The 57,671-nt window shown below is 35.9% G+C and carries 60 protein-coding genes, 8 pseudogenes and 1 other annotated feature (1 of these 69 cut by a window edge); of the genes and pseudogenes, 7 read left to right on the plus strand and 61 right to left on the minus strand.

What is annotated here, in order from left to right:
- On the plus strand, positions 1–219 hold the 3' portion of the coding sequence (locus tag ACEWFJ_RS19880; RefSeq protein ID WP_473689659.1) for a TM2 domain-containing protein. The gene continues 159 nt to the left of window position 1, outside the view; only the last 219 of its 378 coding nucleotides appear in the window; its start codon lies beyond the left edge, outside the window; the stop codon is at positions 217–219.
- Between the two features lie 562 nt (positions 220–781).
- Here ACEWFJ_RS19880 and ACEWFJ_RS19885 read toward each other — a convergent pair.
- The 4 genes and pseudogenes from ACEWFJ_RS19885 to ACEWFJ_RS19900 all read right to left on the minus strand — a co-directional run.
- Positions 782–972: pseudogene (locus ACEWFJ_RS19885) on the minus strand (helix-turn-helix transcriptional regulator); the annotation flags it as partial.
- Between the two features lie 33 nt (positions 973–1,005).
- Positions 1,006–1,482, minus strand: a complete 477-nt coding sequence (locus ACEWFJ_RS19890) for a small multi-drug export protein (protein WP_473689660.1) — start codon at positions 1,480–1,482, stop codon at positions 1,006–1,008.
- Positions 1,483–1,509: 27 nt separating this feature from the next.
- Complete coding sequence (locus ACEWFJ_RS19895) at positions 1,510–1,944, minus strand: hypothetical protein (protein ID WP_473692608.1); 435 nt, start codon at positions 1,942–1,944, stop codon at positions 1,510–1,512.
- 6 nt (positions 1,945–1,950) lie between these two features.
- Positions 1,951–2,157, minus strand: a complete 207-nt coding sequence (locus tag ACEWFJ_RS19900; protein ID WP_473692610.1) for a helix-turn-helix transcriptional regulator — start codon at positions 2,155–2,157, stop codon at positions 1,951–1,953.
- Positions 2,158–2,884: 727 nt separating this feature from the next.
- Here ACEWFJ_RS19900 and ACEWFJ_RS19905 point away from each other — a divergent pair.
- Complete coding sequence (locus ACEWFJ_RS19905) at positions 2,885–3,472, plus strand: GNAT family N-acetyltransferase (RefSeq protein ID WP_473689661.1); 588 nt, start codon at positions 2,885–2,887, stop codon at positions 3,470–3,472.
- Here the strand turns inward: ACEWFJ_RS19905 and ACEWFJ_RS19910 are convergent.
- The 6 genes and pseudogenes from ACEWFJ_RS19910 to ACEWFJ_RS19935 all read right to left on the minus strand — a co-directional run bounded on the left by ACEWFJ_RS19910 (position 3,458) and on the right by ACEWFJ_RS19935 (position 9,986).
- Complete coding sequence (locus ACEWFJ_RS19910) at positions 3,458–4,909, minus strand: RNA-guided endonuclease InsQ/TnpB family protein (RefSeq protein WP_473692612.1); 1,452 nt, start codon at positions 4,907–4,909, stop codon at positions 3,458–3,460. The two genes, ACEWFJ_RS19905 and ACEWFJ_RS19910, sit on opposite strands and share 15 nt — an antisense overlap.
- Before the next feature lie 392 nt (positions 4,910–5,301).
- Entirely contained in the window at positions 5,302–5,772 is a 471-nt protein-coding gene (locus ACEWFJ_RS19915; RefSeq protein ID WP_473689662.1) for a DinB family protein, read from the minus strand.
- Positions 5,773–6,209: 437 nt separating this feature from the next.
- The gene (locus ACEWFJ_RS19920; protein ID WP_473689663.1) at positions 6,210–7,178 is read right to left on the minus strand and encodes a sugar phosphate isomerase/epimerase family protein; all 969 of its coding nucleotides are present in this window, start codon (positions 7,176–7,178) and stop codon (positions 6,210–6,212) included.
- 1 nt (position 7,179) lies between these two features.
- Positions 7,180–8,192, minus strand: a pseudogene (locus ACEWFJ_RS19925) (Gfo/Idh/MocA family protein).
- Positions 8,193–8,204: 12 nt separating this feature from the next.
- Positions 8,205–9,230, minus strand: coding sequence for a Gfo/Idh/MocA family protein (locus ACEWFJ_RS19930; protein ID WP_473689664.1), 1,026 nt, complete (start codon positions 9,228–9,230; stop codon positions 8,205–8,207).
- Positions 9,231–9,254: 24 nt separating this feature from the next.
- Positions 9,255–9,986, minus strand: a complete 732-nt coding sequence (locus tag ACEWFJ_RS19935; protein ID WP_473689665.1) for a ThuA domain-containing protein — start codon at positions 9,984–9,986, stop codon at positions 9,255–9,257.
- 246 nt (positions 9,987–10,232) lie between these two features.
- On the opposite strand from ACEWFJ_RS19935, the gene ACEWFJ_RS19940 reads away from it, so the two are divergent.
- Complete coding sequence (locus ACEWFJ_RS19940; RefSeq protein ID WP_473689666.1) at positions 10,233–11,150, plus strand: AraC family transcriptional regulator; 918 nt, start codon at positions 10,233–10,235, stop codon at positions 11,148–11,150.
- Between the two features lie 301 nt (positions 11,151–11,451).
- Here ACEWFJ_RS19940 and ACEWFJ_RS19945 read toward each other — a convergent pair whose 3' ends face one another.
- The 35 genes and pseudogenes from ACEWFJ_RS19945 to ACEWFJ_RS20115 all read right to left on the minus strand — a co-directional run bounded on the left by ACEWFJ_RS19945 (position 11,452) and on the right by ACEWFJ_RS20115 (position 37,514).
- Complete coding sequence (locus ACEWFJ_RS19945; protein ID WP_473689667.1) at positions 11,452–12,438, minus strand: NAD(P)-dependent alcohol dehydrogenase; 987 nt, start codon at positions 12,436–12,438, stop codon at positions 11,452–11,454.
- Positions 12,439–12,901: 463 nt separating this feature from the next.
- Positions 12,902–13,312 carry a methylmalonyl-CoA epimerase gene (gene mce, locus ACEWFJ_RS19950; RefSeq protein ID WP_429716774.1) on the minus strand — a complete coding sequence of 137 codons (411 nt, stop codon included), beginning with the start codon at positions 13,310–13,312 and terminating at the stop codon, positions 12,902–12,904.
- A gap of 198 nt (positions 13,313–13,510) precedes the next feature.
- The gene (locus tag ACEWFJ_RS19955) at positions 13,511–13,642 is read right to left on the minus strand and encodes a hypothetical protein (protein ID WP_473689668.1); all 132 of its coding nucleotides are present in this window, start codon (positions 13,640–13,642) and stop codon (positions 13,511–13,513) included.
- Between the two features lie 360 nt (positions 13,643–14,002).
- Positions 14,003–14,521: an Imm6 family immunity protein gene (locus tag ACEWFJ_RS19960; RefSeq protein WP_473689669.1), complete on the minus strand. Its 519-nt coding sequence runs from the start codon at positions 14,519–14,521 to the stop codon at positions 14,003–14,005.
- Between the two features lie 10 nt (positions 14,522–14,531).
- A complete protein-coding gene (locus ACEWFJ_RS19965; protein ID WP_473689670.1) occupies positions 14,532–15,278 on the minus strand; it encodes a hypothetical protein in 747 nt (248 codons plus the stop codon).
- A gap of 260 nt (positions 15,279–15,538) precedes the next feature.
- Positions 15,539–15,970 carry an SMI1/KNR4 family protein gene (locus ACEWFJ_RS19970; protein ID WP_253628729.1) on the minus strand — a complete coding sequence of 144 codons (432 nt, stop codon included), beginning with the start codon at positions 15,968–15,970 and terminating at the stop codon, positions 15,539–15,541.
- A complete protein-coding gene (locus ACEWFJ_RS19975; RefSeq protein WP_473689671.1) occupies positions 15,967–16,386 on the minus strand; it encodes a hypothetical protein in 420 nt (139 codons plus the stop codon). Before ACEWFJ_RS19975 ends, ACEWFJ_RS19970 begins: the two co-directional genes overlap by 4 nt.
- Positions 16,387–16,425: 39 nt before the next feature.
- Positions 16,426–16,899, minus strand: coding sequence for an SMI1/KNR4 family protein (locus ACEWFJ_RS19980; RefSeq protein WP_473689672.1), 474 nt, complete (start codon positions 16,897–16,899; stop codon positions 16,426–16,428).
- A 23-nt stretch (positions 16,900–16,922) separates the two neighbouring features.
- The gene (locus tag ACEWFJ_RS19985) at positions 16,923–17,654 is read right to left on the minus strand and encodes an HNH endonuclease (RefSeq protein WP_473689673.1); all 732 of its coding nucleotides are present in this window, start codon (positions 17,652–17,654) and stop codon (positions 16,923–16,925) included.
- Between the two features lie 178 nt (positions 17,655–17,832).
- A complete protein-coding gene (locus tag ACEWFJ_RS19990) occupies positions 17,833–18,312 on the minus strand; it encodes an immunity protein YezG family protein (RefSeq protein ID WP_473689674.1) in 480 nt (159 codons plus the stop codon).
- Positions 18,313–18,315: 3 nt separating this feature from the next.
- Positions 18,316–18,564 (minus strand): DNA/RNA non-specific endonuclease, encoded by a 249-nt coding sequence (locus ACEWFJ_RS19995; RefSeq protein WP_473692614.1) that lies wholly within the window; start codon positions 18,562–18,564, stop codon positions 18,316–18,318.
- Between the two features lie 712 nt (positions 18,565–19,276).
- On the minus strand, positions 19,277–19,828 hold the full coding sequence (locus tag ACEWFJ_RS20000) for an SUKH-4 family immunity protein (RefSeq protein ID WP_473689675.1): 552 nt from the start codon (positions 19,826–19,828) through the stop codon (positions 19,277–19,279).
- 150 nt (positions 19,829–19,978) lie between these two features.
- On the minus strand, positions 19,979–20,134 hold the full coding sequence (locus ACEWFJ_RS20005) for a hypothetical protein (RefSeq protein WP_473689676.1): 156 nt from the start codon (positions 20,132–20,134) through the stop codon (positions 19,979–19,981).
- Between the two features lie 33 nt (positions 20,135–20,167).
- Complete coding sequence (locus ACEWFJ_RS20010; protein ID WP_473689677.1) at positions 20,168–20,635, minus strand: DUF6985 domain-containing protein; 468 nt, start codon at positions 20,633–20,635, stop codon at positions 20,168–20,170.
- Between the two features lie 304 nt (positions 20,636–20,939).
- The gene (locus tag ACEWFJ_RS20015; protein ID WP_473689678.1) at positions 20,940–21,449 is read right to left on the minus strand and encodes an ankyrin repeat domain-containing protein; all 510 of its coding nucleotides are present in this window, start codon (positions 21,447–21,449) and stop codon (positions 20,940–20,942) included.
- 20 nt (positions 21,450–21,469) lie between these two features.
- Positions 21,470–21,760 carry a hypothetical protein gene (locus ACEWFJ_RS20020; RefSeq protein WP_473689679.1) on the minus strand — a complete coding sequence of 97 codons (291 nt, stop codon included), beginning with the start codon at positions 21,758–21,760 and terminating at the stop codon, positions 21,470–21,472.
- A 464-nt stretch (positions 21,761–22,224) separates the two neighbouring features.
- A complete protein-coding gene (locus ACEWFJ_RS20025; RefSeq protein WP_473689680.1) occupies positions 22,225–22,665 on the minus strand; it encodes an SMI1/KNR4 family protein in 441 nt (146 codons plus the stop codon).
- A gap of 15 nt (positions 22,666–22,680) precedes the next feature.
- A pseudogene (locus ACEWFJ_RS20030) lies at positions 22,681–22,779 on the minus strand (HNH endonuclease); the annotation flags it as partial.
- A gap of 16 nt (positions 22,780–22,795) precedes the next feature.
- Positions 22,796–22,945: pseudogene (locus ACEWFJ_RS20035) on the minus strand (HNH endonuclease); the annotation flags it as partial.
- A gap of 163 nt (positions 22,946–23,108) precedes the next feature.
- The gene (locus ACEWFJ_RS20040; protein ID WP_473689681.1) at positions 23,109–23,339 is read right to left on the minus strand and encodes a hypothetical protein; all 231 of its coding nucleotides are present in this window, start codon (positions 23,337–23,339) and stop codon (positions 23,109–23,111) included.
- Positions 23,336–24,406, minus strand: coding sequence for an imm11 family protein (locus ACEWFJ_RS20045; protein WP_473689682.1), 1,071 nt, complete (start codon positions 24,404–24,406; stop codon positions 23,336–23,338). Before ACEWFJ_RS20045 ends, ACEWFJ_RS20040 begins: the two co-directional genes overlap by 4 nt.
- A 376-nt stretch (positions 24,407–24,782) precedes the next feature.
- On the minus strand, positions 24,783–25,517 hold the full coding sequence (locus ACEWFJ_RS20050; protein WP_473689683.1) for a DUF4261 domain-containing protein: 735 nt from the start codon (positions 25,515–25,517) through the stop codon (positions 24,783–24,785).
- A gap of 21 nt (positions 25,518–25,538) precedes the next feature.
- Positions 25,539–26,009, minus strand: a complete 471-nt coding sequence (locus ACEWFJ_RS20055) for an Imm30 family immunity protein (protein ID WP_429721003.1) — start codon at positions 26,007–26,009, stop codon at positions 25,539–25,541.
- A gap of 111 nt (positions 26,010–26,120) precedes the next feature.
- Complete coding sequence (locus ACEWFJ_RS20060; RefSeq protein WP_473689684.1) at positions 26,121–27,803, minus strand: hypothetical protein; 1,683 nt, start codon at positions 27,801–27,803, stop codon at positions 26,121–26,123.
- 31 nt (positions 27,804–27,834) lie between these two features.
- On the minus strand, positions 27,835–28,167 hold the full coding sequence (locus ACEWFJ_RS20065; RefSeq protein WP_429721011.1) for a hypothetical protein: 333 nt from the start codon (positions 28,165–28,167) through the stop codon (positions 27,835–27,837).
- Entirely contained in the window at positions 28,167–28,898 is a 732-nt protein-coding gene (locus ACEWFJ_RS20070) for a DUF5081 family protein (protein ID WP_473689685.1), read from the minus strand. The genes ACEWFJ_RS20065 and ACEWFJ_RS20070 overlap by 1 nt, the downstream gene beginning before the upstream one ends.
- Positions 28,899–28,918: 20 nt before the next feature.
- A complete protein-coding gene (locus tag ACEWFJ_RS20075; RefSeq protein WP_473689686.1) occupies positions 28,919–29,224 on the minus strand; it encodes a WXG100 family type VII secretion target in 306 nt (101 codons plus the stop codon).
- 50 nt (positions 29,225–29,274) lie between these two features.
- A complete protein-coding gene (locus tag ACEWFJ_RS20080; protein ID WP_473689687.1) occupies positions 29,275–29,658 on the minus strand; it encodes a hypothetical protein in 384 nt (127 codons plus the stop codon).
- Positions 29,659–29,905: 247 nt separating this feature from the next.
- Positions 29,906–31,138: an L-2-hydroxyglutarate oxidase gene (gene lhgO, locus ACEWFJ_RS20085; RefSeq protein ID WP_473689688.1), complete on the minus strand. Its 1,233-nt coding sequence runs from the start codon at positions 31,136–31,138 to the stop codon at positions 29,906–29,908.
- 85 nt (positions 31,139–31,223) lie between these two features.
- Positions 31,224–32,162: a glutarate dioxygenase GlaH gene (gene glaH, locus ACEWFJ_RS20090; protein WP_473689689.1), complete on the minus strand. Its 939-nt coding sequence runs from the start codon at positions 32,160–32,162 to the stop codon at positions 31,224–31,226.
- A gap of 259 nt (positions 32,163–32,421) precedes the next feature.
- The gene (locus tag ACEWFJ_RS20095; protein ID WP_473689690.1) at positions 32,422–32,574 is read right to left on the minus strand and encodes a hypothetical protein; all 153 of its coding nucleotides are present in this window, start codon (positions 32,572–32,574) and stop codon (positions 32,422–32,424) included.
- A gap of 204 nt (positions 32,575–32,778) precedes the next feature.
- A complete protein-coding gene (locus ACEWFJ_RS20100) occupies positions 32,779–33,138 on the minus strand; it encodes a DUF3870 domain-containing protein (protein WP_429708011.1) in 360 nt (119 codons plus the stop codon).
- A gap of 164 nt (positions 33,139–33,302) precedes the next feature.
- Positions 33,303–34,745 (minus strand): aldehyde dehydrogenase family protein, encoded by a 1,443-nt coding sequence (locus ACEWFJ_RS20105; protein ID WP_473689691.1) that lies wholly within the window; start codon positions 34,743–34,745, stop codon positions 33,303–33,305.
- Positions 34,746–34,781: 36 nt separating this feature from the next.
- The gene (gene gabT / locus ACEWFJ_RS20110) at positions 34,782–36,104 is read right to left on the minus strand and encodes a 4-aminobutyrate--2-oxoglutarate transaminase (RefSeq protein WP_473689692.1); all 1,323 of its coding nucleotides are present in this window, start codon (positions 36,102–36,104) and stop codon (positions 34,782–34,784) included.
- 45 nt (positions 36,105–36,149) lie between these two features.
- Positions 36,150–37,514 (minus strand): amino acid permease, encoded by a 1,365-nt coding sequence (locus ACEWFJ_RS20115; RefSeq protein ID WP_473689693.1) that lies wholly within the window; start codon positions 37,512–37,514, stop codon positions 36,150–36,152.
- Between the two features lie 503 nt (positions 37,515–38,017).
- Here ACEWFJ_RS20115 and ACEWFJ_RS20120 point away from each other — a divergent pair.
- Together ACEWFJ_RS20120 and ACEWFJ_RS20125 are read left to right on the plus strand one after the other, a co-directional pair.
- Positions 38,018–38,170 carry a hypothetical protein gene (locus ACEWFJ_RS20120; RefSeq protein ID WP_429717059.1) on the plus strand — a complete coding sequence of 51 codons (153 nt, stop codon included), beginning with the start codon at positions 38,018–38,020 and terminating at the stop codon, positions 38,168–38,170.
- Positions 38,171–38,331: 161 nt separating this feature from the next.
- On the plus strand, positions 38,332–38,616 hold the full coding sequence (locus ACEWFJ_RS20125) for a hypothetical protein (protein WP_440604447.1): 285 nt from the start codon (positions 38,332–38,334) through the stop codon (positions 38,614–38,616).
- 145 nt (positions 38,617–38,761) lie between these two features.
- On the opposite strand, the gene ACEWFJ_RS20130 is transcribed toward ACEWFJ_RS20125, so the two are convergent.
- The 8 genes and pseudogenes from ACEWFJ_RS20130 to tyrS all read right to left on the minus strand — a co-directional run bounded on the left by ACEWFJ_RS20130 (position 38,762) and on the right by tyrS (position 48,287).
- On the minus strand, positions 38,762–39,055 hold the full coding sequence (locus ACEWFJ_RS20130; protein WP_253628715.1) for a YerC/YecD family TrpR-related protein: 294 nt from the start codon (positions 39,053–39,055) through the stop codon (positions 38,762–38,764).
- Positions 39,056–39,525: 470 nt separating this feature from the next.
- A pseudogene (gene nhaC, locus ACEWFJ_RS20135) lies at positions 39,526–40,910 on the minus strand (Na+/H+ antiporter NhaC).
- 285 nt (positions 40,911–41,195) lie between these two features.
- Entirely contained in the window at positions 41,196–42,011 is an 816-nt protein-coding gene (gene pdxK / locus ACEWFJ_RS20140; RefSeq protein WP_473689695.1) for a pyridoxine/pyridoxal/pyridoxamine kinase, read from the minus strand.
- 118 nt (positions 42,012–42,129) lie between these two features.
- On the minus strand, positions 42,130–43,992 hold the full coding sequence (gene tdc, locus ACEWFJ_RS20145; protein WP_473689696.1) for a tyrosine decarboxylase: 1,863 nt from the start codon (positions 43,990–43,992) through the stop codon (positions 42,130–42,132).
- 54 nt (positions 43,993–44,046) lie between these two features.
- Positions 44,047–45,485 (minus strand): annotated as a pseudogene (gene tyrP, locus ACEWFJ_RS20150) (tyrosine-tyramine antiporter).
- A gap of 603 nt (positions 45,486–46,088) precedes the next feature.
- Positions 46,089–46,517 (minus strand): protein rep, encoded by a 429-nt coding sequence (locus tag ACEWFJ_RS20155; RefSeq protein WP_473689697.1) that lies wholly within the window; start codon positions 46,515–46,517, stop codon positions 46,089–46,091.
- Positions 46,481–46,765, minus strand: a complete 285-nt coding sequence (locus tag ACEWFJ_RS20160) for a protein rep (protein ID WP_473689698.1) — start codon at positions 46,763–46,765, stop codon at positions 46,481–46,483. Before ACEWFJ_RS20160 ends, ACEWFJ_RS20155 begins: the two co-directional genes overlap by 37 nt.
- A gap of 259 nt (positions 46,766–47,024) precedes the next feature.
- Positions 47,025–48,287 (minus strand): tyrosine--tRNA ligase, encoded by a 1,263-nt coding sequence (tyrS, locus tag ACEWFJ_RS20165; RefSeq protein WP_473689699.1) that lies wholly within the window; start codon positions 48,285–48,287, stop codon positions 47,025–47,027.
- Positions 48,288–48,369: 82 nt separating this feature from the next.
- Positions 48,370–48,586 (minus strand) — a binding site (T-box leader).
- 707 nt (positions 48,587–49,293) lie between these two features.
- Between tyrS and ACEWFJ_RS20170 the strand changes: the two genes are divergently transcribed.
- Complete coding sequence (locus ACEWFJ_RS20170; protein ID WP_473689700.1) at positions 49,294–49,548, plus strand: DUF4183 domain-containing protein; 255 nt, start codon at positions 49,294–49,296, stop codon at positions 49,546–49,548.
- A 63-nt stretch (positions 49,549–49,611) separates the two neighbouring features.
- On the opposite strand, the gene ACEWFJ_RS20175 is transcribed toward ACEWFJ_RS20170, so the two are convergent.
- From ACEWFJ_RS20175 to ACEWFJ_RS20205, 7 genes and pseudogenes are all read right to left on the minus strand, one after another.
- On the minus strand, positions 49,612–49,896 hold the full coding sequence (locus ACEWFJ_RS20175; protein ID WP_473689701.1) for a DUF4183 domain-containing protein: 285 nt from the start codon (positions 49,894–49,896) through the stop codon (positions 49,612–49,614).
- A 436-nt stretch (positions 49,897–50,332) separates the two neighbouring features.
- Positions 50,333–51,783, minus strand: a pseudogene (locus tag ACEWFJ_RS20180) (RNA-guided endonuclease InsQ/TnpB family protein).
- A 115-nt stretch (positions 51,784–51,898) separates the two neighbouring features.
- Positions 51,899–52,066: pseudogene (locus ACEWFJ_RS20185) on the minus strand (hypothetical protein); the annotation flags it as partial.
- A gap of 59 nt (positions 52,067–52,125) precedes the next feature.
- A complete protein-coding gene (locus ACEWFJ_RS20190) occupies positions 52,126–53,229 on the minus strand; it encodes a lactonase family protein (RefSeq protein ID WP_473689702.1) in 1,104 nt (367 codons plus the stop codon).
- A gap of 253 nt (positions 53,230–53,482) precedes the next feature.
- Positions 53,483–54,532 carry a M42 family metallopeptidase gene (locus tag ACEWFJ_RS20195; RefSeq protein WP_473689703.1) on the minus strand — a complete coding sequence of 350 codons (1,050 nt, stop codon included), beginning with the start codon at positions 54,530–54,532 and terminating at the stop codon, positions 53,483–53,485.
- A 144-nt stretch (positions 54,533–54,676) separates the two neighbouring features.
- Positions 54,677–55,003, minus strand: a complete 327-nt coding sequence (locus ACEWFJ_RS20200) for a nucleoside triphosphate pyrophosphohydrolase (protein ID WP_429717046.1) — start codon at positions 55,001–55,003, stop codon at positions 54,677–54,679.
- A gap of 107 nt (positions 55,004–55,110) precedes the next feature.
- Entirely contained in the window at positions 55,111–55,899 is a 789-nt protein-coding gene (locus ACEWFJ_RS20205; protein WP_473689704.1) for an enoyl-CoA hydratase, read from the minus strand.
- Positions 55,900–56,241: 342 nt separating this feature from the next.
- Here ACEWFJ_RS20205 and ACEWFJ_RS20210 point away from each other — a divergent pair, with 342 nt between their 5' ends.
- Positions 56,242–56,715 (plus strand): hypothetical protein, encoded by a 474-nt coding sequence (locus ACEWFJ_RS20210; protein ID WP_473689705.1) that lies wholly within the window; start codon positions 56,242–56,244, stop codon positions 56,713–56,715.
- Positions 56,716–56,852: 137 nt separating this feature from the next.
- Here the strand turns inward: ACEWFJ_RS20210 and ACEWFJ_RS20215 are convergent, their stop codons facing one another.
- Positions 56,853–57,542 (minus strand): pseudouridine synthase, encoded by a 690-nt coding sequence (locus ACEWFJ_RS20215; RefSeq protein WP_473689706.1) that lies wholly within the window; start codon positions 57,540–57,542, stop codon positions 56,853–56,855.
- Positions 57,543–57,671 lie beyond the last annotated feature (129 nt).

Here is a 57,671-nt window from a genome sequence, read left to right on the forward strand (position 1 = left end):
CGGGTAGACTATAAGAATGCTATGTTCATGGCACGTCAAGCAAGTGCGCAAGCGAGCAGTACTAACGTAAATAATAACAATATTAATGTGACAATCGATGCTACCGCTCTACAAAACTTACAAGCGGCAGCTGCTGCAAATCCAACTGTTGCACAACCACAAGCTGTGCCAGCAGAACAACCAAAAGAAGAAGTTAACTTAACTAAACCTAGATTCTAAGGCGCTCATTCGAGTGCTTTTGCTTATAGGGGTACTGACGCATGCCCCTCAAATTAAAGACTTGAAATTACCCTAAAACAAAGATTTTGTGCATTTAAGACAACCATATTGAATAAACCATGCCCCCAACAAAAAACACTAAACCTAAAGCTAAAACAACAAAAGCGAGTATTGCATTTTTATTATTTTCCATAAAATTGTCTCCTTGTAATTTTTTATTTTTTATACTAAAAAAACCTTTAGTTGTAATTATGGCTAAAGGTTGCGATCATCATACTTCTGAGTTTATAAAAATTTCATATTTATAACTCTTTCATGTGAAAAAAGGGATTTACGAAGCTCTCCTCTAATGGAATCTAATTCTCCAAAATGTTGTATCTTCATTTGTTTTGCCTGTTCTATAGACATCCCTTGTTTGACATACTCTTCTTTTAAACTAATGAGATGATCAAGTCATTCTAAAGCTAGTTCTTCACGGGCTGACCTATCTAGATTAGTCTTTTTACAATACATTCTATGTAATTCTCAAACTCTTTCATGCGAAGTCTCCTTTCCTGCAAGCTTAAATAAGTGCAGTGATTTGTTCCCAATAATCCAGTTTCTTCTCTAGTTCCTGCTTTCCAGCCACAGTAATACAGTAAAATTTCCTCTTCAGTCCTGTTTCTGATTCTCCCAGTAAGATTCAATCAAATTCTTTTGTTCCATTCGTTTAGGTGCTGGATATAGTGTACCTTGACTAATATGGTAAGCGTCATATTTTAGATTACATAAAGTCTTCATGTTATCCTAAATGATATTTAAAAAGCTAAATCCATACATCGAAGCAACCATAAAAATGAATGTCCATACTGCTAGACTGACCGTCATCCAACTTATGACGTGTGTCCGGGAAGACCCAAATGTTAAAGCTAATACGGCTGCAATATCAGTTCCTACGAGAATGGGAGCTAGCAGAGCCAAACCTGGAATACCATACCGTTCCCATATTCGTCTTGATCTGGTTTCTTTTTTAGAAGGCGTTGTTATACCTTTTTTTAATTTTCTTGCTGTTTGCCATTTTGCATACTGCTTAAAGAAGAAGCCCAATAATAGAATCAAGATAAGATTCCCTGTAAATGCCATCATTCCTACTGCAAATGGCTGTAATCCCCATGCGATACCGAGTGGTACAACGATTGATACATCCATCCATGGAGCAAAAGCCAATAAAAACAAAACTAAATATTTCCATAACGCACCTGTATCTTGAGCCCACTCCAACATACTATTTCCCTCCTTTTTTTGTTCAAATTAAATACGATTTAAAACACGAACAGTAGTTAACCAATAGACAATGTATTGACCTACACCTAAAACACCAATGCACATTAATGGAACAAGAATATTATGAGAAAAGAGGAAGCAAATTGCCGCTGTTAATGGAAGTGCAAAGCTATAGTAAATATACACATTCCTGCAAGCCTTATAGGTTACCCACTGTTGCCCTTCATCTATTTCACAAAATTCGGATGGTATAAATCCAAATAACCTAATCTTATCATTCGGATTCTTTCGGTTATAAAGCTTTGTGAGAATGAACCATAAAAAAGTAAACATTACCAAAATCCCAAAACACAATCTAGCTAGCACGACCTCTGTGTTCATAAGAGAAAACAGTAAAAATGCAATGGTCAATACAAATAAGCTTGCCCCTATAAGCGGTGACCTCAAAATATGTTTCATCATAATCATTCATTCCTCTCCTTTTAAGTAAAAAACATCTTCTACGGTAACATTGAACGCAGCAGCTATTTTTAACGCCATGGTGACAGATGGAGAATAATCACCTTTTTCAATTAATCCGATTGTCTGCCTTGTCACTCCAATTGCATCGGCCAAGTCTTGCTGAGTCCACCTAAATCGTGCCCGTAATTCTCTAACTCTGTTTTCAAGCATCATAATTTCCCTTCCCTCATTTTCAATCACCATCATTGTAAATGATTACCAACAAAATGTAAATAATCATTTGCATTTTGTAATAAATAATTGCCGAAAACGTAAATAATACATCTCTAAAATAGCTTTGTTTGCATGTCTAAAAAATCTGAGTATGAACAAAAGGTATGAACCATTTTTGATTATCAACGTTTCATTACTGTTGGTTCGTTCCCAGTATTGAAGTTTCTAAAGGTCTTTTTTATATACTTAACTCGAAGCTTAACCGTTTTTAAAAATGAGTATTATAAATATTCATTTTTTATACCCTTAAATTTTTATATTATGTAATAAGGTTTATAATTTTGCGAGGTGGTAAATTTGTTATTCCTTACAGGATTTTTACTAATAATTGTTGCTGGATATCCAATATGGGACTATTTTTATATAAAAAAGATAAAAAATAATCTTGTAAACAAGTACAAAATTTACAAAGAAATCATGATAACTCAATGGGTAATGGTCATTGTTATATTCGTATTTCGGTTAATGACCAACCGCTCTGTTCATTCCTTATTTTTTCTTGAAGAACACTTGTTGTCTTTTCAATTCGAATCTTTGTTAGGAATTGGATTAGGAGTAAGTATTAGTATCGTGATGTTCGGTCTAGCTATTACATTTTCAAAAACAAATAGTAATAATTGTATTCATTTACATTCAGTTTTCAGGATATGAAAGGTGGAGATGTAATTTGGCTCAAGAATACAAGCTAATGGAAATACAGGCAGCTGTATTATTTAAATATGATAGTTCAGGCAAAATGACAGAAATAAATGAGCCTGGCGGTCTTGTTGCCCCTTTATTTTTCCTTGGTCGTACCAGAGAAGGGAATGTCATTCGTTTCAATAAAATTTTCCCAAATCCAAAGATGGGTAAAGTGTTGCAAGTTATTAACAACAATGAGCATATCGTTGACCTTAGAAACTTAATTGTTATTTTTAATGAGATGAGACCGATAAATAGCATATGGATGGGCCCAGCTTACGTTTTTCCCAAAAATTTTAATATGACCTCAGACGCAGTTAGAGTAACAAATGAAAATAAGGAATTACTAAAAGTGGATTTCCCAAATCTCTTTGAGGAGTTTGAATGGAGACAGCCTTGTTTCGCTGTTATTCAAGATGGTATTGCAGTTTCTATATGTTGTAGTGCGAGAAAGAGTGCAAAAGCAGCAGAAGCCAGTGTGGAAACTTTGGAAGCCTATGAAAACTCCCGCCACTTATCTCCTTCGGAGCCTGAAGTGGGGGTTTCTCGTGTATCACCTTCAAGAGATGCTTAACACGAGTGGAGTTGACACAGCTGCCTGATGGCACAACCCCTCTATTCCATCGGCAAACGCCTTTGGAACTGCTTTTTTTAAGATGTTATAGGAACCATTCACATCTGCGTTCAGTAGTTTATTCTCTTTCGTGCGATACAAGCCACGTTTGATTCGTTTCCCTCTGAATACAGGAATGTCTTCCTCACCGTAAGTGGGGATCGCATCATTGTCTAGAAAGGATGCTTTACTTGTATACGATTCTTCCACGACTTGTACAATAATACCTTTTCGTTTTGCCTTATAGGTGATCATTTCAATGAGTAGATTATGTGGGATATGGCAGAACGATTGATTTTGTTTTTTTCCCATCTCACTGTTTTGTTTCCATGATGTATTTTTCCCAATCACAATCATAGAGATCTCCTGCTGAATCGCCAGCTGAACAATGTGGTAACTCATTTTATGGAAGAGGTCTTTTATCTTGAGAAACCGTTTCTCATGGAGCCTCTCTAAACGCTTTGATGTGTGTGGTCCTTCTTTTGGTTCTTTTCCATGACGAAGAATCCCCAGTAAATAAGCCTTTTGCTTGTTATAGTATTGGTTAATGCTTTTGATGACATTGCCCTTTACTAACACAGGAGTAGCCCCTGTATTCATTATGATAGTTGCAATGTTATTGATCCCTAAATCAATACTCATATAGCGATTATTGTCGACATACTCAGGTACTGGCTCAGATTGTTCTGTCACAATTTCCACTTTAAACTTCCCGTAAGCAGGAGAGACACGTACCTCTTTCAGATTTTCGATATGCCCAAACAATTTACCAATATTTAATTTTATGCTTGTTTTTGGAAAACGAATGTACTTATCTTGAAGTTTACATACTTGATTCGTGAATACAATTTCTTTCATAGATGATTTGATATATTTTGGAATGCGAGGTCTGCCCGTAAAAGTGGAAGGATGTTTCTGATATGCTTTCATGGAGGCGAAGAATGATTTCCAGTTTTGATATAGCTTCTTCATAACCGCTTGATTCGTTTGTGCTGGCAAGTTCATATAATCTTGTTGCTTCATTGTTTTAAACAAACAATCTAGGAAGTTATAGGATAGGAACGATTTCTCTTTTGTCGGGAATGTAAACAAGTTACATTTGATTTCTTTCCGTTCTACTTCCGGCTTTTCTTTCTGCTTTTGCACACGTTTTTGATACGCACGAAGTTGATTTTCATTCATGATTTCAATATATGCTTGTAATGTGTGGAGAACTTCTTGTTGAAGTGGCTGTAATGAGTTCTCAGTACGTAAGGCCGTATATACTTGGCGAATATAGAAGTTTGTTGTATTGTAGAGATTTTTTGCATTTTGACACATTTCCATAAAGTAGACATGCAATTTATGACCTTTCTTGATCCAAATTTGATAGGTTGCATATTCTTTTTCTTTTGTCATCATGTTCACCTCCTTCTTTCCTTCATGATACTACAAAACAGTCGAAAAGAACATACATTCGCCATACTACGAAAATATTTTTACAAATGCGACGGTAATTCCTCCCCACCTTAAACTAGACTATGCCCTACACGTTTTGAAGGTGGGGTTTTCTTGCCAATTTTTCGATAAAAAAAGAGGGATAACGACGTATAAGTGTCACTATTGTAGCTTTAAAATAAAATTTGATTAAAAATATCGTGTTAACCCGTATTCTACGGTAAATAAAAAGAATCCATTTTGAAAAAAGATTGATCAAAATGGATTCTTATCCAGCAGATTTATGTTTCGGTTTTATAAAAAAGTTTAATCATTTTCTACCTGTATTGCTCCACAATCGCGCCCTTTATCAGTCAACGATTTGATGGCCATGACCCCTGCATTTTCCTTAATTGAATAATTTGGCCTGTATGATAAGCATCATGAAGCATGATGTCCAGTAATTTCCCCTCAAGTGAATTTTGCTCAAGCTCTTTTTCGGAAATTGCACTCAATACCTGTCTTAAATTACGTTGAGCGTTTTCAGAACGTTCAACGACTTTCTTCCATTCCTTATCATCATTAGATTGATTGGTAAGATAAAAGGTTTCATTACCGTCGAGATTATGTGTCCATTCACGGCCTTCCAAGTTTGCAGCAAGTCTCTCTTTGTAATAAATGAGATGATTAACGTTCTCCCAAATGGTTTTAGTTGCCTCTCCAGATGGTTTCCAGATAGCCTGTTCGGCTGTAAGTCCTTCTATAGCATGTTTAAACGGTGCATACCAACTCTCTTTATCGAATGTTGAATCTAGCACGTTTAAAAGCAAGTCAATTCGTTTCAAAGTAATCTCCTCCCTAAATAGTTAGAGTTTCAAAAAATCCTTATAACTCTGTTGAGATTCTACATTTTTAAATAAACTTCCTGCTTTTTAACTACCTTGCTAATCTTATTCCACAATCTGGCCCTTTAACGAAACAACTTTATGTCACTCAATAGTTCCTTAATCCACCTTTTATTCAGATGTTCTTTTTCTTTTAGTCATAAAAACACCCCTTCAGACAAAAATATCCAAAGGAGTAAAACATCGTAACTTTTTTATAAACATCTCGTCTTTATTCAAAACATCGCACCTTTTTTATAAACTCCGTGACTTTATTTCAAATCCACAACTATCCCTTTCATTTTTATATAATTCTCATAGGGTGAAGTAAAAATTTCGTCTTGGGGTACTTCAAAATCTTACCTTGATGGAAATACGCACATTCCTCGATTCCCCGCTTACACCCACCACATTTGCGAAGGTGTTTCCTCTATTAATACGCTTTTCAAATTCGTAACCGCACGTTTAAATCCTTCTTCAATCGACATGATTGGATCTTCATGTTCGATGCTTATTACGTAGTCATATCCGTACGTACGAAGTGCACTCATCATATTTGACCACTCTTTCATATCATGGCCGCATCCAACTGATCGAAATGTCCAAGCACGCGTTTGTACTTCTCCGTACGGCTGCATATCTGTTAGGCCATACATATTAATATTGTCTTGATCTAAGTACGTGTCCTTTGCATGAAAATGATGAATCGCATTTTCTTTTGCTAAAATTTTAATGGCTCCGACAGGATCAATACCTTGCCACCATAAGTGACTTGGATCCAAGTTGGCGCCGATTGCTTTGCTTGTTTTTTCACGAAGTTTTAATAGCGTATACGGAGTATGCACTAAAAATCCGCCGTGCAATTCTAAACCAATTTTCACGTTATGTGTTTCTGCGTATTCCCCGAGCTCTTTCCAATAAGGAATCAGCTTATGTTCCCACTGCCAAGTTAATACATCAGCATATTCATTTGGCCATGGGGTAACAGGCCAGTTTGGATATTTAGCTCCTTCGTGATCCCCTGCTGTTCCGGAAAAACAGTTTACGACCGGCACATTTAGCAGCGATGCTAATTGAATCGTTTTGCGAAGTGTATCATCAGACTCTTTCGCGAAGCCTTCTTCCGGTGAGATTGGATTGCCGTGACAGCTAAATGCACTAATGATCAGCCCTCGGTCCGTTACTTTTTTTACATAAGCTTCTCTTTTGTCCTTATCTTCAAGCAGTTCATCTAATGGACAGTGATGATTTCCAGGATAGCAGCCTGTTCCAATTTCAACGGCGTGAAGACCTGCTGCCTTTACTTTATCTAACATCTCTTCAAATGAATGATCTGCAAATAACACAGTAAATACGCCTAGTTTCATTTTATTTTCCCCCTGTTTTACTAGTGTCATATATTTCATCGATAATAGCTGATACTTGAAGTGCTTCTTCCGGTTTTACCACTAACTCAGCCTTTCCTTTGCAGGCATCAATGAAGTTTTTAGCCTGCATCAAACTATAATCCTCTTCTCCCTCTATCCAAGCTGCCGTACTGTTCATCAGCATGCCGTTTTTCGTTGTGTAAAGTTCAAGTGGAAAAACGTTAATACCTCCGTCTACCCCGGAAATGCTAACATGTTCTTCGTCATCTTCAATATTGGCAGACCAAGACGTTTCCAGCAGCAATGAAGCACCGTTTTCGAATTTAATATAAGCGGTTACATGATCATCCACATGAAATGTCTCATGATCAAATGTTCCCCATTGATTTAACTGACCAGGTGTTTTACTTAATTCGTTGTACGCACTTCCTAGAACCGCTGTATGTTTTGGGTTTCCCATTAGCCAAAGAGATAAATCAAGTAAATGACAGCCATAATCTATTAAACTTCCTCCGCCTTGAAGTTCTTTATTCGTAAATACTCCCCACCCAGGAACTTTGCGGCGTCGCATCGCTTTTACGCGTGCTACGAGAGGACGGCCTACTTCTGTCATCATTCTTTTTGCTGCTTGTGCTTCTTTCATAAAACGATAATGATAGGCAATTGCTAGTTTTCTATCAGCTTTTTTGAGGCTTCCAGCATATCTTCGCACTGCTGCTTACATAGCGCCATTGGTTTCTCACATAATACATGCACACCTGCTTTCAAAGCCTCAATCGCAAATTCAGCATGAAATTTATTCGGCGTACAAATACATACAGCATCTACTTCTGTAAGCATATCTTTATAATCAGCAAATACTTGCGGGATATCAAACTCATTCGCTACCTCTGTAGCTCTTTCCTGATTCATATCACTCACGCCCGAAATGACACATTCATTACCTAACTGTTTAAACGCTGGAATATGCCGCCCGGTGGCAATTCCTCCTGCTCCAATTATGCCAATTCTCACGGTATTCACCTCTTATATGCGCGTAATCTGTTTTGTTTGGCTTGATTGTAAGGCTGCTAAAATAACAGAAAGAGATTTTAACCCTTCTTCACCTGAAACAGCTGGTTCTTCATCATGCAAAATTGCTTGTACAAATTGTTCAATTACGTGAGAATTATTTTGTCCACCTTCATCATTCGACTGAATTTTCCCTAGTTCATAATTAACAACTTCTCCTGTCGCATATTGAGCGATTAATGAATAGACTGGATGGTCTTCTAGACGAAGAATTGCTTTCTCACCATAAATAATCGTTGAGTTATCTTCTTTACTCGTATAAGCCCAGCTTGCTGCAAGCGTTCCGATAATACCGCTTTCTGTTTTTAATACACATACTGCGTTATCATCAACATTAGCGAAATCTTTTGCATTGCTTTCAACAAATGCGCCAACTTCTACAAATTCTTCTCCAAATAAGTAACGAAGTAAATCTGTTTTGTGAACGCCTAAGTCTCCCATCGCCCCAATAAACGCTTCTTCTTTTTTAAAGAACCAGCTTTCTTTGCCGTCCGCGCTCCATCCTTCTGGTCCACTATGGCCAAAAGCTGTGCGGAAGCTATAGACTTTGCCTATCTCACCTTTTTTAATTAGCTCGCGCGCTTTTTGATGAGATGCGACAAAGCGCTGATTGTGTCCGATCATAAGTTTTTTACCGTTTGTTTTTGCTGCTTCAATCATTGCTTTTGCTTCTTCTTCCGATGTAGCCATCGGTTTTTCACATAATACATGAACACCGCTGTTTAAAGCTGCAATCGAAATAGGCGCATGCAGAGAGTTTGGTGTACATACACTAACCGCATCCACAGTGCCGCTAGCTAACAGCTCTTCGTATTTTGTATACGCTTTTACACCATATTGCTTTGCCACGCTATTTGCACGTTCTTCATTTACATCACAAACTGCGACTAGTTCTACATTTTTATTGAATGTATACTCTGGTAAATGACGATACTTTGCGATGCTTCCACAACCAATAACCGCTACTTTTATTTTTTCCATGACCTTTATCCCCTTTGTTTCAGTTTACTTATTCGTTTTTACAGCAATTTGTTCAAGCGGCTTGGCATTACCGTAGATAGGACGTTTTCGTTCTACTGGATTTGCCCATTGAATTGCATTTATGATCACGCGTTGAATCTCTTTGTTATGGTATGTTGGGTATGTTTCATGCCCTGGTCTAAAATAGAACACTTTTCCATTTCCTCTTTTATATGTGCAGCCGCTTCTAAAAACTTCTCCGCCTTCAAACCAGCTTGTAAATATCAATTCATCCGGCGCCGGAATATCAAAGTGTTCACCGTACATTTCTTCACGTTCAAGTTCAATGAATTCTGAAATTCCTTCTGCAATTGGATGGCTTGGCTCTACAACCCATAAACGTTCTTTTTCATCCGCTTCACGCCATTTTAGATCGCAGCTTGTACCCATCAATATTTTGAAAATCTTCGAGAAATGACCTGAATGCAAAACAATTAATCCCATTCCACCTAATACACGTTGTTTTACCTTTTCAACGATTTCATCTGCTACTTCTTCATGTGCCATATGTCCCCACCATACTAATACATCCGTTTGATGTAATACTTCATCTGTTAATCCATGTTCTGGTTCATCTAAAGTAGCCGTTTTTACTTCGAATCCTGCTTTCGTTAAAAATTCTGCAATTGTACCATGAATCCCATTCGGATATATTTCACTTACAACAGGATTGATTTGTTCATGTCGATTTTCATTCCATACAGTTACTTTTAACATTGTGACAACACCCCTTTTTCATTTATCCCGCATTAACAGGCAGTAAGCCTCCCACTGATGGAAGTTTCACTTTATTTGTGATTAGTATAGAAAAGATACGGAATGAAGGATATGCTTAATTTAGCTGTCTTTTTATTCAAAAGTGTCATCATTTTTTTGGTTATTAAAAATCGAAAGAGAAAATAAGAAGAATTATGATATGTTTTATTTACAAAAGTGGCATGTTCTAAAGGGGAGAAATTGCGTATGACTTTAATAAAAAACGATTTAGAAGTTATTAATGAAAAAGTCATTTATCAAAATCCGTTGCTGTTTCTAAAAATATGGGAAATTAATATGAAAAAACATCATTTCAGTACGATAGAGAAACACCCTTGGCATTATCATAAAGAAGTAGAATTTATTGCCGTCGTTGAAGGAAATTTGGGGATACAAAGTAAAAACGAGTATGTTCTAATGGGCCCAGGCGATGTCATCGTTTTAGGAGCATCCCAACCGCATCGTTCTCATAAACCGCTGATGGACGATTTACGATATGTAGTATTTCAAATCGATTTAGGGAAACACTTCGATGAAAGTATCATGCCATACATATACTGTTTCTCTGAACAAACAAAACCTTTGAATGAAATAAACTATATTTTTGAAGAAAAACAAACTGTAAGAGATGAAATATATGCTTTAATTATGGAAATCTTTCAGGAGTCACAAATACAAATGAGGGGATATGAAATTGCCATTAGTTCTGCTATTAAGCGAATGATGCTATTACTCTTAAGAAATGATACACGCAACACATTAAACTATACAGAGGGAATTGGTCTGAACCGATTGCGGCCAGTTCTTGAATACGTAGACAAACATTTGGAAGATAAGATTACTGTAGAAGAAGCTTGCTCATTACTAGGACTTAGCTACCATTATTTTATAAAGTACTTCAAAAAAGTTATCGGTACTTCATTTATTGATTACGTTAATTATAAGCGAATAAAAAAAGCTGAATGTTTATTAATGACAAGTGATCTTAGTATTACGAATGTTGGTTATGAGGTTGGTATCTCTAACATGGCTCAGTTCTATAAGCTTTTTAAAAGGTATAATCAATGCTCTCCAAAGGAGTTTAAGCAACGCATGCAAAATGAATTGGAAGCTAAAAAAGAATAAACAGAGTACGCTAGATTCGTTAGACCTACAATTTCAATTTGACAAGTCAATCCTCTTTGAGAATTTATCGTTATAACAAAGAAAACTCACCTGAAATATTGGCGAGTTTTCTCTATTATTTTCTAAATCCTTCTTAAACGAAAGCACCGTCACTTTAAGTACATTTCTTCAAAAACGTATTATTAAGTGATTTACACTACTAAGCTCAAAATATTTTATTCACCTAGTGGGCGTGCATTTAGTGCTTCATTTATCTCGCATTAACGGGCAGTAAGCCCCCACTGATGGAAGTTTCACTTTATTAGAATTTATTGTTATGCTCCACATTTATGACGACATTTCCCTTCTTGTGTCCTTTCTCTACATATCTATGAGCTTCAACTATCTCTTCAAACTCATAGTATCTATCAATGACTACTTTTAACTTCCCCATCTCTACAAGTTCTTTGAGGAAATGTAGTTCTTCTGAAGTTTCAGGTGGATTTCGACTCAATAATAATTTCCTTCGGCTTGTCAATTTAGTCCATAGCATTCGAACACTTGGCAGCGGTTCAGTGACATTTATATAGGTACCGTCCTTCTTTAACAATTTCATACAAGCTGAAAAGGAACTCTTGTTTACCGCTTCAAAGATAACATCATATTTCTCATCTATCCTAGAAAAATCTTCTGTTGTATAATCAATTACCTGGTCAGCTCCCAGAGATTTTACCCATTCCAAATTCGTGGTACTGCATACCCCTGTAACGTTTGCTCCGAAATACTTGGCAATCTGAACTGCATAACTTCCTACACTTCCTGAAGCACCATAAACTAGAACCCTATGGCAGCTCTGAATATTAGCTTTTCTAAGAAAATACAAAGCTGTGCGTGCTCCAATTGGAATGGCAGCGGCTTCTGCATAAGTTATATTGGAAGGTTTAGTAGATACAGCACCATCTTCCGGCAAACACTTATACTCGGCATAAGCACCAAACCCCGCCAAAGTTGCTGCAAAAACCTGGTCACCTTCCTTAAACCTTTTGACATCTTTCCCAACTGATTCAACTTCTCCTGCTAACTCCATCCCTAATATCTCTTTTTTGGGTTTTCTGAAACCAAGTGCTATTCGGGCAGGCAGCCAAAAAGCGGGAGGAACTGTGAAACTTCGTGATCGAATATCTGCTACTGTTACGGTTGTCGCTTTTACTTTTACCAAAATTTCATTTTCTTTCGGAATAGGTTTTTCTATCTCTTTCAGTTGAAGAACATCAGGGGGACCGTACTTTGTGTACACAATTGCTTTCATTTATCCACCTCTAATTCGTCATATTCATTAATATGATACGCATATTACAAATAAATAGACCAATGGCTCACTCTCCAATAACTGTTCTTAAACTATCCTACTCTATCAGTTAAATAGACATTATTCTTTTCTATTAGTTTTAACATAAATTTACCAATTCCCATTAGGAATACCCCTTTTTTACGGATAACTTGTGTGTAACATGCATTCGTTACAACACACTGTGCGATGACTTCCAAAATAACACAACCTTTACAATCTATAAAAATTTAACACTTCGTGCACTTATAAAATTATAGTTCTCATTTTAAATTTTCACTTTAAAACACAAAAAAAGCACTTGTTGCCTATAGGAGACAATCAAGTGCTTTAAGTTCATGTATTTTTAAATGGCTTCATCAAGTTTATAAATTTTATCGCGTTAGAGTGACCGTATGACATCTTTTTTTCTCGTAAATATCAATCATATTTTATCCCCTTTATCACATAATTCGTACAATGTACCATATGTTGATTTTGGATGAATAAAAGCAATTTGCGCGCCTTGTGCACCAGTTCGAGGTAATTCATCAATCATCTGTATTCCATTTTGCTTTATATACTGAATTCTTTGTTTAATCGATTGGACTCCAAATGCTATATGATGAATACCCTCACCACGTTTTTGAATAAATTGTGCAATTGCACTTTTGTTACTTAGTGGCTCTAACAATTCTAGTTTACTTTCTCCTACTACTAAAAAAGCTACTTTTACTTGTTGTGATTGTACTTCTTCTATTCCTAAAAGTTTCAATTTTAATATCTCTGTATAAAATGGCAAAACTGATTCTATAGATTGTACCGCAATTCCGATATGGTCAATTTTCTCAATCACTTACTACCCTCCTTTTAAAATAGCCCATCCGTTTTGTTTTTATTATTATATTTCTCATTAATTTTTTATTCGTCATACAGACTCTTCCTTCTTGGAATCTATGACTTAACTTAGTGATCCCTCCATATGACCATACTAACTTCGGACAAAATTTAAAAATAATAATTATGAAAATTCAACTTAAAATTTTGTACTATTTTATATTTCTATAGTCAATCCCATCCAACTAATTCCTCCACCAGCTGAAAGGAACAGAATCTTATCTCTCTTTCTTATTGGCATATTCTTAAACATATTATATAAATCAATTAAAATTCCTGGCGCACCCAAATCTGAACTGCCCCCCAATTGTTAGACACGATTAACAATTGGGGGCAGTTCATGCCCGTAAGAGACAATCAAGTGCTTTAAGTTCATCTGTTTTTAAGTAGCTTCAAGTTTGTAAGTTTTATGGTAACAGTATGACACCTTTTACATGCTGTGACAAAGTAATACGTTAAAATCTACGAGCTTGTACGAATTCTTTAGTTTAATGTCCAAACCATGTCATTATAGTTGTCGCCTAGTAATTAACTTTAGTATCACTAGTTTTGTTGTTCTCATTTGTAAATATAACTCTAGTAGTAAGTCAAAACGATTAATTACGGAAATCAAAATCAAACTTCTCTTAAAAACGTAAGCCTCTATTTTTTAATCACTTGAAATTTCCGTCATAAAATCATGTCTCGTGATTGTCTTATTATTATTCACTCGAAATTTATATAACAAACGTTGTTTCATTAGTTGAATTTTTTCTTTAGTAATAAAAGTTGTCTCGATAGCACTTTCTATTAATATTGCTATGCTCTCTTCTTTTATTCCTTCTAATGCCTGTGGTAAATATCTGGTTTCCTCTCTTTTATAAGCTTTCCACGCCGTATAAGAAACTATATCAACTAATAGAGACCATAACCTTGCAATTTCCAAGTCTTCTTCATCTTCAGCAAACTCAGATATCCCTGTACAATCTGCATTATCTATTAATTCATACAAGTCATCACCAGACACACTTTTATTCTCAACCCAAGCCCAACATTTATCTAGTGCATCTCTTCCATCTAAATACCTCTCATCATCATTTTTAATAATACTAAAAACTTTCTCACCAATAGTTAAAACAAATCCAATTTTTACGTCATCTTCCAAGATATATATTTCATTATTTTCCATAAGACACCTCTTATTCTAATATTTTTCTATCCTTTAATATGAAGGACAACAATCCTTTAACCTTGACAGTTTCATCTAATTCTGATGTTACTACAATTTTAAGATTAGGAAATTTTTTACTAGATTGATAAAAAATATTACATTTATCTTCTGGAAATGGTTTTATTAAACCTTTAGTACATTTATTGCAAACCCCTCTAGGATTTGATTGATGGATATACAGAGTGCCTTTTACATCATTAGGCTCAATACCTGCCTTTTTAACAGCATCATTAAATTCATTGAGCACCCCTTCTTCAGCGTGTCTAGTGAATTGGGCCAATCTAGGGTTCTTAATATGATTATAAGGTGCTTTGAATTCTCTATTCGGATTCACATCATCTAATGAAGGTAACTTGGCCTGGTTTCTTACTTCTGGAGAAGCTCCTTTAAAAACCACATTTTCTAAACCACTAACATCTGCTTTTCCAACTGAAACAGTATTAGTTTCAGGTACATTGAGTTCATTCCTATATGCATCTAAATCTGTTTTTCCAAGTTTAAATGTATTTTCACCCGTACCCTTACTAACAGTACTCTCTTCCAACTTAGAAATCTTATTATGAATAATCCCTTTTGATTCGTCATGACTCGCCTTCACCGCAGCTTCCCAATTCGTGCCACGACGAAGTCCCATGACTCCATCAACGGGTACTGGAGATTTACCTAAAACGAAATCTTTCACGATATTGAATCCACCTGTTGTACCGTCTACCACCTTAGCAACTCCGCTTTTTATCGCGTGATCCCAGTCATTCATTTTGTCTGCTGTTTTCCAGCCTTTTCTTCTTATGTTCGTACTGATATAAAAAATTTACACTTAGTACATTAATAAAATCATAATGTGCCTTTTAATTTCTATGCTAAAACACAAAAAAGCACTCGTTGCCTTTAATAGACAATCAAGTGCTTTAAGTTTGTACGTACAATCATTTGATACTGACAGTATGGCACCCTATATATCTTGACAAATATATTCTAACATTTTTTAATTACATCTATACCAGTATCATTTATCAATAAATCACTTATTGAATCAGATACATATTTCAATTCATCAACATCTAAATCATTAAAAGCTATTACATATAATCCAAAGCCTTTTTCTCCAGTAGCATATATTAATGCATTACCACCTTCATCATCAGCTATCGCTAGTGAATTGGGGATACTTTCCTGTATCGCATATGATTCATTCATCTCTATACAACCCTCTGCTCCCCATATTCTAATATATTTTTCTTCATCAACATTAATCTCTATTTCTGTTAGTTCTCCTATTATCTCTAGAAAATCTTCTGGAATCTCTATCTTTGAGAATTCAATTAAATTTTTTATATCTTCCTCATTTGAAGCTGACTTACTAGCATCTATTCTATATTTACTACTTAAATTATTTAATATACTCATTTGATCACAACCCTTTCATATGGTACTTTCAACTTATCTAACATTTTATATTGTTGCTCTAGAACACTATTTATTGTATCGTTAGAAAATCCTGCATTTTTTAAATCATCTACTATATACTGTAATTCATCTTGTAAGCTCGAACTCCACTTTCCATTACCTTCCGCAACTCTAGCATTTCTTCTCGCATTTTGTGCTGTACTTATACTCGTATGTGGCATCCCCTTACCAGTTTCTATTGTAATAGTTGGTGCTAAATTTGGGTCATACTCATATTTAGAAAGATTGTCTATCGCCCATTGTTTCTGCAACCCATGATGAGATTGTAATCTTAAAATAAAAAGCACTTGTTGCCCGTAAAAGACAATCAAGTGCTTTAAAAGACTAATTAATTTTTTCTTTATATTGTAGTTCAAGTTTACTCCTGGGAAATTTCACATTTTTTACAGAAGATGTTATTCCTCTAACATGCCTAGAAAATCATTTACATTATCTGCAATTTTTTCTGTAACCGGCTCAAATTCACCTGAATCTTCATTATACCAAATGCAAATTGTTGGATTTGTTTTACTTTCGCTATAATCTAAACATACGAAGTTCCCAGCAAACAGAGCTGCAAAGGGTACTAATTCAGCTCCTGTGGAATCTCCATCCGAAATAATTCTTTCATCTAATTGACTGAATACGACCTTTATATCGTACATACCTTTGTCATTTTCACCTGGATTATCTAATAAACAAAGAAAACGGTCAACTACATATCTATTAGACTTATATTGAAAAAACCTAGTTATTGGAAGAGCACCATTATTTTTCAATATAAAATCTATAAAATCTTTTGGAAACTTAATTTCGAAACTCTCTTCTACACGTGTAATTAAATTCTTATCTGGAATAGGATAAATTATACTATCATTTTGAATCTTCACGATTATTTCACCTCTTAATTAATTTAATGTCGTGGAGCGTCTGCCCAATGTCCTTTTGTCCTTCCCCCGTTATGCTTTGTGATATTATGAATACCAAATGGCACAAGTTCCATTTTCCCATCTTTTTCTTTATGATGCCAGGTTGTACCTTCAGGTTGCACTTTATTTGGTAGTCTTTCATTTAGCCACCTAAACTGCACATCATCCATTGCTAACCATAATCTCTTTGGAAGGACATCCTCAAACAATACTACACCTGCTCCTTTAAAGTCAGCATATCCAAATTTTAATCCCTCTACTTTTTCTACTTCGACTTTAGGTATATCAGGATGTAACTCTAGAGCCCGTTCTTTTATCATCTTCCTTTGATTTCCCGATAATTTACCAATAAAATTATCTTGCCAAGACCAAGGTTTATTTGACTTTACTATATCCCCATAAATAAGAGCATAATCATCAAGAACATCTTCAAATTTTTTGTTACCTTTAGCAAACTCTTCTATACTTTCCAGACTTGGTTCTCTAATTCCATTAGGACCTTTTACGTTTTCACCCGTACCCTTACCAACAACACTCTCTTCCAACTTAGAAATCTTATTATGAATAATCCCTTTCGACTCGTCATGACTCGCTTTCACCGCAGCTTCCCAATTCGTGCCACGACGAAGTCCCATGACTCCATCAACGGGTACTGGAGATCGACCTAATACGAAATCTTTCGCGATATTGAATCCACCTGTTGTACCGTCTACCACCTTGGCAACTCCGCTTTTTATCGCGTGATCCCAGTCATTTATATAGAAATTTCAGGAGAAAATCCATTATCAATGAAAATAAAAAATGATACCACTAGAAAAAGCTATTTAAAGAGAAAAAGAAGATAACTATCTATATAGTAGATAGTTATCTTCTTTCGTTTTTTAATAAAAAATATTATCTTTCCTTTTTGTATTTCTCAATAATATCTTTATCAAATTCATTATTTTCATCAGGTAATTTATTCAATTTTTTATATTTCCATATCACATGTCTTTCGTAATCATCATACTCACAATTATCCAAGTCTGTATAATCATAATCAATATTAAATTTACCCGAAGAAGTTAGTTCAAATGTTAAATTAGACCACAATGGTTGATTATTATTCTTAAATTCCTCGCGTAGTTTTTCTATATGGTCATTAAGTTTAAATAATTTTTCCATATACTGATCTTTTTCTAAATTATATATTTCAGGAATCTCTAAATTATAGATTGGTTCAGAATCATTGTTAGGATAGAAATAGAAAAATGCCTCATTACTAAAGTCATCTATTTCTGCATATAAATAAACTTCCTTCCACCCAACAGGGATTATACTATTGAGATAATTTGCAATTATTCCATATAATTCTTCCATTTTTTCAGTTTTCACATTCTAACCTCCATATACATTTTTTAAAATCTTCACTTTTTCGATACCATTTATTTTATAAATAATAGCAAAGCTATCCGGTCGTATTGAAGTTCCGCTATACCTTGGCCTTATATCTACAAAAACTTCTTTTCCTCCTCTTAAAGCTTTTGCCCAAGCAGATTCCAATTTTTTATAAGCACTTACATTAATCTTACCATTCATTGCAACTATGTTATCAATTAGCGGAGATCCATTAAATTGCGTACCGATTAAATGTCCACCATGACCTCCTTGAGTACTAGGAGCTTTAACTCTATCTTCCCCCCAGCAGCTAACTGATGTTTGCTATCACATACTCCCATCTCTAATGTGAATTCTCCTGAAGCTCTCTCAATTCTTTCTAAATCGTCTGTTTGATATAAATATCCATTTGTTTCATATTTTACATTAGGCTTTAATTTAAACTCGCCTAAAAAGTAACTACCATCTTTGATTACAGCATCAACAGCCCCACTAACGCTCTTATCAGATTTCTTTGTACCCTAAAATAAAAAGCACTTGTTGCCTTTAGTTGACAATCAAGTGCTTTAAGTTTATACGTTTTATAGTGAGAGTATGGCACCTTTTACATGTTGTAACAAGAACACGTTAAAACTAGCGAGCTTGTATGAGCTCGTTAGTTTAATGTCCATTCCATGCCATTCCCAGCAAAATGTCATCTCGCCTAAGCTCGTACTTCTTTTTCTGTTCTATCATTGCACGTAATACTCTATGATGGTCCAACCATCATGAGTCTTTACTTTTTAACAGCTTATTCTTTTTCTTTCCAGTTCAAAAACAAGTTCTTTTTCATTTTCAAATATAAATTGAAAAAGTCATGCTAGTAACACTTATGGAGTTACTGCAAGCACTCTTGTCCTCCTGCAATACACCCCATAAACTTTAAAAAAACAATAACCTATTTTAAATAAAATGCTATTAGCTATTCATTTAGATTCTCAATCTCAGTAAACCAAAAACATTCCTTTTCCATACACTTAGCATCAACTCTTTCTAATTCTTCTTTTAACCAATTAATCACAGATTCTGGTATATCATTATCAATAAAGGCATCCTCACCATTCACTTCTATTGCCTTATCAATCATTTTTGAATATACTAATAAACATTCTGCAAATTGATATAAAGAAGAATTAATAAACACCTCTTTATAACCATCACTATTATTAAGAAACACTACATTTTCTTGTTTCTCAGTTATACATATCGGATCACCAGAACCAGTCGATCCCAAAAACCAATATTTTTGAAACTCTTCTGGCATATTAAATACATTTGTAACAGGCCTTAATAACGATTGTGACGAAGTAAATTCTAAATATGGTGGAGGAGTTTCAGGTAAGCCTCCTATTGACAAAAATCTCTTCACTTCATCCGAAAAATTTGTACTCCTTAAATCTTGGTAATTAAATTTAATTAGCGAGCCATCTTTGTTAACATCCCATTTATCATTAAATTCCTCTGGTAGTATCATCTTCTCACCTTCCTGAACTTTTTATAAAAGTTTCTAATCTAGTTGCAATTTCATCATCTATTCCAGTAATTCCTTATTCCTTTTCAACATTATGAATACCACTTTCTCCTATATAGTGATGTCTCATCTATTTTTATAATAATTCTTTATTTATTTTTCAGTCGTATGTAATTCTCCTAATAACAGATTCTGATAGTCACTATAACTATCTATATAAGCACGTACACCGCCAATAATATTTATCCCGTTAATATCTTTATTATTCTCCAACATTTCCGTTACACATAGTGGCCCATAATGGTACAACCATCATGAATCTTTACTTTTTAACAGCCTATTTTAAATTACAACATCCTGGTAACCTACTTCAGTTACTCTTTCATTTAATAGACGGAGCCCTAGTCCATTTTCTATATCCCATGTACAATTAAATGTAATTCCGATATCTCGCCCTTCAAAAATCCCCGCATATGGAACAACAATTCCATCTAAGCTTATCATTTCTAGTATTTGATCAGTTGTTTCAACTAATGGATAATTTTCATTTACTTCAATATCATAACCTAGTTCATGTCGCTCTTGTTTGTAATAGTCTAATATTGATTGCAATACCCTTGGTTGTAAGCCCTCCCAATTTTGCATTAATGATTGATATGCCGTATATTGATCTTCATCAAACTTGCCATCTTCTTCACCATCTATCATCAAAGCTATCTCAGTTTCTTCTCCAAAAAAATGAATAGTGGTATCCTTAGCCCAACCATAGTCATACTCAAGTTCACCAAAAATTGGATCGTTTATAGTCATTTTAAAATCTCCCCTTTATTGTAATCTTGAAATAAAAAGCACTTGTTGCCTATCATAGACAATCAAGTGCTTTAAGTTTGTAAGTTTTATAGTGACAGTATGACACCCTTTACATGTTGTAACAAGTGATACGTTAAAACTTACGAGCTTGTACGAGTTCGTTAGTTTCATGTCCATTCCATGTATTTATTCATCATCCAGTAAAATGTCATCTCGCCTAAGCTCGTACTTCTTTTTCTATTCTATCATTGCACATAATACTCCATGATGGTACAACCATCATGGAGTATCTACTTTTAACAGCCTATTCTTTTTCATCCATCTTCTGCTTTAAATATTCAGCAATTTCTGTTTGCCCTCTTTCAATAGCAAATTCATAAGCTCCCATATCTTTCATGCTTTCACCAGAGTATTTTATAGATATATCTATATTATTCTCAACTAACAATTTAACAATCTCAAAATGACCACCATATATTGCAGCAAACAGAGGATTTCTATCTGGTTCACTAGTATCAATCTCAACATTCTGGTTAATGAGATATTCGGCAATATCTAAATACCCTTTTGTAGCCGCTCTTTCAAGGGCATTTGTAGAAAAAGTTCCACCCTGTGTATTAACATCTATCCCAGCATTAATAAGATATTCTATTATTTCTAAATGCCCATGAGCTGTTGCTACATGTAACCATGTACCAAAGGGTGTCATCCATGTTAACATTTCTGGTTCTTTCTCAAGTAAATCTCTTAATGTATCCAATTGGCCATTTTTTATGGCACCCCTAATGTCTTTTGCAATTTTAGTCTTATCCATTTTAGTTTCTCCTTTAATTTTTATCTTCTAGAAGCAGCTTGTTTTCCAAGGTCTTCTAGTATTTCGATAATATCATCTAAGTCTGCACCTGCCGCATCAACTGCTTTCAATTGATTCACAACATTTTCCAAAGCTGATATATTATGTTGTCCAGCAATTCTATTTGGTGCCCAAACTAAATTCTCTTTACCAATTATAGGTTCAATACCATAATTTCTTAATATTTCTTGACCTTCTTGAACGAGTTTTTGTTGAGCCTCACCTAGACCTTTTTTGAATAAAATATGATGCGCAGGTGAGTCACCAATCAATTTGAATTAACGCTTCATTATATTCTGAAGTAATACCTAAATCAGTCATCTTTTTGCTAATCTCAGAAAGCTCGTCTACACTGAAAGTATTATTTTGAATAGCATTTTTAAGCCTATTCATGTTGTCCAAAGCATAAATTTCTCGAAAAAAAACACTTGATGCCCAAAAGGCAATCAAGTGCTTTATAGTTAGCTATATAAATTAATTCATTACTAATCCTATTTTTAAACCAACAAGCATGTTTAATTTCCTTAGCAGAACATGGTTATATAACTCCATGATGGTACAACCATCATGAGTCTTTACTTTTTAACAGCCTATTCTTTTTCTTTCCACCGCAAATATACTTTATTTTCTATTCATGTTGTATTTAGCCACGCACCACAGTTTTTGGCATTCTCATGTGTAAAGTATAGATTGAATAGTAAGTATGGTTTTAGCGTTTATAAAGTTACTGTAACCATTAAGGATTCTTCAATCCATTAATAAAATCCTTAAAACTATCAGCGATTTTATACGTATTTTCTTCTTCGCTAGATTGTGGGAAATAAAAAGAGTGATCCCAATAATATACACCATAGTTTTCAGTATCTGTAATGAGTACAATTAATCCTGAACCCGGATCATCTCCTATTATTAAACTGTTTGGTAACATATCTTCTTCAAACTCTTCATAGCATTCACTTAAATCAAAAGTTCTTTTTACACCTATACCATACAAGACATCTAAAGGAATTTCCTGATTTAATTCTTTAACAAAAAATTTACTATACCTAACTTTCGAAGTCCCTCCGTTATATTCACTCAAAAACTTTTTATAATCTTCCGGAAGTAGAAATCCTAAAAATTCTTCTAATTCTTCAATCGGTTCTTCTGTTGCTTTACCAAAAGCATTTAAATTCATTTATTTCACTCCCATTTAATCTTTTAACTTCTTAGCTAATGACATTCCACCCATATGTCGAAATCTTCTGTGCATCTCTTTATTGACTTCTTGCATTGTTGTTAAATCTTGATGATTGTTCCATTTGTTTTCATCTAATTCCGCCTCTCAAAAGTTTATTTCCACCTAAATGATTTACACCATGAATATCAGATATTACTAACTGCATTTTCCCAGGTACTCGATGATGATGCCAAGTTAACCCATCGATTCTTGGTTGACCATCAAAAATTTTCTCCAGTTATAATGGATTGAATATTTCTTTTGATAAAATCGATTCCACTAATTCAACCTTTTTACACAAAAATATTGACGGTACCCATGTTTTTCCTATGACCTAATTTCTAATCTATAAAAATAAAACACCTAAACAATTTAAATCGTTTAGGTGCTCCTTTTAAATCTTATTTACACGTATTCTCCCGATTAAAGTCAAATGCCGCTTCAACGCCATTCTTCATTAGCTTTTGTAATAATACATCATGACCTTCAGTAAAATAACAAATAATTTCCTCTTTATATAATGGTAGCAATGTATGGAAATAGATTGGCCAGTCCCCTTCTATTCTTTTGCCCTCTTCACGGAACTCCGTTTTGAAAGCATCTGAACATTGTGGCAGTGGTGGTACAATCATAACACCACAAAACTCCGTACTTTCGCTATAAGGATGAATTGGGGCATTTGGATTCCATTCGGCTCCCCTAGCTGAGCTACATATGACTGTTTTAAATCTTCCTCCGATTGATTTGGAAATACAAGCCACTGTCCTAACCAATATCCATTTCGCATAACATCTTTACCAAAGTTTTGTAAAAGACGTAATGGCCAGCCGTACTTTGGATGTTCTAAAGTAGATGTAGATACTTCCCAATCCTTTGGTAGATGCATGACGAGTTCCGCATAGCCACTATCTACACTTGATGGTGCTGGCATACGAAAATAGCTATTTCGATACGTTACTAATGTATGATAATTTACTATTTCATTAGGTCCAACATCATACAGTTCTATATCCGTTACCATTTCTGTATTTGCTCCTATATAATTTGTAATAGGACCATAATGCTGCAGGATGTGAGTTTCAAAATCTTCTATCGATGTCGGACGTATCATTGGGTTGTTTTCGATTAATGATTCATTGTTGTCTCCATCGCATGTCCACACTAATTTAAAACGAAATCCTTTCAATCCACTATTTGTAACTCTTTCTTTAAATTCGTCTGATACAAATATTTCTACGGATATAATAGGAAAATCTCCTAATGAATGCTGAGTATTACTATTGCGAAAAATATGCTGATTTTCTACTTTTTCTGGGATAAAAGTAAATTCATCATAACCGCCATATTTAGTAGGGACTGATTTTCCATGATCCACACACTCCAAAATATTCGTCACATTTATAGCATAACAATCATATGTATCATGCAAAAGTGGCAAACACTCTACTTGACCTTCCATTAAATCATACAAAATATCTATAGCTTCTCTTGTAAGGATGGGTGGGCTAGGAATTGATTCCCCTTCAAAACTTAATAAATCTGCTTTTTCCACTTGGCTAAATGTCTTCATTTGAATGGGTTTCCATGTATTGAGCATTGGTGTACCATTAAATTCATTATCAAATACTTCTTGTTCGCTTTCATTATAAGTAGTTAATTCATCATAATCTAATAGATTTGTGAGTTGCCATATCTTCATATTAACACTCCCTATTTTCAATCTTTGTACAAGAATTGTATTTTTCCTGTTAGTAAACCTTCTCTTGTTTCTTCAAGGAAAGATAAAGATACAAAATGAGAACACTGTAAAAATCCATTTAATGAAAAAAGAAGCTAGTCACCTACGATATATAGATAATTAACTTCTTTTTATTTCTGTATAAAATAAAAAGAGACATATCCCCTTCTCTGAAGTAGCTAAGTTACCACACAAATCTAACTATAGCTAGAAAGAAAGGATATGCCTCATACGTCTATCGTACCTGTCCATCCATGTAAAGCCGATTCCACTAATTCAAACCCATTTACACAAATTTATTGACGGTACCTTGGAGAAAAATAGTTTCATAATAAACTTAAGTACTTTTTTTAACTAATGCCCATATACCATATTTATTATAAAATACATGATCTTCTGGGAAATGTCTACACTCAGCATACCTTAAAATAAAACTCAGACTGTTCTCATCTATACTAAACGTAGAACCATTTTCTAATTCAGGCCGTTCAATAAGGTTGTATAAACAAAAAATTTGCATCAAGTCTTGAGCGTATTGTGTTGTTACTTGATTTTTAAAAGTAATAGCATCTGGTAATCCAAAACAATGCATTCCACATGTGTAGTAAAAATCTGTTTCTTCTACTACTGTTACAAAAGCCTTAAATAAATCTACTGTATCATTTGTATTATATATATGGGACCACTCTTCAATGGTATTTGCAGTACCTGAGGATTCAACTTTAACACCAAGTCCACCAGATTTTAAAAGTACATGTGCAGCTTCAACCATCTTTACTACTTTATCAATTGATCCGCCTTCTCCAACTAAATATACAGTTAAGAAATGGTTTTTGATACAATCAAGTTGCTCTTCTGAAAATTTACCATTTCCTGCAATCTCGAAAGCTTCCGTCAAATGTTCATCATACTCATAGACTTCAACATCAAAAAAGTTAATTGTTTCACCAAGTTTACCAATACTATTTCCTGCAAATATATATCCTTCACTTTGTCTTGCCACTGCTTCAACAATTTCACGTCTGTTCTTCCATAAACCTGGTATACATAAAATTATTTTTGAGTCTTCCATGCAACCCTTCCTCATCATTAGTTAATTTCTATCAGCTTCTTTTAATTTGCTAAGAACTTCATTTGCAACGCTCTCAAATCTTTTAGGATTGTCAGAAATAATTTCATTGAGCAAATCGATTACTGTTGATTTTATATCATTATTCATTCCTACAATGATTTTAGCATACTCAATTCTATACAAATCATTATTTAAAATTCTTTTGTTTAATAGCATTGCCCATTCTTTTGCATTCTCAATCATTTTTGGCAAAGCTTTAGGCATCTCTGTTAGATATTTTTCCATTTCAAAACTTTCAATTAAGTGAACTAGGCCAAACATAACTTCTTCCTCTTGTGTTTCATCATCAAATATCATACACAAATCTTTAATAAGCTTTTCATCATCACAATCTGCTAAGTTTTCTAATGCATCGTCAAACTCTTCACATTCTGATTGAGTTTTTAAAAATCTACAATTATATAATCTCTTAATCTCAGATCTACTGTCCATATAAACTTCTCCTTTTAAAAAAATTAACAAAATTAGATATTATTGAAAAACCTAAGACAAATAAAATTGCAAACTATAATGTCCCTACTATTAGGTTAGTAAAATAAATAATCATTTCTTTTTTAATTCTTTTTTATAATAGTCCTCTCTCGCTTGTCTAGCATACTCTCTCAAACTTGGGCGTATCTCTTTATACACCCCATCTTCCATGTATATTTTTCTCAAATTCCCCAAATCAAAAGCAAGAGCGTCACGTACCTCTAAAGAATAGTAGTACTCTTTTTCCTCATTAGTCATATTTCGACCGTATGTCTCAGTCCTTCTATGTCTTCCCCCAGTTTTCGGTTGCTCTACATTTATTGACATACCGTCATTCTTAGCTTTTTTAGGATCCCATTCCAGTTTTCTTACTAAGTATTCTTTTGAAGGCATATGATGAGGTGTAATATCGTCACCAACTGATCCTGCATCATTCAGATCTTTATACGTTCCTATGTCACCTTCATTTGGTAACAGTTTTTTCGAATCTACCTCTTTCACAGTATTACCCGTACCCTCACCAGCACCACTCGATTCCAACTTAGAAATCCGACTCTGAATAATCCCTTTCGACTCATCATGACTCGCCTTCACCGCAGCTTCCCAATTCGTGCCACGACGAAGTCCCATGACCCCATCAACGGGTGCTAGAGATTTACCTAATACGAAATCTTTCGCGATATTGAATCCACCTGTTGTACCGTCTACCACTTTGGCAACTCCGCTTTTTATCGCGTGATCCCAGTCATTTATTTTGTCTGCTGTTTTCCAGCCTGTTGTTTTTAAGTTATGTAGCCATATATTTTTACTATTATGCAATGATTGTACCACATGTTTGGTTGTATTTGGATTTAATACTTTGCCTGCATCTTGCACTTTTGATAGTTTTGCCAGGGATAAAGCGCTGTCTAATCCTTTGAATCCTTTTACCGCTGTTCCAAGGATTGGGATGGCATCGAGCGCTCCGAATATCCCGTTCTCTGCTCGTTCGGCATCGCTTAACTTTCTGCCGGTTCCCCAATCTTTTCCATCGTATGCACTCTTGAGTTGTAAGCCCCCATAGAGAGCCGAGGCTGTTAGTCCGGCCGGCGGGCAAGCAATGGTTAAAATGATAAGTCCGGCTCCTATTGCAAGATCACGCCACGTCTCCAACTTTTTTTGTTCGTCTTCTCTCGTTTTGTACTCGAATCCACGCATGGATGGGACAAGCTTACGGTATTCGGCGTAATCTAGCTTCGCATCTGGATTTTCTTGTTTTATTTCTTTATACTGTGCGCGGAGAACTTTATCAAACGCTAAGGAGTCTTTGAAAATATCGTCCACTGTTATTTTATCTTTTTTCGTCGTAATCGTTTGTGCCATGCCATAACCGTGTGCGTTTGGCAACGTTGTCGTAGAAGTAGAGCCAATGCGATTTTTCGTAGAGTAGTTTCGAATCGATAGGTCTCTCATTTTTCCCGCAAATTTGTCCATGTCCTTATAAAAAGGTTCATCGATATGTCTCGATACAGCTTCCCCTGCTTTTGTGCAGTAGTTTCCTAGTGTGATATAGTCGTCAAGCAATTCATTGATTTTTCCTTGCTGACTCGTGTGTTGAAAATGAATACTTCGGTCGGAGTCTAGAGAACGTATTTTTCCCTCTATATTTTCTAGAAGGTCGTTGGCATGTTTTAATTCCATTAGTGCATCTTTTGTAAGTTTGTCGATTCCTTCTTTCATTTCTTGCCAAGCACTTGGCTTGTAATGCACATCCATTTCTGTTTCATCCTCCCTTGCCGTATAGTGATTAACCGCTAATACCTAAGATTTTTTGTAATTCTTCATCCTTTTTTATCATTTCTTCTAGTGTATAATTCACAACGAGCGCCGCTTGTTTATAGTTATCTGCGAGTTCCATCGTTTTTCCTAATATATCTTTGTACTGTGATAGAACCTTTGTTGCTTCGCCTTGTCGATAAAAATCGCAGTTTGTTAGACTATCAATATTTTTCGCTACGCCATCAGCATACAGATTATAAATATTTTGCAGGCGCGTTGCGATATCAATCATTTCTGTGAAGTTGACTAAGACTTGTGAGCCGCCGCCTCCTGAACTGCCATCCGACATTTGTGCGTGCATTAGTTTATTCCTCCTAATGATAAACTTTTTGGATCAATAAATTTCTTATATGGCATTTTTAACACATCATATATCTTCTTATTTAAAGCATATAGACTAATCCATTCATATCGTTTCCGTTCTACATCAATTTGGATATAATCGTCTCCCTCTGTGAAGTATAAGAAACAATCCCATTTTCCTTGTTCTATTAAACTTGTTGTACGCGGTCGACTAAATGTTTCGATTGCTAATATTTCTTTTTGCGATAAATCCATTTCTTCAAATGTTTCCTGTTCTTCCTGCGTCATCTTACTTGTTAAGAACGTAGTATCTTTCTCTCTCGGCTCTCTCATTAGAAATGGAATTCTCTCTAAGAACGATAAATACACATCTCGCTTCGGTATGTAATGGAGTTCATATTCCTCATTTGGCTGTATTTCTGTTAGTACAGCTACTCGGTCTTTATCATTTGGTAAAAATCCTATGAGCAGGTTATTAAATCGCGTATAATCCTGACTTTCTTGATACGCTTTCAGTAATTCAATGAGTTGGAATGCAGCCATTGTCAGTCCGCCATCTTCCATAATGAGCCCTTTTCCCCTTAAGCTCTCGGTTGCTTTCGTTACACAATCGGCATCATCCATGACGAGTTTTTCCCGTTCAGGTAAACCAAATAAATAAGTAACTCCAGCTCCACCAGCTAATACATATAATTCAGAAGGACTGAAACTCTCTATGATATTTTGCATCGTTTGATCCCTCATTTCTATTACAGGTTTTTAATCGTTTGTACTTCACTCGTGTTAGAGAATGTATGAATATGTTTGTCGAGATCTTTCAACGCTTTCGTATGATCTTCAAGTGCATCTGCCATATCTGCATTTAACTGAATGATTAACTCCAAAAAACACAAAAATTCATCTCGTGTTTTCCCTTTCCAGTGAGAGCTAGTTACAGTTGCTTGTAAGTCTTTTGCTTGTTGGAGTGCGTCTTTTACACTATTTTCAATTTGCTGTGCATAGGAAATTGCATTTGCCGCTCCCTCACCAGAAATTTCAATTTCTTTCCCACTCATGTTTAAACCTCCGTTTCTATTAAGATGCAGTACGAATTCATAGTTTCATTTTATTTTTTCTTTGCCGCAGCTTCCCGTTCTTCTGCCACTGCCTTTGCTTTATACTCTAAATATTTACTGTATGCTCTATTTTTAGCATGTGTAACACTATCTAAAGAATCCTTAAAATGAGTCATGAGCCCTGATAAAGTATCATCTTTTTGGTGACGTTTATCCTCAAATTCCCGAGCTGGAATTTTCCCAGCCGGCAAGCCATTACTTTTTGATTCATAACTTCTCTTTGCCGACTCTGCTTTCTCAATACGTTGTCTTACTTGTATTTCCTTCGATTTTAAATATTCATATAACCGATCATATTCATCACGTTTTCGTTCATTTTCTGTATAACCAATATGCAAAAAGTTCCCAAATTGATCCCAAAAACCTTCTGACATTTCTAAACCTCCTCATTTTTATAAATACAACATGCTAGATTTGTATTTTTTTAACCACAATTCCATTTTCTATTCGCAAAATGTTCAATACCGTCATTTTATCAAACCGCTTATATATTTACCATATTTTATGAAAGAAGGAACAGAAAAGGATGGCTTCGGTACATGAACCAAAACCATCCTTTTATTACATATCGTTTATTCAAGTCACTTAGGAAGATTGCCAAATCTATATTTCTCCTTCTATTCAAGCCTTCACCTGAAACGCCCTAGGCGAACTCACCATATCTACAACTGAATCTGGAATTTTCTCTGCAATCGACTCCCCAATTTTCAAGCTGGCTGTTGCCGCCGGGGACGGGGCATTGCAAATATGCATGGAGTTCGTGCCTGAAATAATGCAAAAATCATCTACCATATTTCCGTTAGATAGAATTGCCTGTGCTCTTACACCAGCATGAGTCGGAACGATATCCTTATCCGTGAGCTCTGGTATTAAACGCTGCAAGCTTTTAAGAAATGATTGTTTACTAAAAGAACGAATCATCTCTTTCATGCCTTCTTTCATGTTTGGCATTGCCATTTTCCAAAAGCCGGCATACGTCATTGTTTCCATAAAATCTTTTAGATCAAAATCTTTTTTTGTATATCCTTCGCGCTTAAAGCTTAAGACCGCATTAGGCCCTGCATGTACTTCTCCGTTTATCATTCTTGTAAAATGAACACCTAGGAACGGAAAATCCGGATTCGGAACAGGATAAATCAAGTGTTTTACGAGATGGCGCTTTTCTGGAACAAGTTCATAATACTCGCCTCGAAACGGTACAATTTTCATATCCGTTAATACTCCTGCTTTTTTTGCGATTCGGTCACTATGTAATCCGGCACAGTTAATGAGAAACCGCGTTGTAAAAACGCCTTGATTTGTCTCAATGGTAACGAAATCTTTTTTCTCAAAAATATGTTCCGCTTTCGTATCTAAGTGCACTTCTCCTCCATTCTCTTGGATGAAATGTGCAAACGCATAACTTACCCCTTTATAATCAGCAATGCCGCAAGAAGGAACTCGAATCGCTCCTAGCCCTTTTACATGAGGCTCAATTTCTGCTAATTCTCCTTGATCAATTTTAGAAATCTCCAAATCATTTTGCAGACCTCTCTCGTAAAGGTTCTGTAAAAGAGGAAGTTCTTCCTTTTCTGTGGCTACAATCACCTTTCCGCACATATCATAAGCAATTCCGTTTTCTTTACAAAACTGAACCATTGCTGCATTTCCTTCTTTCGCAAATTTCGCTTTGTAGCTGCCTGGTTTATAGTAAATGCCGGAATGGATAACACCGCTATTATGCCCAGTTTGGTGATGTGCAAGTATGGGCTCTTTTTCAATAACTGCTATTTTGGCATGAGGAAATTTTTTCGTTAAGGCCATCCCAGTTGAAAGCCCAACAATCCCGCCGCCGATAATTAAAAAATCATACATTAAACTTCCTCCTTATATCTTATATGTACGTATACCCGTATATCATGAAAGGCAGGTCTTATTTAAAGACCCGCCATACATATTATTATTTGGAAAAGCAGCCACGTTGGCGCATTAATTCTCTATATAAATCTTTATTTTTTTCAAAAGGAGCTCGCCCGTGCATCCAAAATAGGTTATTTAAAAGAACTAGATCACCAACTGGTAATTTTAATGCATGCGTTGCTGGTGAATTTTCAACAGAGTATGATAATTCCTTAAGATATGTTGCCTGTTCAATATTATCAGGGTAAGCAAATTGATCGATAAAGCAAATACAAGGCGCATTATTTACATCAAAAAATGTTTCACGGTATACGATTTCCTGTGCATTTTTACTTGGCGGTGCTTTGTATGTGACTTTAACAGGTGCTAGTGGATGATTTCGAAACTTATCAAGCTCCTCCCAATCATCTAAATGAAGTAAACGTGATTCGCCGCCTACTGCATTCTTTTCCTCAATTTTCATCATAAGCAGCCAATCTGTAGGTTCATCAACAAATGTTCCGTCTGTATGAAGCGTGAATAAGCGATATGCTTGGCGAAGATAAGAATCACTGCCGTCTGTATCTTTCACATTAAATCTTGCGTAATACGTCCCTGTCATTGCATCAAAGTTAGATGTACCAATTAAGTGGGTTAATGCCGTTGCAAATTTCACATAGTCTTCTGCATCTGTCGTTTCGCCTTGTACACCAATTGTAAATCCGCCCGTTTCACGGTCATGAATAATCCCTCGAACATTCTCCATAAAAGATGCACCAAAGATTTTTTTCATTTGATCAGCAAGGATAAAGCGAGAATAAGGAATATATTGCAATGATTGCTCAGAATGTTCTTTTACCTCTTCGAAAAATTGTTGAAGCAATTGCTGATTTAATACAATATGATACAAGCGTTTATGTTCTGGATGAGGAACAATTTCATACCCCTCATACTTCTTTGCAAATTTCATCTTTACTTCTTGTTCCGTAATCATCAACATCTTCCTCCCTAGTTCAAATAAACTAAAAAGCCAGTCATACGCCTCCACAATAATAAATTGTAGAAACGTACAACTGGCTTAAAATTACGAGTGTTCTTTAATCTCTTAAAGTACAATAATAATAGACAGTTTTTTTATTAAAATATGTGCAAAACAGAAAATGAAGATCGGATTTAGAGAAGGCTAATTTCTCGTATGGATCTTATCACTTTATAGTTAAATATTAATTCATAATTTTCTGAATGTCAATGTGTTTATATCATTTATTTTCAATTTTCACGTTCGTGTACTTAGCTTTATTTCGACCACACACTTTACACATTTTACACGATTTCGCTGCACTACTTTCCACGCACCCTCTTTTTGTTTTTGCCTGCTCCTTTACACCTTGAACTTCACTTAGTTTTGACATCTTTCTGCCTCCTTATTGTGTATAAAATGAAAGAGCCAGTTATATTCCGCGCATCAAATAAGCAGAAATACAACTGGCTCTCGTTTACGAACGCTCTTTAAACATTAAAGTGCAATAAACTCGACAGTTTCATAATTTAATTTGAAATCAAAAAACTACTTTATCCCTCATTAACGGGCAGTAAGACCCACACTGATGGAAGTTTCACTTTATAGGACCCATTTCCTCATATTCCTCCTGAGGTGTTTCGCCGTTTACGTAACTTGTATATTGGCGGTACAAATCTTTTAAAGCACTAATAATCGCATTTTGCGCTTTTCCTTGATAATGGTAAGAAATTTCTTGGATGATCTCTTCAATCCCATCTCGTAAACTATATCCTCTTAAAATTTGAGAAATAAAGTCTCTCCCGTGTCCTGTAGCAAGGGTACATGACGATTCGATAATTACATGATATTTGTGATCTGCCTCTATTGTAATCGTTAGTGTTTCATAGACGCTGCGTACAGCCATCCCTTTCGGAAGCCTTGCATGTCCTGCCATGAAAAAAGTACCTTTACGCATGTTCATCCCCCATTATTGTGCATCAGTTTATATTATCCCGCGTTAACGGGCAGTAAGATCCTCCAGAAGAGAAAAAGATAGACGGGGGATAACTGCCCGTAAAAGCCCGATTGGTTCAACTAACCATCAGTGAAACCCCCACTGATGGAAGTTTCACTTTATAATTATACTTGATCTACATACACCGTTTTTAACCTTGTATAAAATTCTGCAGCTGCTTTCCCTTGTTCGCGTGGGCCAGCACTAGAATTTTTCATTCCTCCAAACGGAACTTGCGGCTCTGCTCCTGCTGTTTCGGAGTTTACATGAACCATTCCAACTTCCATATCATCGATAAATTGCTGCGCAAGACTTAAGTTATTTGTACAAATGGATGCACTAAGCCCATATTCCGTATCATTAGCCAGGTGAACTGCTTCTTGATAATTGCTCACCTTAAACAAACAAATAACCGGACCGAAAATTTCTTCTTTCGCAATTCGTGCATCGTGAGGTACATCTTCAAAAATAGTAGGTAAAATATAAAACCCGTGTTTTAACTCATCTTCTGTTGGTACACTTCCCCCGCAAGTTAAGGAAGCCTCTTTCTTACCCGCTTCAATCATCGATAAAACAGTTTGCTGCTGATTCTCGGATACACATGGTCCCATAAACGTATCATTTTCTAATGGATTGCCAACTTTAAGAGCCTCTGTACGTAACACGAGCTCATTACGAAACTCCTCATAAATTTCCTCTTCAATTATAATTCTACTTGTTGCAGTACATTTTTGTCCTGTTGACATAAATGCACCTCTTATCGCAATCTCTACTGCTTTACTAATATCAGCATCTTTTAATACAACTAATGGATTTTTCCCGCCCATTTCTAATTGTACTTTTTTGCCGTTCGCAACAGCAGTTTGCTGAATTGTTTTTCCGACGCCATTAGAACCAGTAAAGGATATTGCTTTTATATCAGGGTTTCCTGTTAATTCCGTTCCAACTACTGAACCTTTCCCAAATACACAATTGATAACGCCAGCAGGAATTCCCGCCTCGTGAAAAGCATTCACAAGGTGAAATACTGATTTTGGTGTAATTTCTGCAGGCTTAATGACAACAGTATTTCCGTAAATAAGTGCTGGTGCCATTTTCCATACTGGAATCGCAATCGGGAAATTCCACGGCGTAATTAATCCTACTGGTCCAACTGCTACTCGTTTGCTGTAGAGCATCGTTTTCGGATTGGCCGAAGGAATGATTTCTCCCACGGGCTGATTCGCTTCTCCTGCATAATATTCAAGAATACTAATCGCTCGCTTCGTCTCTCCTATCCCTTCAGCGAGTGTTTTTCCTTCTTCACTCGTTAAATCATGACCGATTTCAGTCACTCTTTCTTTTAAAATAGCTGCCGCTTTCCATAAATAACTTGCCCGCTCTTGAAACGATAACCCTTGCCAATTTTGAAAGGCTTCTTTCGCAGACGCAATCGCTGCTTGTGTATCTTCTGCTGAGCTTAATGGAAATTCTCCTAATACTTCTCCATTATGCGGATTATAGTTTTTAGAATATTGATTGGTAGATGGCTCTTTCCACTGACCATTTATATAATTAAAAAACTTCATTGTACTACCTCCAACTGGAAAAATAATTGCTTCTTCTTATTTGGATACCTTAGCAATTGCTGCTTCAAGAATAGCAAGTCCTTCTTCAAGCTGTTCATCAGTTATGACAAGCGGCGGTAAGAAACGAAGTACACTGCTATAAATACCAGCACTTATTGTAATTAAACCTTTATTATGTGTTTCCTGCATAATTGCTTTCACTTCTTCTGTTGCCGGCTCTTTCGTATTTCGATCCTTTACAAGTTCCATAGCTGTCATCGCACCAAGGCCTCTTACATCGCCAATTAATTCATATTTATCCTTCCAGCTATTGAATACTTCCATCATACGATCGCCGATTTCACGAGCACGTTGTACTAAGTTTTCCTCTTCGATTACATCTAAAACAGCTAGACCAGCTGCGCAAGCAACCGGGCTTCCTGAAAAAGTCCCGCCAAGTTGTCCTGGACCAGGTGCATCCATTAGTTCAGCTCTTCCTGTCACTGCGCTAAGCGGCATACCTGCTGCGATGGATTTTGAAAATGTCATTAAATCAGGAGCTACCCCAAAATGATCCATTGCGAACAAGTTTCCTGTACGAGCAAATCCCGTTTGAATTTCATCTGCAATCATGACAATTCCATATTTATCACAAAGATCTCTTACTCCTTGCATAAACGTAACACTTGGGACAATAAATCCACCTTCACCTTGAAGCGGTTCCAAAATAATTGCGGCAATATTATCACTTGCTACTTCCTCTAACATAAAACGTTCGAAAGACGCTAAAATTTGTTGATCTATTTCTTCTGTCGTCATACCATCTTCTGCGCGGTAATAATACGGATAAGGCAGCTTATATACATCTGGTGCAAACGGACCAAATCCATGTTTATAAGGTTTTACCTTACTTGTAAGAGACATTGTCATAAGCGTACGTCCGTGATACGCACGTTCAAATGAAACGATGGCACTGCGCCCAGTCGCTTTTCTAGCAATCTTCACAGCATTTTCTACAGCTTCAGCTCCGCTGTTTGCAAACATTGTTTTTTTCTTAAAATCTCCTGGCGTTAATTCATTCAGTCTTTCAGCTAACGCAATATAGCTTTCATACGGCGCTACATGAAAACAGCTATGAATAGAAGATTCTACTTGCTCTTGAATTGCTTTTACTACCTTCGGATGACAATGCCCTACATTTTGCATCCCAATCCCGCCTGCAAAATCGATTAATTCGTTGCCATCTATATCCGTAATAATGGCCCCTTTCGCAGATTGAACATATAAATTGGTAATATTATATGGACCTGCAGGCACCGCATTTTTTCTTCTCTCGTTTAAAATATCAGATTTTGTAGTTACAATATTTTCTTTTAACATTGAACTTACCCCTTTTTTCGTTTTTTAATTTGTATTACATATGACTTAGTCCTTCTCTAAACCAATCCCCGAACCTTTTAAAATTGGAAATCCTGCTTTATCTTCCTTGATAGGCTTATTTCTAACTCTTAGAAAATAGGATGCTATCACCACGACAGCCGCTAAAATCGTCAAATAAAATTGCATACGCATATCGGCTATAAATGCTTGCGAAACAAATATCGTAACAATCATCAGAAGCGTTGCGTATGTGAGATAAGGGAATAACCACATTTTCACTTTTAGTTTTCTCGGGTCTTCTCTTTCCGCTTCTCGTCTTAATCGAATATGAGAAACTGCAACAAACATATACATAAGCATCGTAACGCCGCCTGAGCTATTTGCTAAAAAAGCAAATAGTTTATCAGGAGATATAAATTTCAGCGCAGCGCAAACAAATGCAAATAATACACTCGCAACGATCGCCCAAATTGGTGCACCTCTACTGTTTAATTTTGAAAAAGCAAGAGGAGCATCTCCTTTTTTCGAAAGCGAAAATAACATGCGAGAACTCGTGTATAATCCTGAATTCAAAACAGAAAGCAAGGACAGGAATACAACTCCGTTCATAATTTCCGCAGCAGCAGGGACTCCTGCCATCCGAAATAAACTTGCATAAGGAAGCTTCAATAATTCCGCATTGTTCCACGGTATAAAAATGACCAAAATCATTACAGAGCCTACAAAGAAAAGCATAAGACGCCATACAACACTGTTAATTGCTTTTATAACATTCTTCTCTGGATTTTCAGATTCTCCCGCCGCGATAGCAGCTACTTCACTTCCCGATAAAGAGAAGGAAATAAATACAACACTCAGCAGTACAGGAACAATCCCTTTTGGAAAAAAGCCCCCGTTTTCAGCGATTGTAGAAAAATTAGGCCTGTCCACACCAGGGACAATTCCAAAAATCATCGCAATTCCTAAACCTAAAAATACAAGAATTGCTGCAACTTTAATAAAGGCTAACCAATATTCAAATTCTCCATATAGCTTTACAGAATAAATATTCGTAATCGTCATCAAAATAATCATGGAAAGACTAGCTATCCATGCTGGTATGGAAGGGAACCAATTGTTGACCATTGCCCCTAACAATACCGCTTCAATTGCGATAATAATGACCCAGTTAAACCAGTATAACCAACCGATCGTGTAGCCTGCCCAAGGTCCAATTGCCTTATGAGCATATGTTGCAAAAGAACCACTATCAGGATTTACCGCAGCCATCTCTCCTAACATCCGCATCACGAGTACAACCATTAAAGCACCAATAATATAAGACAAAATTGCTGCTGGACCTGTTGATTGAATAATTGTCCCGCTCCCTACAAATAATCCTGCTCCGATAACCCCACCAATTGAGATCATTGTTATATGCCTGGTTTTCAAGTCTTTTTGCAGTTCATTTTTTCTTTAACCAAAAAGATCACCAACCTATAAGTATTTATTTTCACAAATCCTTCTAGCATACATAAGATTGAAACATTGCCCGTCATTGATAACGCTTTCTAAAACCCGTCCTATAAATCGTTCTTCTGATAAGCATATGTAACGCTCATCCTTTTCTTATTTATAGAAAAAATAAAAAGAGCCAGAAAAACAATGTAAAGAGTCACATTGGATTTTACTGTCTCTATCCCTATGGCTCGTCTTCCTGCTAAGGAAGTTCAAGTGGAAAGAAGCCAATTCATTTCTATTCAATTCATCGTAACAATATCCGGGCTTGCAGGGAGGCTAATCACTGTCATCCGTTAATAGACTAATAATAATACAAATAAACTGAATATTCAACATTTATTTTAAATTCAGCGAAATTAACATAAACCGCCTTGTTTGAATATATTATCGTACAATCATAAAGGTGGGATAATATGGAACGAGAACAGTATAGACAAATGGAGGAAAAAGATTTGCCTCTTGTAGAACCGAAAGCATATGAAAATGTAAAGCAAATTGTTATTGTCGGTATTCCAACTTTCATTGGATTATCAATTTACGGCATCATAATGACGCTTTTGCACTGAAGTGAAACTCTTCATCAGTGACCTCCACCTATCTTCTTCACTTTTTTCTGCATCTTAAGGTGGGGGGATCTTACTGCCCTAAAATAGCGAGATAAACACGGATGAATTTTGGTTAATTATAGAACAATATACATATCACGTAAGAAAGGAGCTGCTCTTTGTTGTATACATACACCTTATACGATTCAAAGGATTCTTTTGGTATCAGCAAATCTTATCATATTAAATGCGAAATTCCTCCCCACCGATTTAGAGCGATTATGATGGAGTTTCGCCGTAATAAAGAAATAGGAGAAAACATTGGGGAATTTATTGACTTCATGAAACGAGAATTTGATGAAGGGTTCGAACTGTTTGAGTATGACGATATTGTACAGTACGATGCAGACCAAGAGAATAGCATGATACTGGCAAATTTACTGGATCAAGCAGATCAACATGTATGAAAAAAGAAGAAGCAGGCCGAATGAACCTGCTTCTTCTTTAATCTCAAATTGATTGTATGATAGGAGCGTGAATCGTTTCCATACCCCCTATTTCCACTCTTACACCCACCACATTTGTGAAGGTGTTTCTTCTATGAAGTGAAACTTATTTTTCTTTCATACGAGTAAAAACAACATCATACATATCATTTCCATAGTGTAAAGATCTCTTCACACGAGAAATTGTTGCTGTACTAGCTCCTGTTTCTTCTTCAATTTCATGATACGTGTTGTGCTTATATAACATTTTAGCTACTTTAAATCTTTGAAAGATTGTCTTCATTTCATTCACTGTGCATAAATCATCAAAAAAACTATAGTACTCATCTACCGTTTCCAATGTTAACATTGCTTCAAAAAATTCATCTAAATCTTTTCCACGTAATTTATCTATTAGCATATGCCTACCTCCACTTTCATCAGAGTAGCCGCTGCGCCACAAGATCCTCATTCTTATGCCAAAGTATATGAAAGCTCTTCCACATGATAAAGTTTGCTTTATCTTCTACTATGTTTTATCTGATAAGACTTTTTCTTTTCTTCTATATCGAATGTGAATCCCCTCGCAAACATAAATAGTACGATTACACTCTCATATCAAATCTACACCTAAAGATATATTGAAAAAATATAAAAAAAGGTAATTCATCCCTATTTCAATCTTATTAAGACTTAAAAGAGTATAAGGTATTATATCACTAATATTTAATATTGAATCCTGCCTCTATATTAAATATTAGTGGCAAAATTTTGTCTAAATTATGTATGATATACAAAAAAATTTATTCAAAAAAAGCTGGCATTTGCCAGCTTCTCTATTTACGCTTTTTACAAATTATTAAATTTTCTTTTACGATGGAAAATGATGCGTTAACTAGCTTCTTTATGTTCTTTTAATTGTTGTTTTCCATTCCCAATAAATCCTAAAGCAACATGAATTACAGGAACTACTAAACAAAATATAGTGAATGGCAAATACTGCAGCGTAGGTACACCTAGTGTACCAGCGATAAACACACCGCTCACTCCCCATGGAATCAATGGATTCACAGCAGCTCCGGCATTCGCTAAGATTCCTGAAAGATTTTTCGGATCTACATGAATTTTCTCATATTGTGATTTGAATGCTTCACCTGGTAAAATAACTGATAAATACTGCTCTCCTAAAAGAACATTGATGCCAATAGAACTTAATGCAGTCATGAGCATTAAGTTTCCTTTCGTACTTACCATGCCCGAAATTTTAGAAATTAGCTTTTCAATGATTTTTACTTCCACTAATAATCCGCCTAGTGCTAAAGCAAGAAGGATAAGAGAAACAGACCACATCATGCTTTGCATTCCTCCGCGAGTAAGTAACACATCTACACTCTTTACACCTGTTTTAGAAACAAATCCATCTTGCATAAAAGCAGCCATTTGACTAAGGCTAGTATGCGGATGATAAATATAACAGATAATAATCGTAATCATTATACTAAGTAATAATGTCGGAATAGCTGGTACTTTTTTCTTGCACATAAAAATAATACTAACACTGGAATTAATGTAAAAGCTGAAATAGTAAAAGATGAATGGAGTGTACGAACCAACACGTCGATATCACTTCCCGCTGATACTGATGCTCCATGTCCCACAAGTAAGAAAAAGATAAGAGTTATAACAAAAGCTGGAATAATTGTCCGCATCATGCTACGAATATGTTCAAATAAATCTACTTCTGCAATAGCAGCTGCTAAGTTCGCTGTATCAGATAACGGAGAAATGTTATTCCCTAGAAAAGCACCCGATATAATAGCACCTGCAATCATCGCTGGATCTAAGCCCATCATTTGTCCCATTCCTAAAAATGCAATGCCCACAGTTGAAATCGTTGTAAAGGAGCTTCCAACCATGATTCCCACAAGTGCACATATGACAAAAACAGAAGGTAAAAAGAATTTTGCAGATAAAATTTTAAATCCATAAACCATGATAGTCGGAATTGTTCCTGCCGCAATCCAAACACTAATTAAAACTCCAATCAACATAAATATAATGATAGGAATTAAACCTGGTGTAATCCCATTTTGAATCCCTTTATGAATTGAATCCCAAGAAAAACCTTTCACTTTTGCAAATAAAATAACAATTCCTATGGCGATTAAAATAGGCACTTGAGGAGGTAAACTTAAACCTATAATACAAGTTCCTATAATCGCTAATAAAACGACTAAAAGAAAGATACTTTCTTTAAGTGTTACATCTCTTTTCATTTTAATAACTCCTTATCATGTAAAATGGTTGTAGGATTCTACCGACTAATCCATTTACTATTAACATTTGTGAACAATTGCACATTCAATATCTAAACACTATATTAAAAAAGAATCAATGGAAATAAAGTGGCACTTCCATCAGTAGGGGATTTTTTATTCCCAAAATGGTGCAATAAACCACAAAAGGACATAAACAATGCTTTGGATGAGTATATATATCACTTACAAATCATGCCAATGGATGTTTATGCCCTATTTTATTCACCTAAAAATATAAAACAGTTAACGCAAATCAGCTTTATTATATGCACCATGCCAAACTGGACCAACAAATGTATTAAAAGCAAATCCGCGTTTAATTCCCTCTGTCGTAAAGTCCTTCGCCTTCGCTACAGCTTCTTTTACCGAAAGTCCTTTCGCTAGTCCGGCTGTAATCGCTGCTGCAAACGTACATCCGGCACCATGGTTACAGTTCGTATGAATTTTCTCCGCTTCATAAAGCACAAACTCTGTTCCATCATAAAGTAAATCGATTGCCTTATGATCCGCTAGAGATTTTCCGCCTTTTATTACAACATTTTCAGCACCAAAATCGATAATTTTCTTTGCGGCTTCTTTCATATCGTTTACCGTTTTTACATTTTGCATTCCAGATAACTGACCTGCTTCAAATAAGTTTGGTGTTACAATTGTTGCCTTTGGTAAAAGAAGATCACGCATGGCAAGTCCATTTTCAGGATGCAGTGGTTCGTTTTCTCCTTTACAAACCATAACCGGGTCAATGACAACATTTTGCATGTCATATGTTTCAATTACATCACTTACAAGCTCAATCATATCTATAGATCCAAGCATTCCTGTTTTCATCGCATCTAATTTGCCGCCGGAAAAAATAGTTTTTAATTGCGCTTGTACAAGTTCCTTATCAATTGGATGAACATGATGATGCCAGTTATTATCAGGATCCATTGTGACGATTGTTGTAATGGCAGTTAGGCCAAATGTACCATACTCTTCAAATGTTTTCAGATCCGCCTGTAATCCTGCTCCTCCACTTGAATCAGAACCTGCTATCGTTAATACTTTTTTTACCATCACTTTTTCACTCCTCAATTGATCTTACTCAAATAAATAAGGTCAATTATATATAAAGATGAATGCATAACGGATTTTTAACGTTATGCATTCATTCTATTAAAATGGTTTTCTACTAAACTTATTTCATTTCATTGTAGATTGCTTCAAGTTTAGCTTGAATTGCTTTTTCTAACTTAACAGCATATTCTTCAAATACTTCTTTATCATGAGCATATGGAGATAACGCACAAGCACGAAGCACTGTTACTTTACCTTCGCGATCCCATTCTCCTTCGCTAAATCCAAGACTCTTCACGAATGGAAGTGGGCTGTTACCGTAGTCAGGAATAGCAAAGTCAGTATGAGATGTAATGAACTCATTATTATATAATCCGCCTTTAACGTAAGAAGCTTGATCGAAGAAATCATGATTTAATTTGTTCATTTTTTCTAAGTCTATATTACCTTCTTCATTAAATACATAGTCAACCATATTAAAGTCAGGTTTTGTTAATGGATACACACGAATTGTTTTATCGCCAACTTTAAATTCTTTTTCACTTAAGAAGTCATAGAAACGATAAGCTCCTTCAATACTTGCACCAATTAATTTTCCATAACCAGTTACATTTAAAGGTAACACTTGATGAGCTGTCCAAACAGCTGCTGCAGTTGCACCTGCCTTAGAACCTTCTAATATATATGCACCTAATAATGCTGGAATATCTGCACCTTTTTCGAACACATAAGTTGCAAAGTAAGAAATTACATCGCGCATTCTAATATCTTTAATCACAATACCGCCCGCAGAGTAAGGAATATATCCCATTTTGTGTGGATCAATTGTAATTGTTTCTGCTTGGTTCATTGCTTTAAATGAATGATAAACTTCTTTTGTTAACCAGTCACATTTTTCAGTGAAGATGTTGTGTTTTGCGTACACTTCTTCTATTTGATCCCATTCGATAAATTCGTTATTTTCATCTAAGAAAATAGAACGAGCATAACCACCATAAGCAGCATCTACATGAATGTAGAAATAGATGCCTTCTTCTGCTAATTTTTCACGAAGTTCTACCATTTTATCAATACGATCTACTTGACCTTCTTCTGTTGTACCGATAACCCCAACAACACCTAAAACAGGAATTTGCTCTGCTGCTAGTTCACGAATTTTTTCTTCTAATTTATTAATATCCATACGATAGTTGTCATCAACATCTACTTGCTCTACACAATCAAGACCAACACCGATAATATCAGCAGCTTTTAACCAAGAATAATGTTTTGTTTGTGGAATTAACCATTTACCTAATTTTTGTAAATTTTGGCCACTACGTGCAGAGTGAGCTTTAATTTCATCAATTTGTTCAGGAATTTGATCTAAAATAGCTAGAATTTCTTCTGTAGACATATTCAGTAATTCCCATTCAGATTTACCTGCAACAAATTCAGGAGCTACTTCTTTAATTGCTAATGGTAAGGATTTCATATTTCGTGCATACCATAAGCCCTCTAGGTTAGCAATAGAACCATCTGCGCAAATATGTCCCCAGCTTTCACCTTTTTTATAGCTCATCAGTGCAGCAAACTCGTGTCCCACTTCTTCTTCCATTTGAGAAGTACCTGGTGAAGATTCATATGCTACGTTATTACCGTTCCATAACATTGCTGCTGTATAAGCAATGATAGAAGGCATTAATGTTTCAGCGTTCATATGTCCCCAGAAACGACCAGCAGCATGCCAAGGTAAAGAATTTGTACGTAATTTAGAAGATAATACATTGAACACACTGCGCATATGATCTGCAGTTTCTTGGAAATTTTTAGAACTTCTATCTTGAGGTGTGATAACTGGTAAGTCTTGCGGCATATAGTTTTGTCTCCAACCAACATGCTCATCTACCATTTTTAATAATAATTCTTTAAATAAATCTACGTTTTCTCCTTTATCTCCTAAGAATAATGCTTTTAAATTAACTTCTGGCATTTCGTATTTCATTTTCATTTCCTCCAATTTTCAATCAAATTATATAAATATATAGAATAATTATTTTTAATTAGCTTGTTTTAAATATTCTGCTTCGTTATTTTCTTTTTTCCATTCTGGTTTCTTACATTTGTTAATAATAAGAGCAATCCCAATCATAACCACCGTAGCGGCCACTTGATAAATTACGTAACCAGTATACTGACTTGGTTTTAAAATGGATGGTGGGATCAAACTTACAATAATCGTAAGTACAATACCTATCATTGAAACAATAGATACAAACCACATTAATCCATTTCCTTTACTACCTAATCTAAATGGTCTCTTAACATTAGGCATGTTATAGCGTAAGCGAATTGCTGAAATTGCAATTAAAGCATATACGATACAATATAGAATCGTTGTTGTAATGGTAATAATTAAGAATGCACTATTAACATCTGGAACGACTACATATAAGACAGATACTAACGAAATAACAATTGCTTGAATCATCACAAAAGTGATTGGAATACCCTTCTCTGTTCTCTTTTGGAAGAACTTCGGTAAATTCCTTCCTCTGCCACTTTAATCATAGATTTACTTGGTCCAAGTACCCATGCACTTAACTGTACTAAAACACCAATTAAAATCATTAAAGAAATGATGTTAACAAGGATAGATGGAATCCCTAAATCTTGACAGAAAATCAAGTATGGTTGTGTAATGTTAGCTAACTCTAAATGACCGCGTGGCACTGCGTTAGAAACTGTTAAACCAGCGATAATATTAAAGATTACTAGTAAAACAACAGAAGCGATAACAGCAACTGGATAGTTGCGTTTCGGATTTTCAATATTATTTGCATGTACAGATGAGATCTCTACCCCCGCAAAAATAAAGATAATCCCTGATAAATACGCTAAGCTGCCCAAGTCTTTTAAATTAGGTATTAAATCACTTGGTTTAAAATTCCCTAAGTAACTATTTGGCTGAATTCCATTTTTAATCATATAGATAACACCTAGAACTACGAGAATAACAAATGGAATATATACACCAATCACAGCGCCCCAGTTACCTGCAATTTTTACCATATCAAACTTAAGGTTTAATAAAGTCACACCCCAGTATGAAATTAAGATTACGGCAAAAATAAAGTAGTTGTTTGAAGATAGTTCTGGCTTATTAATAACGTAACCGAGTAGAACACCAACAGTTGACGAAACCATTACCATCCCGAAAAACATTTGAACCCATAATAACCATGAGGTAACAAATCCCCATTTTTCACCTAATGCATTTCTAACCCAAACTTGTGGGCCACCTTCTTCAGGAAATCCTGTCGAAAGTTCGGCTGACATGAGCGCAATAGGGAGAGCAAATACAACTGCAGCAATTAACATATAGAAGATTTGCGTCCACCCTGTAATAGCAAGCGTCGGTACACTACGTACAGTACCAAAGAATGCCATCGTAATACCAATTAACCCAAAAAGCGTTAATTTTTTTGTCTTGGCCATAACTATGCCCTTCTTTCCTTTATTTAATTTTTATAGAATACATAAACTGAACTAATACGCTAATTTTCAAAAGAACTGCACTATCAAAATACAAACGTTAAAAACTAGGGTATTAAAACAAAATATCTGATATAAAATTTGTAAATCCTATAGAATCATTCCTTTCTTCAAACAATGCTATTATTTCGTAGAATACATCCATTCATTTCTTCATAATATGAAATGAATAATATTCATAAAATAACCATCTGTTTTGCTAAAAACCACTTCACAAAACTTAAGTTTCACCTTGTGAATCATTACACAAGTTAACTTATGACGTCAGTCTACTCCTGTAATTTTGTTTTGTCAACAACCGAATAAACACTGATTTGACAGTGTTTATTGAAACAAATTAAAAACTTATTATTTAGAGCATTAAAGGTTTAATGCTTTCATCTGTTAAAGCTTTAAATCTTTTATTTATAAAAACATATGAAATAAATATAAATAAAAATGAATATTAATACATGATAAAATGATAAATAACCACGGTAAAAATCATAAAAAAAGAAGAGTGAATTTGCTTCACTCTTCTTCTACATAAAAAGGCTGATTATTATTTTAAAAAAGGGGGTTTTCATCTTCTCTTAAACCTGGATGCCAGTCTAACATATTTACAAACGCATGATTTGCAATTGAATCGTTTATACATAATTCATCCACACCTAAATGAGATTCATTTTCATAAAAAAACCGCTCCATTACATTTTTTAACAATTTGCTATATCCTATTAAACGTCTAGATGTAATTATTTTACTTTCCCGAAGAGGAATTTCACTTCTCTGTTCACGAAATTTTAACAATTTTTCTTGAAAAATTTCACGATCAGCTTCTTTTCCATTAACTACTTTCACTTTTACAAACAAATCATTTTCTATCCCTAATGCTCTGCTCCACAAAGAGATCCAGTTATCATATTTGATATAGTATCTCCCCTGAAAATAGCTTTTTATCACCGGAAGTAAAACGTGAATTCTCGGATGATACATATCACCTTTTTTAAAATATCCAACATCCTAAAATAACCTAGATTGGCTTGTTGTACAGATTTATACTTAAACAACCGATTGAATCCAATTAACATCTTATCTAGCATCCCATTAATTTGTTCTTCGTTTATATCATCTAAGCCCAAATCTAACAATAACCAATTTACTTGCTGCTTTTTATTAACTTCTGTTATCACATGATGATTAACATATGCTAATTCCAAAGTTCGTTCCCATGATGTCAGCATAATTAATCCCCCTCACCTTCACTTTACCTATATATAAATCTACTTTAATTTCTAAACAGATAAGTCGCTGCTATAATAAAGTGAACCTTTCATTAGTGGTCCTCCACTGATGAAAAGCCTGCGAATAGCGGGATAAAAAATAACCTGCACTCGCTTTCCCTTTGCTGGCAGAAAAAGGCCCTGACCGCTTATATGCATGGCCAGGTGCCCTCGCCCACCTAAAAAGAAAAGGGGGTTGTATTTATATATTTACAGAGCTTTATTCTCCTAATTTCACCAAGCTGTAATTCTTTTTACCTTTACGGATAATAATAAATCTTCCATCGAATGAATTTTCTACCGTAACATCTGTATTTACATCTGTTACTTTGTCTCCGTTCATCAAAATAGCTCCATTATTAATATCTTCTCTTGCTTGGCGTCTAGAAGGTTCAATTCCTAAATCTACTAACCACTCGACAATATTTTTTGTTTCCTTTGCAGCATTGAAAGTTGGCATATCTTTAAAGCCTTGTTCAATTTCATCCGCAGTTAACGCTTTAATATCCCCGCTAAATAATGCTTCTGTAATTTTTACTGCTTGTAGAAATGCATTTTCACTATGAACAAATTTCGTCATTTCTTCTGCTAACACTTTTTGCGCTTCACGTTTATGAGGTTCTGTTTGAACTTTAACCACTAATTCATCAATACTATCTTTCGTTAAGAATGTGAAGAATTTTAAGTATTTAATCACATCGCGATCATCTGTGTTCACCCAGAACTGGTAGAATTCAAATGGTGTTGTTTTTTCTGGATCTAACCAAATTGCTCCTCCTGCTGTTTTACCAAATTTCGTACCGTCTGATTTTAATAGTAATGGAATTGTTAATCCAAAGACTTTTGCATCTGGTCCTTCTTTTTTACGAATTAAGTCTAAACCGCTTGTAATATTTCCCCATTGGTCACTGCCGCCAATTTGCAGTTGTACGTCTTCTTCTTTGTATAAGTGATGGAAATCCATCGCTTGTAGAATTTGGTATGTGAATTCTGTAAATGAAATCCCTGTATCTAAACGACTTGCTACAATATCTTTTGCTAGCATATTATTTATACTAAAGTTTTTACCGTAATCGCGTAAAAACTCAAGGATACTTACTTCATGTGTCCAATCGTAGTTATTTACCATTTTCACTTCGCTATTTCCGCCAAAGTCGAATAACTTTTGCATTTGCGCTGTTAACGCCTCAACATTATGCTGCACTTGTTCTAATGTTTGAAGTTGTCTTTCTGTTTGACGTCCACTTGGATCACCAATTGTTCCCGTTGCTCCTCCAATTAAAATAACTGGATGATGCCCAGCTAATTGGAAACGCTTCATCATCATAAATGGAATTAAATGTCCGATATGCATACTGTCACCAGTTGGATCTACACCACAGTACAAGGAAATCTTTTTCTCTTCTACTAGTTTACGCAATCCTTCTGCATCTGTTTGTTGATTAATGGCATCGCGCCATTCCAATTCGTCAATGATGTTCATGTCTTTCCAGCTCCTTTAATTTGTATGTTTTGCTTACCTTAGTTTGATAAGCATATAAAAAAGTCCCTATGTCTACACTAGACATAGGGACGATTTTTAACCGTGTTACCACCCAGATTGCACAAATAGTATTTACTATTCGTACCACTCTTAGCAATAGTATCGATTGCTACTCCGCTTAGCATTACCTAAGATACTCCAGAGTGTAATTCACAAGTTTGTTTGTGCTAGGTTCCATCAACCCCTAGCTTTCTCGATAACAGTGACAAACTGCTACTGGGCTCTTTCAACGTATTTGATATGTTAAATTAAAGCCAATTATAGAGAAGTAAAATTTCATTGTCAATTCTATACAAAAATGTTTTTAAAGTGTTCACATTTGCTTTATTCTATTAAAGTATTGAACTACCCCCACCTACCGCTTCGCGCTTGAGGTGGGGGTCTTCTCGCCAGGTATGATAAACCACGGGTCAAATGTTTGAATTTATAGCATGAATATCGGGGTCGTAGAGGTATTGATTGAAACATTCTGGCGGAAGAAAAAAGGGAATTAATGAACGAAATAAAAGCATGACGAATGTACAATCAAATATTATATCTATTCATATACTTGTAATAAATCCATTATGTTCGCAAAAAAGGGGGGACTGTTCTGAAACCATTTCATTCTAGGAATTACGAATACGAAGTTTTTTATTTCCCTTGCGCGCTTCCTCTTCCGGAACCCGGACCAGCAGGATCAACTGGAACGACTGGGCCTACTGAGACGACTAGGCCTACTGGAACGACTAGACCTACTGAAACGACTAGACCTACTGAAACGACTAGGCCTACTGGAACGACTAGGCCTACTGAAACGACTAGGCCTACTGGAACGACTAGGCCTACTGGAACGACTAGGCCTACTGAAACGACTAGGCCTACTGAAACGACTAGGCCTACTGAAACGACTAGGCCTACTGGAACGACTAGGCCTACTGGACCTACCTTCCCAGGTCTGATTTCCGTGACAAATCTAATGTTTTTCACAGTTTCAGATGGCACGCGTCTTGTATACACAAACGATGATGGTTTGCCTCAATTCGGAACGACTCAAATTTTGGCACCAAATCAAGTATCATATATGAATTTATTTATCAACGGTATTATCCAACCGCAAAGTTCTTATAACGTACAAGCGGGTATATTAACGATATTTGCTGATGAAGCACTACCATCTGGCATTCCGATCACACTTCAGTTTATTTTGATCAATCAATAAAGTGAAACTTCCATCATTGTGGGATAAAAAACGGATTCTTTTAAAAGAATTCGTTTTTTATTACTAGTTCATACCAAATTCAATCATAACCGGAACACCACGATCTAAAATATCTCCACTCGGAATTGTAATAGCTGTTTTGGTTACACTTGAATTAATCGCAGGTTGTAACTGCCCGTTTAGGTATAAATTATAATATGCAAATGATGCAGGGAATGCGGTAGCAGCAGCTCCAGTGTCATCCTTAAAATCAGTTGCTAAAATAGTAAAAGTTGATCCTATTCCTGTTCCAGCACCGATTGTTGAATTATATCTTTTACTAGCAAAAAAAGGTTTAATAATAGGCATTTCATTTCACTCCTTTTGTTTTCAAGTCTAGTGGGGCTTATCCTACTCTACATATTATGTAAATATTTTATTTTAGCAACGGCCAACTACCCGTTTTTCATAGCTACTTAGTATTAGAATTCTATATTATTACTTAAAATGATGTTCTTACTTTTCGGTGGGAGCTAAGCGTCCCTATTTATCCCGCTATTCGCGGGCAGTACCCCCACCTCAAGATTGTGAGGAGTCCGAAGAAGATACGTGGGGGATAACTACCCGTAAAAGCCCGATTCGTTCAACATTATTTCTCATACAAAAAAGGCTAATCTACATTACAGATCAGCCTTTCTATCAATCACTTATTATTCTTCTACTAAATCCGATTGTACATACGCATGAAAACTCCCGTCACTTATCTCCTTCGGATCTTGAAGTGGGGGTTTCTCGTGTATCACTTTCAAGAGATGCTTAACACGAGTGGAGTTGACACAGCTGCCTGATGGCACAACCCCTCTATTCCATCGGCAAACGCCTTTGGAACTGCTTTTTTAAGATGTTATAGGAACCGTTCACATCTGCGTTCAGTAGTTTGTTCTCTTTCGTACGATACAAGCCACGTTTGATACGTGTCCCACTGAATTCAAGAATATCTTCCTCACCGTAAGTGGGGATTGCATCATTGTCTAGAAAGGATGCCTTGCTTGTATACGATTCTTCCACAACTTGTACCGTAATGCCCTGCCGATTTGCCTTGTACTTGATCATTTCAATGAGTTGATTGTGTGGGATATGGCAAAAGGATTGATTCTGTCGTTTCCCCATCTCACTGTTTTGTTTCCATGCTATATTTTTCCCAATGACAATCATAGAAATCCCGTGTTGAACTGCGAAAGTGACAATATGATAACTCATTTTGTGAAAGAGATCCTTTATTTTGAGAAACCTTTTCTCATGAAGCCTCTCTAAACGCTTGGATGTGTGTGGTCCTTCTTTTGGTTCTTTTCCATGACGAAGAATACCCAGTAAATGAGCCTTTTGTTTATTGTAGTATTGATTGATACTTTTGATAACATTGCCCTTTACTAACACAGGAGTAGCCCCTGTATTCGTTGTGATAGTTGCAATGTTATTGATCCCTAAATCAATACTCATATAGCGATTATTGTCGACATGCTCAGGTACTGGCTCAGATTGTTCTGCCACAATTTCAACTTTAAACTTACCATAAGCAGGAGAAACACGTACCTCTTTGAGATTGCCAATCCGTCCAAACAATTTGCCAATATTTAATTTCATGTTTGTTTTTGGAAAACGAATGTACTTATCTTGGAGTTTACATACTTGATTTGTGAATACAATTTCTCTCATAGATGATCTAATATACTTTGGAATGCGGGGTCTGCCAGTAAAAGTGGAAGGATGTTTCTGATATGCTTTCATGGAAGCAAAGAATGATTTCCAATTTAGATACAACTTTTTCATAACTGCTTGATTCGTTTGCGCTGGCAAGTTCATATAATCTTGTTGTTTCATTGTTTTAAACAAACAATCTAGAAAGTTATAAGATAGAAACGATTTCTCTTTTGTTGGGAATGGAAATAAGTTACATTTCATTTCTTTTTGTTCTTTAACAGGCTTTTCTTTCTGTTTTTGTACACGTTTTTGATACGCACGAAGTTGATTTTCATTCATGGTTTCGATGTACATTTGTAATGTATGGAGGACTTCTTGTTGAAGTGGTTGTAATGGTTTACCAGCACGTAAGGCAGTATACACTTGGCGAATATAGAAGTTTGTTGTATTGTAGAGATTTTTGGCGTTTTGACACATTTCCATGAAATAGGTGTACAATTTGTGACCTTTCTTGATCCAAATTTGATAGGTTGCATATTCTTGTTCTTTTGTCATGATTTTCACCCCCTCTCTTCTTTCCTTCATGATACTACAAAACAGCAAAAAAGAACATACATTCGCATTGATACCAAAAATTTTTTTGCGAATGCAAGGGCAATTCATCCCCACCTTAAACTGGGCTATGCCCTGCACGTTTTGAAGATGGGGTTTTCTTGCCCCTTTTCCGATAAACAAGCGCCTCTGTATGTGTAATCGACGTTTCATACGTACGCTCATAAGCATGTGAAGCATCAATACCAGGACCAATTAATCCGTGTTTCACATCTGCTCCAGCCCGAAACGGTAGGTGGGGGTAGTTCAATTTCTATTCCACCAAATATAGTGAACCCAATAGAATCAAAGAACAGCTAAACCTTGCGATCCGAAATAAGGAAATTTAGTCCAAGCAGCAACCTGTAATCTAACAAGACTACCATCATCTTGGATATGAAATACTGAGACTGTACCCTGATTCCCGTTCAGTGTGTAAAAATGCCGTCCATCCTTACTCACTCCAGCATCTATCGGCAGACCTGGTGCCGTACCTGACGGTGTACTGGTAATATGCCTTACCACCGACAGTGCTCCATTGGGATCGATTCGGTAGGTGGAAATGGTGCCGCTTAAGGTGTTGGTAGTGTATGCAAAACGTTCATCCCTCGTTGTTACAACCCAACAAGCGGTCTTATATCCGTTTGGTACAGATCCGCTGATCACATGAAGGATACCATCGTTAGTCAATGAATAAGAGGACAGCGCATTTGAAACTGCTTCTGTAACTAAGAGGATTCCAGACGATAGAAAATAGGCGCCCAATGGTCCTTGACCATAAGAATCATTAACGATTGGTCCTGTAATCGTACCATTTTTATTTACATGGAATATACTAAGATGGTTTGATGTAAGCTCGGAGACAAGAATTTTACTGCCATCTGGAGTGAAGAGAACCTGCGCCGGCTGTGCATTGAAGGTGCTGAGAGAATGGGTTGATCCAGGAATAGGAGTAAGGCGTCCGTTATCATCTATACGAAAACCAATAATATTGGATGCAAAATTGTTAGCGGCATTACCTACATTGGAAACATAGACAAGATTACCAAACACATTTACGCTATTGGGCTGAGCACCTCCTGATGGCTTCACATCCACGAGAACGGGTGCTCCGCTGTCAGTGATGATGAAACTACTAATACTATCGCTGCCTGCGTTAACTGCAAGTAGGAAACGTCCATCATGGGACAAAGTTAGGGAACCTTGTGAGGCAAGGGGATCGACGCCATCGTTTGCTGTTGCAGTGGAGACTTCCTTTGTACCAGTACCTCTGCCATAAGTTGGGTAGGAACCCGCAAAGGTGAGCATACCATTCATGTCCCTGTAAAAAGCAATGATTTGATTCATTACTTCATTATTGGTCATTATATAAACCATACTCGCACGAAAATGTTGGTTCATTATCTGCATTTTATGACTCTCCTCCTTTCATAATTTTATATGGTTCTTTTTCCATTTCCATTCCCAGAATTGATGTACATCGGTTTAAAAGATAGGTGGATTTTCATTTCTCACTAACCTGCTCTGTCAGCTCAGTAACACATGCTCTTATTTTTGGGATTAAGACTCCGAAGCCAAAAAATTTTGTTTTCTTATATTTACAGCAAAAAAAGTGAAAGATTTACTCTTTCACTTTTGACTTACTCTATATTTCTTTCAAATATTACTCCCCCACCATCTCCGACAATACATACGCATAAACAAGCGCCTCCGTATGCGCAATTGATGTTTCATGCGTACGCTCATAAGCATGTGATGCATCAATGCCAGGACCAATTAGTCCGTGTTTCACATCTGCTCCGGCACGAATCGCTGCTGAAGCGTCAGATCCATAGAATGGGTAAATATCTACTTTATATTCAATGTTATTTGCTTTCGCAAGTTCGACTAAATGTTTACGCATTGCGTAATGATATGGGCCACTAGAGTCTTTTGCACAGATTGATACTGTATATTCATCTGATGCTTGTCCATCGCCAAGTGCCCCCATATCCACCGCAAGGTATTCTACTGTTTCTTCTGGAATATTAGAGTTACCGCCGTAACCAATTTCTTCATTGTTAGAGATCAAGAAATGTGTTGTGTATGGTAGCGTAATGTTTTCATCTTGTAATCTTTTAATCAATTGAAGTAAAATAGCAACGCTCGCTTTGTCATCTAGGTGACGAGATTTGATGTAGCCGCTGTCTGTCATTTGAACGCGCGGGTCGAATGATACGAAGTCGCCTACTTCGATGCCTAGTTCACGTACTTCTTCTGGTGAAGATACGCGCTCGTCAATACGTACTTCAATATTTTTTTCGTCACGTTTTTCTTCGCCTGCGTTTTTGTATACGTGTACGGATGTTTGATGTATTAAAATTGTGCCGGTATACGTTTTACCGCTTGCTATTTCGATTTCACAATATTCTCCTTCAACAGCATTCCAGCGAAAACCGCCAATCATTGATAGTCGCAGGCGTCCGTCTGCTTTTATTTCTTTTACCATGGCGCCTAATGTGTCAACGTGAGCAGTGAGTAGACGTTGTTTCGTATCATCTTCCCCTTTTAACGTTATAATAAGGCCGCCTTTATTGTTGCGCTTCGTTTCTACATTCCACTCTTTTACGTAGTCCTCAATGAAACGAATAATTGTATTTGTATTTCCAGACGGACTTGGGATTGAAACGAGCTGTTTAATGAGCTGCATCGTATCTTTTGCGTTATGTACCATATGTTTTTCCCCTCTCTTTTTTCTTTCCAATATTCAGTATAATGGAAAAGCGATGAAATAGAAATAAAGCGAACCTTCCATCAGTGGGAGTCTTACTGCCCGCGAATAGAAGAATAAAAGGCATCGCATATACTGCGATGCCTTCTACTCTTCACTCACTTCTACTAAATATACACCTTTTTCAAATCCACCGCGCTCTGCTTCTTTCTCTTTGCGAATGCGCTCAACGTCCTCTAGCGTTACGCCTTCTGCTTGCGCCATTGCTTTAATAACTTCTAAGGCATCGGCTAAAGAATCTAATGCATGCTCACGGTCTTGCATGGACGCAAATTCACGCATTTCTTCTATTCCAATTTTCGATAATTCTTGTATGTATTCTTGTTTACTTAATTTTTTTGATGTATATGTTTTACCAGACATTAAAATCATTTCTGGTACACGGTCGCGTACTACTTTATTATAAACTGACATGAGAACACCTCCATTTTCTTCTATATCTCCTTCTATTATTCAAGAAAAAAGTGCTAACACCATTATACTAAAAAAATGTGTTAACACTTTCTTATTCTATAAAACTTTTATTGCCCTTTAAAAACCGGGGCACGTTTCTCTAAAAATGCTGTAATGCCCTCTTTATGATCCGCTGTTTTTCTCATTGCATATTGGCCGCGTTTTTCAAGCTGAAGTGTTTGTTCTAACGAGGAGCGGTTCACTTCTGCTAAGATTTGCTTCGTTTGAATCATTGCGCCAATTGGTTTTTGCAGCCATTCATTGATTTTTTGTTTCACAGCATCTTGGAAGTTCTCACCGATCACTTCATCAATCATGCCGATTTCAAGTGCTTCCGTTGCTGATAATTTCTTTCCTTCCCAAATGATTTCTTTTGCGACATGCTCTCCAAGGCGCTTTTGTAAAAAGAAATGTCCACCACCATCTGGAATTAAAGCGATTCCAATAAAGTTCATCGCAATAATGGAGGAAATATCAGCCATTACGTAATCAGCTGTTAATGCAATGCTGAGTCCAAGGCCTGCCGTCGGGCCATGAATTGCACTAATAACAAGCTTTGGCATTGTATAAAGCGTCACAATAATTTCGGAAATGGTATTCATAATGCCTTCAAATGCACTTTCGTCACCGCTTGATAACATCGACTTAATATCGCCGCCCGCAGAAAAACCACGGCCGTTTCCGCATAGCACAACGACATGAACGGAGCTTTCAGCCACTTCTTTTAACTTTTGTAATAATTCTTTTAACGTCTGCTCATCTAACGCATTTAACACTTGCGGACGATTTAACATAATTGTCGCAAACCGTCCTTCATATTTTACAATTACTGATTCTGCCTTGCTTGAAACTGTCATACATTCCCTCTCCTTCTCAATCTGTTATACTTATATAATTACAGAAAGGGATTTCAAAAACCTTCTTTTTTCTTAATTTTCCGTCAAATTAACATAAATTTTGTCTCAAATCACAACAATGCTATATAAGATAGCAGAAACGCATCTCGTACTAATAACTCTTCTGACAAGAAACAAGCTTTTTAAAAGCATAAAGTGAAACTTCCATCAATGAGAGGCTTACTGTCCGTTAATGCGGGAGAACACACAACCTGCCAAATTAACAGATTCAGTAACTTTCTCTATTTATATTCTTTCGTGGTATAATGAACCATTACATTCATTACAATCATGGAGGACCCTATGCTAACTTTTGAAGAAAAATTAACGATTATTGAATCATTCCCAGAGCTAGAAAGAAAAAATGTATCCCTAGGCCGAATTAACTTTCATTATGAAGAAAGTCTCCTAGACAAAAAGAACGTTGTGTACCATTTACACCCAAATGGAAACGGCTTCGTATATGCCGGGCATCTGAAAGGCTACAAAACGAACGATAAAGGAATGGTTAACATCCGTGATTTTTCAGCGGAAGAACTTCGCTCATTACTTGAAAAATCACTTGATGCCCTTTCACAAGAACCAGTAGAAGAAATCACACTTACTGAGAATTTCCAAGAGGAAGAGTGGATCAACGAAGACAAGCACATACTAACTCTTAAAAAAGAAGATGAAGATATGTGGAACGTTTATGCTGGACTAAATTTAGACGGCACATTTAACTCTTACAAAGAAGCGGCACAATACCTTGATGAAGAAGGATTTACACGTAAATAAGAAAGACGCTCTTTCCGAGTAGGAAGAGCGTCTTTCTTATTTATCCCGCATTAACGGGCAGTAAGACCCCCACTCAAGATGCAGAGAGAAACGAAGAAGATAGGTAGGGGATGCCCCCCACTGATGGAAGTTTCACTTTATCCTAGCAATGCAAGGAGCTCACTCAACTCTTCCTCAGTAAGGTCGCGCCACTGTCCTGTCTCAATGCCATCTACTACAATATTCATAATCCGAATACGTTCTAATCGAGTAACTGTATAGCCGAATGCTCGGCACATGCGGCGAATTTGACGGTTCATTCCTTGTGTCAGAATAATGCGGAATACGCAATCACTTATGCGATATATGTTACACGGATTTGTTTTTCCGTCGCGAATTGTTACACCACCGGCCATTCCTTCTAAGAAAGCATCGTCAAATGGCTTATCCACCGTTACAATATACTCTTTTTCATGACCATACTCAGAGCGCATCATTTTATTTACGATATCACCATCATTTGTCATTAAAATTAATCCTTGCGACGCTTTATCTAAGCGGCCAATCGGAAAAATGCGCTCTGGATAATTAACAAAATCAATAATATTTCCTTCTATATGCTTCGCCGCTGTACAAGTAATACCTACAGGTTTGTTTAAAGCAATATAAATATGGTGTTTCTTAGTTGGAATTGGCTTCCCATCAACAAGTACAATGTCACCAGGCTCTACCTCTCGCCCTGGTTCACAAATCTCTCCATTAACGGTAATTCGCTTTGCATCGATAAGGCGATTCGTTTCTCTTCTTGAATAATAACCCGTTTCACTAATGAATTTATTAATTCTCATGCAAAATCCCTTTCCTATTTGCAATTCACATATGCTAGCACTTTCAACATTCTATCATAAGTGCATATTACAAAAAAACACACAACGCCATAACCAATGGGTGTGTGTTTTATCATATTTCTAATTTAT

The organism is Bacillus sp. EA-CB0995, from assembly GCF_055814245.1.

Coding starts and splice junctions, on each gene's coding strand:
- ACEWFJ_RS20115 (WP_473689693.1), bottom strand. CDS start 37,514: ATGATCTCAATTGGTGGGGTTATCGGAGCAGGATTATTTGTAGGGAGC.
- ACEWFJ_RS20200 (WP_429717046.1), bottom strand. CDS start 55,003: ATGTCAGTTTATAATAAAGTAGTACGCGACCGTGTACCAGAAATGATT.
- ACEWFJ_RS20050 (WP_473689683.1), bottom strand. CDS start 25,517: ATGGAAGACTCAAAAATAATTTTATGTATACCAGGTTTATGGAAGAAC.
- ACEWFJ_RS20095 (WP_473689690.1), bottom strand. CDS start 32,574: ATGTCAAAACTAAGTGAAGTTCAAGGTGTAAAGGAGCAGGCAAAAACA.
- ACEWFJ_RS19930 (WP_473689664.1), bottom strand. CDS start 9,230: ATGGAAAAAATAAAAGTAGCGGTTATTGGTTGTGGAAGCATCGCAAAG.
- ACEWFJ_RS19910 (WP_473692612.1), bottom strand. CDS start 4,909: ATGACAAAAGAAAAAGAATATGCAACCTATCAAATTTGGATCAAGAAA.
- ACEWFJ_RS20025 (WP_473689680.1), bottom strand. CDS start 22,665: ATGAATTTAAATGCTTTTGGTAAAGCAACAGAAGAACCGATTGAAGAA.
- ACEWFJ_RS20190 (WP_473689702.1), bottom strand. CDS start 53,229: ATGCAGATAATGAACCAACATTTTCGTGCGAGTATGGTTTATATAATG.
- tyrS (WP_473689699.1), bottom strand. CDS start 48,287: ATGAACATCATTGACGAATTGGAATGGCGCGATGCCATTAATCAACAA.
- ACEWFJ_RS19890 (WP_473689660.1), bottom strand. CDS start 1,482: ATGTTGGAGTGGGCTCAAGATACAGGTGCGTTATGGAAATATTTAGTT.
- ACEWFJ_RS20080 (WP_473689687.1), bottom strand. CDS start 29,658: ATGTCAGAAGGTTTTTGGGATCAATTTGGGAACTTTTTGCATATTGGT.
- ACEWFJ_RS19945 (WP_473689667.1), bottom strand. CDS start 12,438: ATGAAAGCAATTGTGTACACAAAGTACGGTCCCCCTGATGTTCTTCAA.
- lhgO (WP_473689688.1), bottom strand. CDS start 31,138: ATGTATGATTTTTTAATTATCGGCGGCGGGATTGTTGGGCTTTCAACT.
- ACEWFJ_RS20040 (WP_473689681.1), bottom strand. CDS start 23,339: ATGATTGTACCACCACTGCCACAATGTTCAGATGCTTTCAAAACGGAG.
- ACEWFJ_RS20060 (WP_473689684.1), bottom strand. CDS start 27,803: ATGGATGTGCATTACAAGCCAAGTGCTTGGCAAGAAATGAAAGAAGGA.
- ACEWFJ_RS19920 (WP_473689663.1), bottom strand. CDS start 7,178: ATGAAACTAGGCGTATTTACTGTGTTATTTGCAGATCATTCATTTGAA.
- ACEWFJ_RS20215 (WP_473689706.1), bottom strand. CDS start 57,542: ATGAGAATTAATAAATTCATTAGTGAAACGGGTTATTATTCAAGAAGA.
- ACEWFJ_RS20105 (WP_473689691.1), bottom strand. CDS start 34,745: ATGAAGTTTTTTAATTATATAAATGGTCAGTGGAAAGAGCCATCTACC.
- ACEWFJ_RS20120 (WP_429717059.1), top strand. CDS start 38,018: ATGGAACGAGAACAGTATAGACAAATGGAGGAAAAAGATTTGCCTCTT.
- ACEWFJ_RS19895 (WP_473692608.1), bottom strand. CDS start 1,944: ATGATGAAACATATTTTGAGGTCACCGCTTATAGGGGCAAGCTTATTT.
- ACEWFJ_RS20155 (WP_473689697.1), bottom strand. CDS start 46,517: ATGTATCATCCGAGAATTCACGTTTTACTTCCGGTGATAAAAAGCTAT.
- ACEWFJ_RS20130 (WP_253628715.1), bottom strand. CDS start 39,055: ATGCTAATAGATAAATTACGTGGAAAAGATTTAGATGAATTTTTTGAA.
- ACEWFJ_RS19935 (WP_473689665.1), bottom strand. CDS start 9,986: ATGTTAAAAGTAACTGTATGGAATGAAAATCGACATGAACAAATCAAT.
- ACEWFJ_RS20000 (WP_473689675.1), bottom strand. CDS start 19,828: ATGATACTACCAGAGGAATTTAATGATAAATGGGATGTTAACAAAGAT.
- ACEWFJ_RS20010 (WP_473689677.1), bottom strand. CDS start 20,635: ATGACTATAAACGATCCAATTTTTGGTGAACTTGAGTATGACTATGGT.
- ACEWFJ_RS20015 (WP_473689678.1), bottom strand. CDS start 21,449: ATGGATAAGACTAAAATTGCAAAAGACATTAGGGGTGCCATAAAAAAT.
- ACEWFJ_RS20205 (WP_473689704.1), bottom strand. CDS start 55,899: ATGACAGTTTCAAGCAAGGCAGAATCAGTAATTGTAAAATATGAAGGA.
- ACEWFJ_RS20045 (WP_473689682.1), bottom strand. CDS start 24,406: ATGAAGATATGGCAACTCACAAATCTATTAGATTATGATGAATTAACT.
- ACEWFJ_RS20160 (WP_473689698.1), bottom strand. CDS start 46,765: ATGCTGACATCATGGGAACGAACTTTGGAATTAGCATATGTTAATCAT.
- ACEWFJ_RS20055 (WP_429721003.1), bottom strand. CDS start 26,009: ATGGACAGTAGATCTGAGATTAAGAGATTATATAATTGTAGATTTTTA.
- glaH (WP_473689689.1), bottom strand. CDS start 32,162: ATGTTGATGATTACGGAACAAGAAGTAAAGATGAAATTTGCAAAGAAG.
- ACEWFJ_RS20065 (WP_429721011.1), bottom strand. CDS start 28,167: ATGCACGCACAAATGTCGGATGGCAGTTCAGGAGGCGGCGGCTCACAA.
- gabT (WP_473689692.1), bottom strand. CDS start 36,104: ATGTTAAAAGAAAATATTGTAACTACAAAATCTGATATTTTAAACGAG.
- ACEWFJ_RS19960 (WP_473689669.1), bottom strand. CDS start 14,521: ATGGAAAATAATGAAATATATATCTTGGAAGATGACGTAAAAATTGGA.
- ACEWFJ_RS20210 (WP_473689705.1), top strand. CDS start 56,242: ATGCTAACTTTTGAAGAAAAATTAACGATTATTGAATCATTCCCAGAG.
- ACEWFJ_RS20100 (WP_429708011.1), bottom strand. CDS start 33,138: ATGCGTAAAGGTACTTTTTTCATGGCAGGACATGCAAGGCTTCCGAAA.
- ACEWFJ_RS20070 (WP_473689685.1), bottom strand. CDS start 28,898: ATGCAAAATATCATAGAGAGTTTCAGTCCTTCTGAATTATATGTATTA.
- ACEWFJ_RS20195 (WP_473689703.1), bottom strand. CDS start 54,532: ATGGTACATAACGCAAAAGATACGATGCAGCTCATTAAACAGCTCGTT.
- ACEWFJ_RS19970 (WP_253628729.1), bottom strand. CDS start 15,970: ATGAGTATATTAAATAATTTAAGTAGTAAATATAGAATAGATGCTAGT.
- tdc (WP_473689696.1), bottom strand. CDS start 43,992: ATGAAATACGAAATGCCAGAAGTTAATTTAAAAGCATTATTCTTAGGA.
- ACEWFJ_RS20175 (WP_473689701.1), bottom strand. CDS start 49,896: ATGCCTATTATTAAACCTTTTTTTGCTAGTAAAAGATATAATTCAACA.
- ACEWFJ_RS19900 (WP_473692610.1), bottom strand. CDS start 2,157: ATGATGCTTGAAAACAGAGTTAGAGAATTACGGGCACGATTTAGGTGG.
- ACEWFJ_RS19940 (WP_473689666.1), top strand. CDS start 10,233: ATGACTTTAATAAAAAACGATTTAGAAGTTATTAATGAAAAAGTCATT.
- ACEWFJ_RS20075 (WP_473689686.1), bottom strand. CDS start 29,224: ATGAGTGGGAAAGAAATTGAAATTTCTGGTGAGGGAGCGGCAAATGCA.